Here is a 55,353-nt window from a genome sequence, read left to right as displayed (position 1 = left end):
GGAGAGCTTCGGCATGGCCTCCGCCCGCGCCGTCCGGCTCCGCACCGCCGACGACTCCCCCTTCGAGCGCGCCCGCAAGGCGCTGTTCGAGGAGGGCATCTCGACGTCGCGGATGTACATCGACCCGCAGTCCCCCGGCGTCGAGGACCTGCTCGACACGATCATCGCGGGCCTGCGCAGCGCCTGCACCTACGCGGGCGCCCGGACGCTGGAGGAACTCCACGAGTACGCCGTGGTCGGCGTGCAGAGCTCCTCGGGCTACGCGGAGGGCAAGCCGCTCCACGCCAGCTGGTGATCCGCCGATCCCCGTACGCGGCCCGGGCATCGGCCTCCGGCGTCAGGGCATGCCCGTGATGGGTGGATCATAGATGTGATGTCTAGGCGAGGACGGTGACATGCCCCGCATCGAGGGGTTCGAGGCCTACCGCATGACGATGCCTCACGGCCGGCGGCCGGAGAGCATCATCGTGCGGGTCTGTGACCAGGACGGCGCCACCGGCTGGGGCGAGGTCGCGGGGTCCGACGCCTGCTGGGCCGACATCGAGGAGCGTGTCGGCCCGGCGCTCCTCGGCCTCGACTGGGAGCTGCCGGAGGAGGTCGTGGGTGTCGGCGGCCTCGGCGGCCACCCGGCCGCCTCCGCCATCGACATCGCCTGCTGGGACCTGTGGTGCCGCCGGCATGGCACCCCGCTGGCGCACGCCCTCGGCGGCACCCGCACCTCGATCGTGGCCGGTGCCCGGCTGACCGCCGAACCGATGCTGGACGTGCTGCTGACCCGCGTGAACCGGCTGGTCAGCGCCGGCTACGCCCGCGTCACGCTGGCCGTGCAGCCCGGCTGGGACATCGAGCCCGTACGCGCCGTGCGCCAGGCGTTCCCCGCGCTGGCCCTGCAGGCCGACGCCGGGGAGTCCTACACCGAGGACGCGGCGCACCTGGCCGCCCTGGAGGCGCTGGACGCGTATGGGCTCCTCGCGATCGAGCGGCCGTTCGCCGGCGCCGAGCTGGCCGCCCACGCCCGCCTGCAGCGGGTGATCGAGACCCCGGTGTGCCTGGACCCCGCCGACCTGGACACGGTCGACGCGGCGATCGCGCTGGGCGCGGGCCGGATGCTCGGCCTGCGGATCTCACGCCTCGGCGGGCTCACCGCCGCGCGCAGCGCCCACGACCGCGCCCTGGCGTCCGGCTGGGACGCCTGGTGCGGCGGCGCGGCGGGCTTCGGCATCGGTCAGGCGGCGGCCGTCGCGCTGGCCGCGCTACCCGGCTGCGACCTGCCCAGCGACGTCAGCGAGACCCCGTCCCAGACCGCCGTCGTCTCCCCGCCGGTCCGCGCCCACGGCGGTGTCGTCGCCGTCCCCCTCACCCAGCCGGGCCTCGGCCACGACATCGACCACGACCTGGTCACCCGCCTCTCCCGCCGATCCCTCCGTATCCCCGCCTGAGTCGCCGCGGCGGGGCGGTCAAGACCGCGAAACGGTGATCGTTGGCGATCGCCGCTGCTACAGCGCGGCGATCGCCAGGGGAACCTCCGGAGCCGGCGTCAGAGGACGTCGCTGAGGAACTGGCGGAGTCTCGGGCTGTCCGGGGACTCGAAGATCTTGTCCGGGGGACCTGTCTCTACCGCGACGCCCTGGTCGAGGAAGGCTACGACGTCGGAGGCCTCGCGGGCGAAGCCCATCTCGTGCGTGACGACGACCATCGTCATGCCCTGCCGCGACAGGTCGGCCATCAGGCTCAGGACGCCCTTGACCAGCTCGGGGTCGAGGGCCGAGGTCGCCTCGTCGAACAGCATCACCTGCGGCCGCATGGCCAGCGCGCGGGCGATCGCCACCCGCTGTTGCTGGCCGCCGGACAGGTGGCCCGGCCGGGAGCCGGCCTTGTCGGCGAGCCCGACGAGCTCCAGTTGGTCGCGGGCGACCTGCTCGGCCTCGTCGGCGGACAGCTTGCGGATCCGGCGCAGCGGGAGCATGAGGTTGCGCAGGACGTTCATGTGCGGGAACAGGTTGAACTGCTGGAAGACCATGCCGACCTGCTGCCGCAGCCGGTCCGGGTCGCGGTCGAGCACGCTGGCGCCGTCGAGGAGGATGTCGCCCTTGTCGGGCTCGATCAACCGGTTGATCGTCCGCAGGAAGGTCGACTTCCCCGAGCCCGACGGACCGATGACGCAGGCGGTCTCGCCCTTGCCGACGTCGAGGTCGACGCCGCGCAGCACCCGGTTGTTCCCGAACGCCAGGTGGATGTCGCGGGTGGCGAGACTGACTGAGGCGAACGTCTCCTGCTGCTCTTCGGTCACTTTGCGCCCTCACTGGTCGCGGGAAGCGGGGTCTCGCCGGCCATCAGAAGCGTCTCGTCGGCGTCCGGCGGGCCGGTCCTCGTACGGCGGCCCTGGCGGAGCCGGTGGTCGACGAAGTTCACGAAGTGGGTCAGCGGCACCGTGAGCACCAGGTAGACGATGCCGGCCAGCAGCAGCGCCGACTCGTTGCCGGTGTTCGCGGCGGCGTCCTGCCCGATCCGGAACAGCTCGCGCTGGCCGGCCGCAAGCCCGAGGAAGTAGACCAGGCTCGAGTCCTTGATCAGCGCGATCAGCTGGTTGACCCAGGCGGGCAGCACCCGCCGGATGCCCTGCGGGATGATCACCAGCACCAGGGCCGCCGAGTGGGAGAACCCCAGCGCGCGGGCCCCCTCGACCTGACCGGGGTCGACGCTCTGGATCCCGGACCGGAAGATCTCCCCGATGTAGGCGGTCGCGATGAGCGACAGGGCGAGGATGCCCAGTGGGTACGGGTTGGGCCCCCAGACCTTCATCCCGATCTGCGACAGGCCCACGCCGATCAGCAGGATGGTGACCACGGCGGGCAGGCCGCGGAAGATGTCGGTGTAGACGCGCGCGGGCCACCGGAGCCAGCGGTGCCGGGAGATGCCCGCCATGGCCAGCAGCATCCCGAGAACCGTGCCGATCAGCGCCGAGATGGCCGAGAGGATCAGCGTGTTCGGCAGGCCCGTCTTGAGCATGTCGGGCAGGGCCTGCCGCATGGACTGCCAGTTGAAGAAGGTGTCCCACAACGTGCTCAGCTGGTCCATCGGCCCTCTCTCATCGGCCCGCGCGCGTCAGTGTTCGGTCGGCCGGTCAGGACGACGGCGACGCGGCGGGCGCGCCCGACGCCTGGACCGGCGGGAAGGTCACCGTGCCGCTGCCCGGCTTGAACTCCTGGGGCACCTGGCGGCCGGGGTAGTACTCCTCCTGCAGCTTGGTCCAGGTGCCGTCCTTGATGACCTCGTCGAGGCCCTTGTTGAGCGCCTCGAGCAGCTTCGGGTTGTCCTTGGCGACCGCGAACGCCATCGGCGTCGACCCGAGCTGCTTCGCCGCGGCCACGACCTTGCCGCCGCTGTCCTTGGCGGTCTTCTCGCCGATCTCGGCCGGGGCGATCCAGGCGTCGGCGGTCTTGCTCTTCAGCTGGTTGAGCGCGCCGTTGTAGTCGGGCACCCGGACCGGGTTGAGGCCCTGCTTGGTGGCGTAGTCGTCCTGGACCGTTCCCTGGACGACGACCACGCGCTTGCCCTTGAGCTGGTCGAAGCCCTTGATGGGCGAGCCGGCCGGCACGTCGAGGCCGAAGTAGCCGAAGTCGTAGCCGTTGGTGAACGCGACGGTCTTCTTACGGGCCTCGGTGATGGTGATCGAGGAGCTGCCGACGTCGTACTTGTGCGTGGCGACCTGCGACAGCAGGGCCGAGAAGTCGGTGCCGGCGAACTGCACCTTCAGCCCGATCTTGGCGGCGACCGCGGTCAGCAGATCGTTGTCGTAGCCGGTGAACCTGCCGTTCTTCAGGTAGACGTTCGGCGGCGCGTCGGTCAGCGTGGCCGTGCGCAGGACGCCCGGCTGGATCAGCTTGTACGGGTTGTCGGCGGACGCCTTCGAGCCGCCTCCGCCGCACGCCGCCAGGGCACTGGCGGCGACGACGGCGACGGCGGTGGTTGCGAGGGCTCGCAACGGACGCATGGGGGTTCTCCTCTTGGGGGCGTTATGCGCGTGTGTGCCCGCGTCGTTGGGTGCCGCGACGCGGAAGCGGCGGAAGGACGTCGGCAGGACGGCCCGACGATCGGCTCGGGTCGGGTCCCGAGCCTGCGAAGGCGCCCGGTCAGTGCGTGACGGGGCGGCCGAAGCACGGCCGACAGCTCATCGACGTGACGCGGAGCAGGTCGATGTGCCTGCGCGTCACGAGGAAGCTGTTCATGCGGTTAATCCTGCCGATTCGACCGGGATAGCGTCAAATCGACGATGCGCCGCGCACCGACCCGCCGACCTGCAGCGTCGCCGGAAACGGGGCTCCCGGGCGCGACCGAGATCACTCTTGTCGTTCCGAGCAATCGCTTGGTACACAGGACGGGATGGACACGTTCGCGCGCTTACTGCTCGACCGGGCCGGTGACGACCGCACCGGGCTGCTGTTCGAGGACGAGCGGTACACATGGGCCGACGTCCTGCGGCAGAGCCGCCGCCGCGCCGCGCTCGCCCACGCCCTGCTCGGAGGAGATCGACCGCCGCACATCGGCGTGCTGCTGGACAACGTCCCGGAGTACCTGTTCTGGCTCGGCGGGGCGGCCCTGGCCGGCTCGGTCCTCGTCGGCGTCAACCCGACCCGGCGGGGCGCGGAGCTCGCCCACGACGTCCGGCACACCGACTGCCGGTTCATCGTCACCGACACCGCCCACGCCCCGCTGCTCGACGGCCTGGACACCGGCGTGCCGCCGGAGCGGGTGCTGCTCGTCGACGGCCCCGCCTACGCGGAGCGGCTCGCCGCGACAGGGCCGGCGCGGGCGGTCGAACCGAGCGCCCGCGATCCCCTCCTCCTGCTGTTCACCTCAGGATCGACCGGCGCGCCGAAGGCTGTCGTGTGCGGTCAGGGCCGACTCGCCGCGATCGGCCGGCAGGCCCCGGCCTTCGACATCACGGCCGGCTCGGTGACGTACGCCGCGATGCCCATGTTCCACGGCAACACCCTCATGGCGAACATCGCGCTGGCGACCGCCGCGGGCGCGACCATCGCGCTGCGCCGCAGGTTCTCCGCGTCCGGCTTCCTGCCCGACATACGCCGGTTCGGGGTCACCTACTTCAACTACGTCGGCCGCGCGCTCGCGTACGTCCTGGCCACTCCGGAACGCGACGACGACGCCGACAACCCCCTGCGCGTGGCGTTCGGCACCGAGGCGTCCGCCCGGGACATGGCCGGGTTCGCCGAGCGGTTCGGCTGCCGGCTGATCGAGTCGTACGGTTCGAGCGAGGGCGCGATCTCCATCCGCAAGACCCCCGACAGCCCGCCCGACGCGCTCGGCCGGCCGTCCGGCGGCGCGGACGTCGCCGTCGCGGACCCGGCGACCGGCGAGGAGTGTCCCCGCGCGCGCTTCGGCCCGGACGGCCGGCTGCGCAATCCCGACGAGGCAATCGGGGAGATCGTCGGCCGGGGCGTCGCCTTCGAGGGCTACTACCGGAACCCCGCCGCCGAGGCCGAGCGGCTGCGCGGCGGCGTGTTCTGGAGCGGTGACCTCGGTTACCGCGACGCCGACGGGTTCTTCTACTTCGCGGGCCGGGCCGGCGACCGGCTCCGCGTGGACGGCGAGAACTTCGCGGCCGCTCCGGTGGAGCGGATCCTGTCCCGCTGGCCGTCCGTGGTGATGTGCGCGGTCTACCCGGTGCCCGATCCTCGTACGGGCGACCAGGTGATGGCGGCCCTGGAGCTGGACGTCCCGTTCGCGCCGGAGGCGTTCGCGAGGTTCCTGGCGGAACAGCCGGACCTCGGCACGAAGTGGGCGCCGAGGTTCGTCCGGATCGTCCCGTCGATGCCGCTCACCGCCACCAACAAGGTCGACAAGCGGCCGCTGCACCGGGAGGCGTGGCGGGGCGGCGAGGTCTGGTGGCGGCCCGGCCGGGACCTGCGGTACGAACCGCTGACCGGCGACGCCCGGCGGTCCCTGGAGGAGCAGGCCGCCGCCCACGGCCGCCGGATCTGACCGGAAGACGGCCGCCGCCTGTCGCCGGCCTCAGCCCCAGGTCAGGAACCGGTAGTGCAGCCCGGTCGACGACTCCTGCCACGCCCCGACGGAGTCCGGCGAACGCCCCACGTCGGGCGCGTGCGTGTCGCCGTCGAACAACTCCCGGATCTCGGTGACCACGATCCGGTCCGCGAGCGGCAGCGCCGCCCGGTACACCGCCGCGCCGCCGATCACCCACACGTCCCCGGACACCGCGGCGAGCGCCTGTGGCAGGTCGGGGAACGTGTCCACGCCCTCCTGCGGCGTGCGCGACAGCACGAGATTGCGCCTGCCCGGCAGCGGCCGGAACCGCGGTGGCAGCGACTCCCAGGTGCGGCGGCCCATGAGCACGGCCGCGCCCGCGGTCAGGGAGCGGAAGTGCTTCATGTCCTCCGGCAGGTGCCACGGCAGCGTGCCGTCGCGGCCGATGACGCCGTTCGCCGACTGCGCCCAGACGAGCCCGATCACACCGCCACCGGCGCCTTGATGCCCGGATGCGGGTCGTAGCCCTCGAGCGTGATGTGCTCGTAGGTGTAGTCGAACAGGCTGTCCGCCGGCTTCAGGCTCAGCGTGGGGAACGGCCGCGCCTCGCGCGTGAGCTGCGTGCGGACCTGGTCCTCATGGTTGTCGTAGATGTGACAGTCGCCGCCGGTCCAGACGAAGTCACCGACGTCGAGGCCCACCTGCTCGGCGATCATGTGCGTCAGCAGCGCGTAGCTCGCGATGTTGAACGGCACGCCGAGGAACAGGTCCGCGCTGCGCTGGTACAGCTGGCAGGAGAGCCTGCCGTCGGCGACGTAGAACTGGAAGAACGCGTGGCACGGCGGCAGCGCCATTCGCGGGATGTCGGCGACGTTCCACGCGGACACGATGATCCGCCGAGAGTCGGGGTTCTCACGCAGCGTGCGCAGCACCTCGCTGATCTGGTCGACGTGCCCGCCGTCCGGGGTCGGCCACGACCGCCACTGCACGCCGTAGACCGGGCCGAGATCACCGTCCGGCGCCGCCCACTCGTCCCAGATCGTGACGCCGTTCTCGCGCAGCCACGTGACGTTCGCGTCACCGCGCAGGAACCACAGCAGCTCGTACGCGATCGAGCGGAAGTGGACCTTCTTCGTCGTGATCAGCGGGAAGCCGTCGGCCAGCCGGTAGCGCAACTGGTGACCGAAGATCGACCGCGTGCCCGTTCCCGTGCGGTCCTCCTTGCGGGCACCCGTGTCGAGCACGTGGCGGAGCAGGTCTTCGTACTGCGTGTCCGGCATGCCCACGAGCCTAGACGAGTCGTCGCATCACTCGCGTCCAGGCGGGGCGACGCCCACCGCGAGGAGCCCCGTCGTCCGGCGCCGGCGAACGGCTACGCCGACTTCTCCGGGCGCTCCGCCCCGTCGTACGGGTGCTCGCGCGGCACCAGCGTGGGGTTGACGTTCCGCAGGACCGTCTCGCGGGTGACCACGACCTTGGCGACGTCGTCCCGGCCCGGCACCTCGTACATGACGTTGAGGAGGACCTCCTCGCAGATCGCGCGCAGGGCCCGGGCGCCGGTGCGGCGCAGCAGGGCCTGGTCGGCGATCGCGTCGACGGCGTCGTCGGTGAACTCCAGCTCGACGCCGTCCATCGCGAACAGCTCGCGGTACTGCCGGAGCAGGGCGTTGCGCGGCTCGGTGAGGATGCGGACGAGCGCCGCGCGGTCCAGCGGCTCGACGGCCGACAGCACCGGGAGCCGGCCGACGAACTCCGGGATCAGCCCGAACTCCCGCAGGTCCTGCGGCATCACCCGGGCGGACGAGTCCTCCCGGTCCTCGGCGCCGAACGCGGCGCCGAACCCGGCCGCCCGGCGTCCGGCCCGCCGCTCGATGATCCGCTCCAGGCCCGCGAACGCGCCACCGCAGATGAACAGCACGTCGGTCGTGTCGATCTGGACGAACTCCTGCTGGGGATGCTTGCGGCCGCCCTCCGGCGGAACGCTCGCGACCGTGCCCTCGAGGATCTTCAACAGCGCCTGCTGGACCCCCTCCCCGGAGACGTCCCGCGTGATGGACGGGTTGTCGGCCTTGCGGGCGATCTTGTCGATCTCGTCGATGTAGACGATCCCGGTCTCGGCCCGCCGGACGTCGTGGTCGGCGGCCCGCAACAGCGCGACCAGGATGTTCTCGACGTCCTCTCCGACGTAGCCGGCCTCGGTCAGCGAGGTCGCGTCGGCGATCGCGAACGGCACGTCGAGGATCCGGGCCAGGGTCTGGGCCAGGTGCGTCTTGCCGGAGCCGGTCGGCCCGATCAGGAGGACGTTGGACTTTCCGACCTCGACGGCGTCCCGCCGGTCCGTCCGGCGGCCGGGCCGCCCCCGAAGGCGCTTGTAGTGGTTGTACACGGCCACCGCGAGGATCTTCTTCGCCTCGTCCTGGCCGACGACGTACCGATCGAGGAAGGCGTGGATCTCCTGGGGCTTCGGCGGCGCGCCCGCGGCGGCCGGACCGTCCTCGTCGTCCTCGATGAGCTCGTTGCAGATCGCCACGCACTCGTCGCAGATGTAGACGCCCGCCGGGCCCGCGATCAGCCTTCGCACCCGCCGTTGGCTCTTGCCACAGAACGTGCAGGTCAGCGGGTCGCCGTCGGTCTCGGTGCGGGTCATCGACAACGTCTCCTCACGAGTCCGCCAGTGCCGGATGACGAGACCATATGATCCCATCATCTGACGGCGACGGTATCTTCTACCGCCACGTACGGCAATCCGGCGATCGGGGGACGATGATCCGGCTCACCAGGGCGGAGGCCCAGGAGCGCAACCGCGCCCGGGTCCTGGCCGCCGCCCGGGCGGAGTTCACCGAGTGCGGATACCGCGACGCCAAGGTCGACCACATCGCCGAGCGCGCGGGCCTGACCCGCGGCGCCGTCTACTCCAACTTCCCCGGCAAGCGGGCCCTGTACTTCTCGGTCCTGGCCGAGGACGCCGAGCGGGCGGCTCCGGCGCCCGCTCCGGCGACGGCCGGCACCGCGCGGGAGGCGCTCGCGGCGTTCGCCCGCGTCTGGGTCGACCGGTTGCCCCTCGTCACCGACGAGGCGGACGGCCGGCGGATCGGCCGGGAGGTGCTGCCCGAGATCCTCGCCGATGACGCGGCCCGGGAGCCGTTCGCCCAGTTGATGAGGCTGGACGCGATCCTGCTCGGGCTGGCCCTGGAGCGGCTGCGCCCGGCCGGCGCGCCGCCCGTCCGCCTCGTCCGCGTCGCGGAGGCCGCGCTCACGATCCTGCACGGCGCGAGCCAGATGAGCGCCGCCGCGCCCGGCCTTCTCGAGCCCTTCGATCTCGTGACCGTCTGCGCGAGCCTGGCCGACCTCGACCTGGGGGGTGGGTGGCCGCCCGTGCCGCCGGTCCCGCCCACCCGGCCCGCCGACGACCCGTGGGACCCGCCCGACGCCGTCGACGCGGTGCGGGCGGCGCCCGTCCGGCCGGCCGGCGACGGCGTCGTGGCGATCCTCGGCCTGCGCCGCCTCGAGGCCGTGGAGGAGGCCGTCCGGGCCGCTCCGCCCGGCGCCGGGGTCACCGCCGCCGTCGTCACCGGCGACCCCGGTGAGCTGGCGCCGCTGGCCAGGCTGGCCGTCGCCGACCTGTGCGACTGCCTCCGCCGGGCGTTCCCGCCGTCGGCGTGGCCGGGCCTGCGCGTCGTCCACGACCCGGCGGGGACCCTGGCCGCCGCGGCCGGGCTGGCCGCGGTGAGCGACGTGACCGAGACGGCCGTCCGCGTCGAGGCCGGCCGGATCGTCGCCCGCGCCGACGGCCGGGGCGCCTGCCACGCCGCCGCCTCGGCGCCGTCCGGCCCGAAGCGGGCACGTTCCGGCGAGCGACCCTGATGCCGGTCCCGGATGACCGGCCCTGCTGCCGGCCCGGCGCGGCCGGCCGGGCAGGATCGGGCCATGCGCGACCCGAACCCCGCGGACCTCTGGATCGTCTCCGGCCCGCCCGCCGCCGGTAAGTCGACGGTGGCGCGGCTGCTGCTGTCCCGGCTGCGGCCGGTGCCCGCCCTGCTGGACAAGGACACGATGTACGGGCCGTTCGTCGGCGCGACGCTGCGGGTGGCGGGACGTCCGGACGGTGAGCGTGAGGGGCCCTGGTACGACGAGTACGTCAAGGTCCACGAGTACGCGGGGATGACGGCCACGGCCCGGGAGGTCCGGTCGTACGGCTGCCCGGTGCTGCTGAGCGCGCCGTTCACCGGTCAGATCCACGACGCCGGGGGCTGGCGGGCCTGGGTCGAGGAGCTGGGCGGGCCGCCGGTCCGTCTCGTCTGGGTCCGGTCCGACGCCGAGACGCTGCGCGCCCGTCTGCTCAGCCGGGGGCTGGGGCGGGACGCCGGGAAGCTGGAGGGCTTCGACCGGTTCCTCGCGGGCGTACGGGCCGGCGAGCCGCCGGTCGTGCCGCACACCGTCCTGGACAACCGGTCCGGGGCCCGGCCGCTCGCCGACCAGGTCGACGAGGCGTTCTTCAGCGGTGGAACAGCTCGCGAAGGTTGACGACCAGGAGCACTCCGGCGACCACCACCAGCGGGGCCAGCAGGACGTACCGGCCGCCGTACTTGACCGCCAGTCCCAGCCCCACCGCCACGGCCAGGCCGCCGGCGAGCATCAGCAGCCCGGTGGCGAACGCCAGGAGCTTGCGCCGGACCCACGCCTCCATCGTGACGAACAGCAGCACGACGGCGGCGAGGAGGAAGGCGACGGGTTCGTGCGGGATCACGAAGACGCCGACCACCGCCAGCAGGAACAACGGCGTGCTCAGCGCCGCCCACGCGTGCAGGAACCGCGTGCGCGGCCCGCGGAACGGCGTGTACGGCAGGTGCGGCTCCCGCAGGTGCGCCTGCGGGGCGTCCGGAACGGGCGGGCGGGTCAGCGTCGCCTCGTGCGCGCTGCGTTCCTCGGCCAGCTCGGTGCGGTCGCGGACGAGCACGGCCAGGGCGGCCTCCGCCTTGGCGACCTCGCCACTGCGCCGGCGGGCGAGGTTCCTGGTGTTGCGGTGCCCGGCCAGGGACGCCGCCGTCGTACGGAGCCGTCGCAGCTCCTCGCGGCCGCGTTCGATCTCGGCGTCGGCGGCCTTGATCTCCTCATCGAGGGCCACGATCCGGGCTCGCAGGTCACGCCGCTCCGCCTCGGGGCTCGGCGGGATCTTCTGCAGCCCGGCCCAGCCGAGGGGGTCGGCCCACAGGGTCCGCACGCGGCCGTCCCGGTCGTAGCGCGGGCCGGCCGGGGCGCGCTCGCCGCCGACCCAGTCCCGGGTGTCCCGGCCCCACAGCCCGCGGAACCCCCGGACCCACGGCGTCTCGTCGGAGATGAGCACCGGCCGCCACGTACGGTCCCGGCCGGAGCCGATGCGCTCCCCGTCGCCGAGGGCGTAGTCGATGAAGGGGATGCCGACCCCGTGATGCCGTTCCTCCCGCGACCAGGGGAAGGCCAGTCCCATCAGGCGCTGCACCCAGCGGACGTAGCGCCGGAGCCGTACGGGGTTGACGGTGACGAGGTACTGGCCGGGCAGGAACGCTCCGGAGTGCGACCCGGCCCCGACGAACACGATCGGATGGTCCCCCTCCTTGCGCAGGTCGGGGTCGTCCCACCGGCGACGCAGGTCGTCGCCGCGCTCGTCGTGCGCGGACACCGCCACCCACGCCGGGCGCGGGCCGTCCTCGGTGTCGGCGACGTACACGGTCACCGACTCCCAGTCGCCCTCGTGGTCGTTGACCCCGGCGAACGTCGTCCGCCAGTCGTTCATGGCGTACAGGAACCAGTACTGCAGCACGATGTAGCCGCCCTCACGGACCACCCGGCCGTAGTAGGTGGCGCGGTCCCGGCTCAGGTGCCGCTCGCCCAGGTCGGCGGCTGCCGCCGCGACCCCGCCGGGCACCGAGCCGCGCAGGAACAGCGAGGCGCGCAGCAGCACGTCGAAGACCCGCCCGATGAGGCCGACCGCGGCCAGGCGGCCGGAGCGGGCGATGGGCGGCTTGGCGTGGGCGCGGTGGGCGCGGACCTCCCGCCGGTCGAACGGCCGCTGCACGAGCAGCAGCGACAGAGCGGTGCCGGTGCGTTCGGCGGCCGTGGCGACCAGGCGCTCCGCCGTGAGCTCACCCGCCTCGACGAGCTGCCGCTCACCCTGCCACAGGCTGCAGCAGCGGATGTAGTCCTCCGCGTCGACGGGGAAGAACCGCTCCCCCCGCGTGTAGGTCAGGATCGGCTCGTACCGCCGCAGCAGTGCCAGGTCGCGGTCGCTCGGAACGGCCCCGACTTCCTCTGTCACCAATCCCCCCATCGTGACGACGACTCCGCCCGTTTATACCGGGCCACATCAACACAAAGCGCGGAGGAACGACGCGCTTGAAAGGTTTCTTCCCGGGTAATCCGTAGGCGCCCGAGACTTCAGGGAGCTGATTTTCGATGACCGGGATGCTACGAGTACCTCGCAGCAGGGGTGCGCTCAGCGGCGTGATCCTCGTGCTGCTCGGCCTGTGGGGCGGGCTGGCCGCGCTCCTCGGCCCGTACTTCCACTTCGCGTTCGCTCCGGACAAGGCGTGGTCGTTCACGGCCGGCCGCGTCTGGCTGGAGCTCCTGCCGGCCTGCGCCCTGCTGGTCGGCGGCCTGATCTTGCTGGTGAGCGCCAACCGGGCCACGGCCGCCGCCGGCGCGTGGATCGCCGCGCTCGGCGGCGCCTGGTTCGTCGTCGGTGGCCCGCTCAGCGCGCTGTGGTCCGCCCCCGACCGGCTCGGCGCCCCCGTCGGGGGGACGACGCGCCAGGTGGTGGAGCAGATCGCGCTGCTGTACGGCGTGGGCGCGGTGGCCCTGTTCTTCGCCGCGGTGGCCCTCGGCCGTCTCGCCGTGGTCGGCGTCAAGGACGCCCGTCTCGCCGAGCGTGAGGCGCCGTACGTCGAGGAGGCTCCGACGGTGGAGGCGCCGCGGCCGGTACGTGAGGACCGGCCCGGTCCGATCCAGGCGACGCAGCCGCTGCCGCGCCGTACCGCCCCGCCTCCGATGACCCCGCCCGAGCAGCCGATGCCCCGGCCGGCCGAGCACACCGTGCCGCGGGCGCCCGAGCCGACGGATCGCCGGGTCGCCGGCGGTTCCGCCGACGACACCGGCACCTTCCGGCGGCCGGGCGAGGACACCGGAACGTTCCGGCGGCCTGGCGAAGGCGTCTGATCCGCGAGTGTCCCGCCGGGGTGGGCGTCGGCCTCCCCCGGCGGGACGTTCCATGTCCGGCGGCGGCGCCGGCGAGCCGGCCCGTGCGACCGAGGAGTCAGGCACCGTAGCGGTCGAGCATGGCGCGCGCGGACGCGATGACCCGCTCCCGGAGCTCCGGGGGTTCGAGGACCTCCGCCTCCGCCCCGAACTTGAGCAGCTCGGTGTGGGCGTGGCGGACGGACTCGATGGGGATCACGGTGCGCACCCAGCCGTCCTCGTCCGGAGGTCCGGCGTTGCGCCGCGCCGCGCGGATCACCTCCGGCGTGACCAGGTGCTGGAGGATCCGCATCCCGGTCGGGGAGAATCGGACGACCGCCTCGCCGGTGAACATCGTGTCGCGGAACCGCGCCAGGTAGGACCGCCAGAACTCGGCGAGATCGAAGTCCGCCGGCCGCTCGAACCGCTCCTCGAGCATCTGCAGCGTCTGGATCCGGTCGACGCGATAGGTGCGTTCGTCCCCCTCCGAGCGGCCGACGAGGTACCAGCTGCCCGCCTTCAGCACGAGGCCGAGCGGGTCGATGGTGCGGGTGACGGGCGTCGGCGTCTTCCACCGGCGGTAGCGCATGTGCAGGCGGCGCTGCTTCCAGACGGCGTCGGCGACGGTGTTGAGGTACGGCGTGGGCTCGCCGTCGTGGAACCAGCCCGGCGCGTCGAGGTGGAAGCGCTCGCGGAGCCGCGCCGCGCGCTCGGCCAACTGCCGGGGCAGCGCCGCCATGAGCTTCAGCTCCGCCGCGGCGAGGACCGTGCCGAGACCGAGTTCGGCGGCGGGTCCGGGCAGGCCGGTGAGGAACAGCGACTCGGCCTCCTCGGCGGTCAGCCCGGTCAGGCGCGTCCGGTAGCCGTCGAGCAGCTGATACCCGCCGGCCGGGCCGCGGTCGGCGTACACCGGCACCCCCGACGCGGACAGGGACTCCACGTCGCGGTAGATGGTGCGCAGGGACACTTCCAGCTCATCCGCCAGTTCCTGGGCGGTCATGCGGCCCCGCGACTGCAGCAGCAGGAGGAGGGACACCAGGCGGCTCGCGCGCATGCGCCAAGTCTGCCCTGCGGTCGTCAGATGACGATGACCGTCTTCCCCCGGGCCCGCCCGGCCCTGCTGCGTGCGAGGGCGTCCGGCGCCTGGGGCAGGGTGACGGTGTCGCCGATGAGCACGCGGAGGTGGCCGGCGTCGATCTCCCGCGCGAGGTGTTCGAGCCGTTCGGTGCCCGCCTCGTTCAGGAAGTTGACGGCCTCGACGCCGGGCAGCCCCTCCTCCGGGACCGCGAACACCGGGCTGAGCACCGTACCGCCGGGCCGGACGACCGGCAGCAGCTCGCGCAGCCCCTGCGTGTCGCTGACCAGGTCGATCAGGGCGTCGACGGGAGCGGAGAGCCGTCCGGCGACCGGGCCGGAGGTGGGGTCGACGATCTCGGCCGCGCCCAGCGCCCGCATCAGGTCGGCCTTGTCGGCGGTCGCGGTGGCGACGACGATGATCCCGCGGGCGGCGGCCAACTGCGTGGCGAACGTGCCGACGCCTCCCGTCGCTCCCACGATGAGCAGCCGACGGGCGTCGCCGACCCGATCGACCAGGTTCAGCGCCGTCGTCCCGGCGGTCGGCACGGCCGCGGCCTCGCTCAGCGCGATCGTCCGCGGCGGAGCCGCGATGGCGTCCACCGGAGCGACGGCCCGCTCGGCGTACGAGCCGTGTCCGCGCCGGGGGTCCCCGAACTGGCCGAACACCGGGTCGCCGGGCCGTACGCCGGTGACGCCCGGTCCCACCCGCTCGACGGTGCCCGCCCCGTCGGTACCCACGACCAGCGGGAAGACGGCGTCCGGGATGGCGCCGTCGATGACCTTCCAGTCGAAGGGGTTCAGGCCCGCGGCGCTGATCCGGACCAGGACCTCGCCGGGACCCGGTTCGGGTACCGGCTGCTCGGTCAGCTCCGGCTGGGCCCCGAAATCGGACACCGTCACGGCTCGCATTGGTCCCCCCGAAATCCAGTGCGCTGCTCCGAGCACTACCCTGGGTAATCAAGGCTCATTCGTCGCGACGCGAAATGGCGATCTTGCTCGCTGCGGCGGATAACCTGCAGGGGTCCGTGCCCCTGGGGATCATTGGCAGGTTCGACAAGTGCGACCGACACGCCGTGGAGTGACCATGGCACGTCTTCATCTGGCCCGATCCGGCGCCGCGCTGGCGCTGCTCGCCGCGACGGTGACGGGGTGCAGCAGCGATTCCGGCGGAGGTACGGCGCACCCGCCGCGCGCGGCCGGAACCTCCGCGTCCCCGGCCGCCACGCCCACGCCCAACCCCCTCGCCACGTCGCCGGCGCCGTCCGGCGACCCGAGCGCGGCCGCGATCGACTCCTACCTTCGCGGGCTCGCGAAGAAGGGGAAGTTCACGGGGGCGGTCACGGTGGTGCGGCGCGGTCAGGTGCTGGCCCGCTTCGCCGCCGGTCAGGCCGACGAGGCGAAGAACGTCCCGAACAGTCCGGACACCATCTTCCGGATCGCCTCGGTGAGCAAGCAGTTCACCGCCATGCTCGTGCTGAAGCTGCAGGACCAGGGCAAGCTGAAGCTGGACGACAAGGTCTGCCCGTACCTCGTCCCCACCTACATCAAGGCCTGCCCGGCCGCATGGAAGCCGATCACGATCCGCGAGATCCTCGTCCACACTTCCGGCATCCCAGATATCTCCGAGATGCCGGACTTCTTCACGAAGCTGGACCAGCCGACCACGCCCAAGGAGATCATCAGCCGGTTCGTCCACAAACCCCTTGATTTCAAGCCGGGCACGAGCTGGAAGTACAGCAACTCCGGCTACATCCTCGCCGGTGCGATCATCGAGAAGGTCACCGGCAAGGGCCTCGGCGACGTGCTGCGCGACCAGATCACCGCGCCACTCGCGCTGCAGCACACCGGCTACAGCACCGGCGACCCGCCGGACGGCTGGGCCAAGGGCTACCTCTCCACCGGCAAGCCGGCGGGCCGCATCAACGGGTCGCAGGCGTACGCGGCCGGCGGCGTCTACACGACCGCCGACGACCTGACCCGCTGGGACCGTTCGTTCGGCGCCGACCTCGTCGCGCCGGCGGCCACGGTGAAGCTGGCCTTCACCTCTCAGGCCGACTGCCCGTCCGGCGGCTGCCTCGACTCCCCCTCCACCGGATACGCCTTCGGGTGGCTCGTCGACCGGCTGAACGGGCACCGGTACCTCTACCACCCCGGCCTGCTCGAGGGGTACCACGCCAGCAACGTGTACCTGCCGGACGACGACATCGCCGTCGCCGTCCTCAGCAACGTGCAGGACACCGACGTCAACGGCATCGCCCGCCACCTGGCCGAACTGGCCCTCAAGTCCTGACGGCGGCTGATTCGCCGACTATCCGTCGCTCTCGCCGAGGGACTCGAAGACGAGAACTTCAACGCAGTTGGTGGCCTCGCCGCTATGGCTACTCTTGCGCCACGGAAAGCGGGGGTACTCCTGCTCGGGACTCATGGCGACCGGGGTACTCCTTAGCGAAGAGCTCCGCTGAAGCATCCGGAGACGACGCCACGGATTCAAGGCTCTCGAAATCCACCTTGATCCGGCCAACGATCTCCGCGCTCTCCGCGAACGCATCGCCCAACCTGGTCGCGGCATAAGCCACGTCGGGCGCGACGTCCTCTGGAAACCCGAGGACGATGAACGGGCCATCGAGTCCGGCATGGGTGCCAACCTCCAGCGGAAGGACCCTGACCGTCACGTTCGGCCGCCGAGTGGCGAACTTCACACCATCGGCGCTGTCACGAACCCGGCGAGCGTTCGCGGTCACCGCGCGCAGGCCGTCGCTCAGTGGCCGCCCGCGGCGGGCGGGGTGGCGCGCAGGCCGTCGAAGACGACGGCGAGGGCGCGGGCCCGTACCTCGGCGTCACCGCCGACGTGCTCGGCCGCCTGTGACGCGCCGACCAGGAGGGTCAGGATCTCGGGCAGCCCGACGTCCGCCCGCACCGTCCCGGCCTCTTGGGCGCGGCCGAGCAGCGCGCCCAGCGCGCGCCTGAGCTCCCGGCCCGTCCCGGCCGTGGTCTCCCGGACGTCGACGCCCGCCTCGGCCAGCGCGGCGGACAGGGCGTTCTTCGTCGCGGCGTGGTCGACGACGCGAGTGAAGAACCCGAAGAAGGCCGCGCCCGGGTCCTCCGCGCTCATCAGCGCGTCGGCCTCGGCGGCCAGCCGGCCCAGCCGCGCGACGAACACCGCCTCGAGCAGCGCCTCCTTCGTCGGGAAGTGGCGGAAGACGGTGCCGACGCCGAGGCCGGCCCGCCGGGCCACCTGTTCCGTGGAGGCGGTCGTGCCGTGCTCGGCGAACACCGCCTCCGCGGCCTCCAGGACCCGCGCGCGGTTTCGCAGCGCGTCCGCGCGGACCGGCCGTCCGCCGTCCGGGGCGGACGCGCGCCGCGGTGCGGTCATGCACACCTTCCTCATTGACAGGCGGAGTGATCACTCCGGATAATTCAATCCGGAGTGACCGCTCCGATTAACTTCGACGATCTGGACAGGAGTCTCGCATGCCCGAACCCACCGGTCCGCGCGCCGTCTTCGAGCGGTTGAGCCGCGGCATCGCGGAGGGACGCTGGAACGACCTGGCGGACCTGTACGCCGAGGACGCCGTGGCCCATCAGCCGTTCGCCCCGCCGGGACCCGACGCGCCCCGCCTCCTGGAGGGCAGGGAGGTCATCCGGGCGCGGTTCGCCAGCGCGGCCCGGATGGGCCTGCGGTTCGGCGTCCGCAACGTGGTCGTGCACGAGACCGCGGATCCCGAGGTGGTCATCGCGGAGTTCGACTACGACATCCCGGCCGGCGAGGAGGTGCTGACCGCGGCCAACATCCAGGTGCTGCGCGTCCGCGACGGCCTGATCGTCGAGACGCGCGACTACCACGACCACCTCACCATCGCCCGCGCCACCGGCGGTCTCCGCGCCCTCGCCACGGCCCTCGCCGAGGAGCCCGCATGACGCCGCGCGAGGTCTTCGAGCGGCTGATCGAGGGCGTCACGGCCCGCGACTGGGACGTGCTGCCCGAGTTGTACGCCGAGGACGCCGTCGTCGTGCATCCGATGGCCGCATCGGACGGACCCCTCGTCGGCCGGGACGCGCTGCGGCGGCACTTCGAGCACGCTGCCACACTTCCCCTGCGCATGAGCGCGCGGGACGTCGTGGTCCACGAGACCGCGGACCCGGAGGTCGTCATCGGCGAGTTCGAGTACGCGGGCCAGGTCACGACCACCGGTCGCCGGTTCGCGATCCGCAACGTCTTCGTCCTCCGCGTCCGGGACGGCCTCATCGTCGAGGCCCGTGACTACGCCGACCACGCGCGGTTCGGCGTCGCGATCGGCCGGCCGCCCGCCCCGCTCGCCGCCGCCCTCGCGGACGGCCCGCCCGGCGACGACCCGCTATTTCCGGACATGTAACAACACTTACGGGCGTGGCCGCAGGTGGCCACGATTTACCGCGTTCATTACTGTTTGTCGGGCCGCCCCCTAGGCTTGTCGATCATGGAGGTACGGATCCCCGACGTCATCGACGTCCACACCCCGTCCCCTGCCCGCATGTACGACTACTGGCTGGGCGGCAAGGACAACTTCGCCGCCGACCGGGAGGCGGCCGAGAAGGTCATCGCCGCCCACCCCGAGCAGCGCAAGCTCGTGCGGGCGAACCGCGACTTCCTCGTACGCGTCGTACGCCACCTCGCGGAGCAGGGGGTCGAGCAGTTCCTGGACCTCGGGACGGGGATCCCGACCTCACCGAACGTGCACGAGGTGGCCCGCGAGATCCGCCCGGCCGCCCGCGTCGTGTACGTCGACAACGACCCGATCGTCTTCGCGCACAACCAGGCGTTCCGCGCCACCGACGACCGGATCGCCACCGTGCAGGCGGACATCCGCCGCCCCCGCGAGATCCTGGGCGACCCGGCCGTCGAGCGGCTGCTCGACTTCGACCGGCCGATCGGCCTGCTCGTCATCGCCGTCCTGCACTTCGTCCCGGAGGGCGAAGAGGTGATCGGGACGCTGCGGGAGAACATGGCGCCCGGCAGCTTCCTTGCGCTGTCCACCGGAACGTACGAGGGCCTGACCCTGGAGCAGCGCGAACGGATAGAGAACGCCTACGCCAAGTCCAGCGCCCCCGCCGTGATCCGCTCCCGCACGGAGATCGAACGGCTGTTCACCGGCTTCGACCTCGTCGAACCGGGCCTCGTCCACGTGGCCAGGTGGCGGTCCGACGGCCCGGAGACCAAGGGGCGGCTGCTGGCCGGCGTCGGCCGGCTCGGAACCTCCTCCCCGGCAGGCTGAGCGCTCATGAGGTCGGCTCTCGGCGGCTCAGCGGTTCCTCCAGCACCGTCCGGGCGATCTCCTCGGCGAGCCGTTCCAGCAGCGGGCCCGCGTCCTCCATGCATCGCCCCGGGTCGGGTTCGAGATCGGTGAGCGCGTACGCCCCGGCGAATCCCGCGGCGCGGAGCTGGTCGTCGCTCAGCGCCCGCCGCCCGGACACGGCGACGACCGGCACCCCCGCCCGCCGGGCCGCCCGCGCCACACCGACCGGCGCCTTGCCGCGCAGACTCTGCGCGTCCAGGGAACCCTCGCCCGTCACCACGAGGCGCGCGCCGTCGAGCTGGGCGGCGAACCCCAGCAGGTCGAGGAGGTAGGCGATGCCCGGTTCGACCCGGGCGGCCAGGAACGCCAGTGCGCCGAACCCCACTCCGCCGGCCGCGCCCGCCCCGAGGTACCCGGCCATCACCAGGCCGAGGTCGCGGCGGACGATCGCGTCGAGGCGGGCCAGCCCCGCCACGAGGATCTCGACCTGCTCCGGATCGGCCCCCTTCTGCGGCGCGAACACGCGGGCGGCGCCGTCCGGGCCCAGCAACGGGCTGTTCACGTCGCTCGCCACCACGACCGTGACCCCCTGCATCCGGTCGGTCAGCGCCGACGTGTCGACGGCGTCGAGGTCGCGCAGCGCGGCGCCGCCCGGCGGGAGGTCCCGGCCCTGTGAGTCGAGGAGGCGGGCGCCCAGGGCGGCGGCCATGCCCGCGCCGCCGTCGGTGCAGGCGCTGCCGCCCAGGCCGAGGACGACCTGGCGCGCCCCGTCCGCCACCGCCGCGGCGATCAGCTCGCCGGTGCCGTGGCTGGAGGCGGTCAGCGGCGCGGGCACGCCGCCGGGCAGCAGACGCAGCCCGGACGCCTCGGCCAGTTCGACGACGGCCGTCTCGTCACGGACCGCATAGGACGCCGTGACGGGCTCACCGGTCGGCCCGCTGACGACGGTGCGGCGCCGGGTGAAGCCGGCGGCGACCGCGGCGTCCACGGTGCCGTCGCCGCCGTCCGCGACCGGCATGGTCGTCAGCCGGACCTCCGGATGGACGCGGCGCAGCCCGGCTGCGACGCGCGCGGCCACCTCGGGAGCGGTCAGCGACCCTTTGAACTTGTCGGGTGCGATGACGACGTGGCTGCTCATGGATTCCCTTCTCAACGGACCGGAATCACGATCTTGTGCCGCCGATTATCCAGTCTCGTCCGGGTCCTTTCGCACAGGTCGGCGGCCGGGCAGGCCCGCGCCCCGGTCCGAGGGCCCGGCGCTCCGGCCGGTCCTACCCGCATCCGTGGACGTCACCGCCCTTCCGGTCGCCTGAGCAGGGACGACAGGACACCGGACGGAATCACCCCACCCTGGCAATGGTTACTCTTCATCGGAGGCACACGATTGGGGTTCCATCGATGACCGGCGACCAGCTCACCACCAGCGACCAGCTCACCACCAGCGAGCAGCCCACCACCGGCGACCAGCTCACTCCGCGCAAGAAGTCCTATGAGGAGAAGTTCGCGGAGCGCCTCGCCAAGCGGCAGGCGGGGCGGGCGCCCCTCAAGGAGGGCAAGGTCTTCGAGCACGGCCCCGCCAAGTTCGTGTTCATGTTCATCATCGGATTCGTCATCGTGACGCACGTCGCCATCCTCATCGTCATGATGGCCAGCGGGATGCACTGACCGCGCGGAACGCGCCGGCCGCCGGGACGCACCGATCGGCCGGCACGGACAAACCGAACGATCTTGCCGTCGGGCGACCGCGCCTCTAAGGTGCGGAGTCCGACCGGTCAACGCCCGCCGACGACGGCGCGACGGCCGTTCCCCGTGACCCGGTCCCGGGTCGCGACGGCTGCCTTCGAGGAGATCGTCCATGCGCCTGCGCCGGCTCGCCTCCCTCGTCTCCGTCGCCGCCGTCACCGTGTCGCTCGGCACCGCACCGGCCGCGGGCGCGACGACGGTGCCCGACGACCGGCCGCTGCCGCCGTACACGATCAGCAACCCGGCGCTCCCGCCGCTGACGGTCGACGGCCGGACGACCACCGTGCGCCAGGGCGTCTTCCATCACGCGGCGTACGACATCGAGGTGCCGGCGGACTGGAACGGCGAACTGGTGATGTGGGCGCACGGCTACCGCGGCGCGTCGACGGCACTGACCGTGGATCCGCCCGCCTTCGGGCTGCGGCAGAAGCTGATCGGCGAGGGCTACGCCTGGGCCGCGTCGTCGTACGCCGACAACGACTACGACGTGCGCTCCGGAGTCGTGGAGACCCGCGACCTCGCCGACCTGTTCACCCGGCTGCTGCGCAGACCGCGCCGTACCTACATCGCGGGCGTGTCCATGGGCGGCCACGTGATCGGCCGGTCGATCGAGCAGTACCCGAACTTCTACTCCGGCGCCCTGCCGATGTGCGGGGTGCTCGGCGACGACCGGCTCTTCGACTTCTTCCTGGACTACAACCTGGTGGCCCAGGACCTGGCGGGCGTGCGCGCCCATCCCGCGCCGGCCGACTACCTGACGAACGCCGTGCCGAGGATCGAGCAGGCGCTCGGGCTCGGCGGGCTGAAGCCGGGCGGCCCGGACACCACCAACGACCTCGGAAAGCAACTGCGGGCCATCACGATCGACCGCTCCGGCGGGCCCCGGCCCGGCGCCGAGGCCGCCTTCCCGCTCTGGAAGGACTTCCTGTTCAGCCTGGGGGCCCCGGCGGCCGGCACGAGCCTGGCGCAGGACCCCGCGCGGGTCGCCGGCAACGCCGGTACGCGGTACACGCCGAACACGCCGGTCGACGTGAACGCCACCGTGCAGCGGGTCCGCCCCGCCGACCCGGTCGACCGGTACTCCGCTCGGCTCTCCCAGATCCCGCGCGTCTTCGGGCTGCCCACCGCCAAGGTCGTCACCCTGCACGGCCTGGGCGACATGTTCGTGCCGTTCTCGATGGAGGAGATCTACGGCTCGGAGGTCGCCCGCGCCCACCGGTCGGGCCTCGTCGTGCAGCGCGCCATCCGGACCGCGCAGCACTGTGAGTTCTCCGCCGCCGAGGCCGGGCAGGCCTGGGACGACCTGGCCCGCTGGGTGCAGGGCGGCCCCCGCCCGGCCGGCGACCCGGTCACCGACCCGGCGGCGGTGGCGCGTCCCGACTTCGGCTGCCGGTTCACCGACGCGACCGCCTATCCCTCCGGCACGCGCGGGCTGTTCCCCGCCTGCCCCCGGTCCTGACGAGGCCGTCGCGATGAACGTCGAAGAGCAGCGGGGGTACGCGCGGCGGCTGGCCGCCGAGTCGATCGCCGCGGGTGACGCCACGGGATGGTTCGAGCGGCTGTACGCGGCGGCCGACCGCGGGGAGGCGGCGGTGCCCTGGGCCGACCTGGCGCCCAACCCGATGCTGCGGGCGTGGGCGCGCCCGGGTTCGGATCGCGCCGTGGTCGTCGGCTGCGGGCTGGGCGACGACGCCGAGTACCTCGCCGGGCTCGGCCACCACGTGACCGCCTTCGACGTCTCCGAGTCCGCCGTCGCGCGTGCCCGCTCCCGTTTCCCGGACTCCCGCGTGGAGTACCACGCGGCGGACCTGCTCTCCCCTCCCCCGGAGTGGCGGCGGGCCTTCGACCTGGTCGTCGAGAGCTACACCGTCCAGGTGCTGCGCGGGGAGGCGCGGAGGCGCGCCATCGCCGGCGTCGCCGACCTGGTCGCCCCGGGCGGGACCCTGCTCGTCATCGCGCGCGCCAGGGAGGAGAGCGACGATCCGGGCCGGATGCCCTGGCCGCTGACCCGCGCCGAGGTCGAGTCGTTCCCCCTGCCCGCCGTACGGATCGAGGACCTCTTCGACGACGAGGACCCGCCCGTACGCCGCTGGCGCGCGGAGTTCCGCAGGCCCGCCGGATCCTGAACCTCCGGGTCACGCGACCGGCGAGTCTCCGGTGACCTCCCGCAGGATCACGCGCGCCTCCTCGGGATAGCTCTCGATCAGCCGCCGCAGCTCGCCCAGATCCGCGAGGCGGCTCGCCCGCCCGACCGTCGGCAGCGCAAGGACGCTGCGGAACTCCTGAAGCGCCCGGGCGAGGTCGTCGTTCACGCGAGCCGTGCCCGGGACGCGGCGGGCCGACTATGCGCACGAGACAGTGCAGCCACATTAAGTAGTCAACTCGCTACTTTCAGTATACGCAAGCATCCTGTCGCTCTGTTCATAATGTGAGACGATTCTTCTTGTAATGTGAGATAGTCGCTAAGGTGATCGGCGAGAAGGGGTGATCACCGTGATCAGAGAATGGGACGCCGCGACGTACGACTCCCTCCCGCTGCCGCATCTGCGCTGGGGCCGGCGCACCCTCGAGCGGCTGCCGTTGACCGGCGCCGAGACGGTGCTGGAGGCCGGCTGCGGCACCGGCCGCGACACGGAGGCGCTGCTGGAACTGCTGCCGCGGGGACGCGTCATCGCGGTGGACGGATCGGCACGGATGCTGGACCGGCTCCGCGACAGGCTCGCGGACCGCCTCGACCGGGTCGACATGCATCAGGCCGACCTCACCCGGCCGTTGCCGATCACAGGCGCCGACGCCGCGTTCAGCGTCGCGACCTTCCACTGGATCCACGAACACGACACACTGTTCGCGAACATCGCGCGGGCGCTTCGGCCGGGTGCGCCGTTCGTCGCCGACTGCGGTGGGCACGGCAACGTCGCCCGGGTGCGGGCGGCCCTGGCGAAGGTCACCGGAGAGGAGCCCCAGACGTGGAACTTCGCCGGCGCGGAGGAGACCCGGCGGCGCCTGGAGGCGGCCGGCTTCACCGACGTCGAGGTCGCCCTCGTACCGGACCCGGCCCGGCTGGAGGCGGGCGAGCAGTTCGAGAGCTACCTGACCACCGTGGTCCTCGGCGCACAGCTCGACCGGCTCCCGGCCGCCGAGCACCGCGACTTCGTGCGGGCGGTCGCCGCGGAGCTGCCCGAGCCGGTGGTCGACTACGTACGCCTCGAGTTCTCGGCGCGGCGCGCCGGGAGCTGATCGACGCGGTCGCGGCGGCGACTCTCGCCGGCGGACGAGTCGCCGCCTTTACGTTGTAGATCATTAAGCTCGACGCCGGTCAGCGGGCTCGGTCGAGGAGAAGACCGAAGAGCACCGCGAGGTCCTCGGCGGCGGGGCCGCCCACGCCTTCGGCGTGGAGGACGTGGAGCGCCCGGCGCAGGCAGGCGGCGGCCCGCTCCCGGGTCCGCCTCCGTCCACCGGCGTCCTCGATCAGGTTCCGTGCCAGCTCGAGCTCCTCCTCGCCGGTGAGCGGCGCCGCGAGGACCTCCTCCAGCCGCCGCGCGGCCGGCGTGCCGGATTCCAGCGCGGCGAGGACCGGCAGGGTCTTCTTGCCGCGCCGCAGGTCACTCGACGCGGGCTTGCCGGTGACGGAGGGATCGCCCCAGATGCCGAGAAGGTCGTCCGTCATCTGGAAGGCCAGACCGAGTTGCCGTCCCATCACCGCGATCCGCTCCGCCCGCTCCGGCGGGCCCCCGCCGAGCAGGCACCCGATCGCCGCGGCGCAGCCGAGCAGCGCACCCGTCTTGGCCTCCGCCATCGCGACGTACTCCTCGACCGTGACCGCGTCCCGCCCGGTCCAGGGCCGGCCCTCGAAGGCGATGTCCTCGGCCTGACCGTGCACCAGCTCGATGAGCGTGGCCGACAACCGCTCCATGGCGGCCGCCGCGCCGGGCCCCGGCACCCGGGCCAGCGTCGCCATCGCCAGGGCGAGGAGCGCGTCGCCGGTCAGGATGGCGGGCCCGACCCCGTAGGCGCGCCACACCGACGCGCGGTGCCGACGACGCTCGTCGCCGTCCATGATGTCGTCGTGCACGAGGGAGAAGGCGTGCACCAGCTCGACCGCGACCGCGCCGGCCAGCGCCGAATCGGCGGGCGCTCCGGCCGCTCCGGCGCACAGCAGCACGAGCGCGGGCCGGAGGCCCTTGCCGCCGGTCGCCGGGCTCCCGCCCGACGGCCGTCCGTCGCGGCCGGCCCAGCCGAAGGCGTACGCCGCCATCCGGGCCGGCCAGGGATGCAACGTCTCGACCGCCGCCCGCAGGGCCGGGGCGGCCAGCGAACTCCAACGGGACAGGATCACGGCGGCGTCGTCACCGGCCTCCGCCGGCGGGGAGACGTCGAGAGGCATACGGGGTCCGTTCCGCGGCCAAGGTAGGAAGATCGACGAACTACGCATTCCCGACAGTTGGACAGGCCCAAACCTGGGTTTCGCTGAGAAGAAAATCACACTCCGCACCCCGGCGAGCGCGGGCCGTGGGACTCCAGCCCCTCTGGCACCCGCCGCGCACTCCCGCCCGCACCGCCCTTCCGTCTCCGGCCACGCCCGCGGCCACGCCTCCCGCGGGCCCGTTCGCGCTGCTCAGCGCGGACCGCGCCGCGTCGGCTCCGTCGCGTCATTCGGGTCCGCCCGGAACGCCGACCGCTCTCCGCGCGCCCCTTCGAGCCGCCCCGGAGACCGGCACCGTCTCCGGCGTTCCGCCCCTCCCCGGCGCTCCCGACGAACGAGGTAACGACATCCTTACCTTATAGTTAGTAGCGTCATGTGTACGACTCATGTGACATTTCGGATCGCTGACCACAAAGAGGCGAGGATTGGCGTGTTAAACGAGGCATCGGCCGCAACGGCGGCCTGAATTCCGTCTTCCCTGCTCGGCTGACACCCTCCTGACCAGACAGGACTCGATCGCCGCGCCTCCTTTATCGATCACGACGGCGAAACTCCCCGGCGTCGATCCGCCATTCCCGGATTCCGCCATCGACTTTCCAGATTGGGACGACTGTGACGTCGACCGACGCTCGAATGCCCAGACCACGGGACGCGAAGACCATTTCCTCGTTCCGCTTTCTCCCGGCACTGCTGCGCGATCCCGTTCAGGCGACGGACGAGGTCGGCAGGATCTCCGATGGCGACATCGTGCGACTGGGCGTCGTCGGACCGTTCCGCCCTTACCTGGTGACCCATCCCGACCATGTGCAGCACGTCCTCCGCGATCACGCCGACAACTACCGTCGCGAGGGTCTGCTGTGGAAGCCGCTCAGCCGGCTGGTCGGCGAGCCCTCGGGCGCGGACCCGGCGTGGGCGCTCAAGAAGGGCGCCTACCAGGCCATGTTCTCCGGTCCGAACATCGCTTCCTTCACGGACGACGTGGCCAGGGCCATCGTCGAGGCCGTCGACGAGCTCGCCGACCGGGCGGTCGACCGCCCGGTCGACGCCGCCGACGAGATGACCCGGCTGGTCTATCGGGCGATCACGCGCGTCATCGTCGGCGACAAGATGCCCCTCGACCAGATCGACGAACTCGGCCGGGTGCTGGCGACCGCGACGACGTCCTCCTTCCGCTCGCGGATGCTGCTCCCGTTCGTGCCGTTCTGGGTGCCGCTCCCGGGTGACCGCGCGTTCCGCCGCGCCGTCCAGGCGGTCGACGACCTGATCTTTCCGATCGTCCGCGACTCCCGCCGACGGGGCGCGGACGGCGGCGACATCGTCTCCCGGCTCATCCGGGCGCGCGACGAGAACGGCAACGGCCTCGACGAGCAGAACATCCGCGACGGGGTGGTCGCCCTGTTCGTGGCCGCGACGGAGACCTCGGTGAGCATCCTGTCCTTCCTCTGGATGGTGCTCGACTCCCGGCCGGACATCGCCGCCAAGCTCTACGCGGAGATCGACCGGGTGGTCGGGACGGATCACCCGAGGCGCGCCCACCTGTCCGAGCTGCGGTACGCCAAAATGGTCACCCAAGAGGTACTGCGGCTCTACAGCCCGGGGTGGATCATTCCCCGAACCGTCGTCGCGGACGACGTCATCGACGGCGTCCGCATTCGAAAGGGATCGATCCTCGTCATCAGTCCCTATCTCACGCACCGGCTGGCCGATGTGTGGCCCGATCCGCGGGTCTTCGACCCCGAGCGATTCGCGCCCGGGCAGTCGCGGCACCGGTTCGCGTTCCTCACCTTCAGCGGCGGCCCGCACCAGTGCGTCGGCAGTTACTTCTTCACCATCGAGGCACAGCTCATCATGGCGGCGATGCTGAGCCGGTTCGAGCCGGTGATCCACGGCTCACCGTCGATCGAGCCCCGGCTCGGGCTGACCCTGAAGCCGAGCGAGCGGATCCAGTTCCTGCTGCGTCCTCGCGGCCGCGTCACCTCGAACGTCTGAGGCGCGCTCATGACCGAGCGAAGCGAGGGAATCGGTGAGCAGAGCACCTTGGTCATGAGGCCGACGAAGGAGGCCTCATGACTCTTTCCGACATCAGTGGCACGGTCCTGCCCGCCGTCGAGAGCGGGCGGGTCTGCGCCGTCGCCGGCCGCGCCCAGCGCGAGGCGCGAGAGTGGACCGCGCGCTACGAGGGCCTGTTCGGCGCCGAGCCGTTCGACGCCACTCTGTTCAACACCGTCTGCCTCCGCACGGCGTTCAGCGCGCCGTGGCTCGGCGCGGCCGAGCTTCGGATGACGAACCGCGTCGCCGTCTGGAGCTCCGGCGTCGAGCGGCTCATCGGCCATGCCGCGACGCCCCGGGCCGAGGTGCGGAACGTGGTCGAGCGGTGCCTGGCGGTCGCCGACGGCGCGCCGGCCCCGGACGGCGACGACCTGGCCCGTGCCCTCGCCGACATCCGCGACGACCTCGCGTCGTCGCCCGCGTTCCCCGCGCTGCGGGACGTCTGGCGCGAGGAGCTGCGCCGCTTCCTCACCGCGATGACGCTCGAGCGGGACGGGAACGCGGCCCGCGCGGACGGCTCCGCGCCCGGCTTCGCGGACCGCCTGGAGAACACCGACGACCTCGGCTTCTCGTTCGCGTTCGTCTCGCACTGGGCGGCCACCGCCGAGGCGCCCCGGGCCGAGGACGTTCCCGCCATCATGGCGGCGAGCCGGGAGGCCCAGCGGACCATGCGCCTGATCGACGACCTGGGCACCTACGAACGTGACCTGTCCCGGGGCGACCTGAACGCGCTGGTGCCCGGGGTCACCGAGGGCGAGGTACGGGACCACCTCGCCGCGGTCGGCGCGCGGTTCCGGGCGCTCCTCGACCCGCTGCGCGCCGGTCACCCGCACCTGGCCGCGTACATGGAACGCCAGGTCGACTTCTGCGAGGGGTTCCAGGAGCCCACCGACCAACGGGAGGCCCTGTGACGGTCGGCGGGGACCCGTCCGCGCGCACGATCGAGCAGGCCGGCCCGGCGGCGCCGGACGTCACGGCGGCGGCCGCCGACCTGATGGCGGGGCTGGCGGCGACGCCCTGGGGCCAGGTCTCCCCCTCGGTGTACGAGACGGGACGGCTCGTGGCCCTGGCGCCCTGGCTGGTGGGCCACACCCGGCGGCTCGACTTCCTGCTGGCGGCGCAGCGGCCGGACGGGGGCTGGGGCGGACCGGACGGCTACGCCGTCGTCCCCACGCTGAGCGCGACCGACGCGCTGCTGGCCGAGCTCCGCCGGTCGGGCGGCGACCACGACCGTACGGATCTGGCCCGGGCCGCCGACCGGGGGCTGACTGCGCTGTCTCGGCTGGCCGACGAGCTGGACGGCCGGACGATGCCGGACATGCCCGCCGCCGACCTCATCGCGGCCGCGCTCGTCGAGTCCATCGACCGGGCCCTGGCGGGTCCCGTCCCGGGGGTCGCGGGCGGGCCGGCCGGTGGGCGTCCGCGCACGCCGCGCGGGCTGGACGGCACCAAGCGGCTCTCCGCCGTACGCGCGATGCTCGGCGCGGGGGCCGCGGCGCCGGAGAAGCTCCTTCACGCCCTGGAGGCGGTGGGCGGGGACGCGCGCGGCGTCCCGGCGGCGCGCCCAGGCCCGACGGGGATCGTCGGCGCCTCGCCGGCCGCCACCGCGGCCTGGCTCGGCGGGGAGGCGCCCGTCCCGGAGGACCCCGCCCGGCGGTTCCTGGAGATGGTGGTCGAGCAGCATGGCGGCCCGGTGCCCTGCGGGCTGCCGATCACGGTGTTCGAGCGCGCCTGGGTGATCACCACCCTCGTACGGGCCGGGATCGGCGTGACCGTGCCGCCCACCGTCCTCTCCAGTCTGCGGCAGGCCCTCGACCCGGCCGGGACGCCCGCCGGGGAAGGACTGCCGGCCGACGCGGACACCACGGCCGGGGCGCTGTACGCGCTCGGCCTGCTCGGCCTGCCGTTCGGGCTGGACGGCCTGGAGCCGTACCGGATGGAGAAGCACTTCTGCACGTGGCAGGGTGAGGACGGGTTCTCCGTCAGCACCAACGCCCACGTCCTGGAGGCGTTCGGGCAGTACCTCGTCCGGCGCCCGGACTCCCCGCCGCGGATCGCGGAGGTCGTCCCCGGGCTGGCGGCGCTGCTGCGCGACCATCAGCGGGCCGACGGGAGCTGGCACGACCGGTGGCACGCCTCGCCGTACTACGCCACCGCGTGCTGCGCGCTCGCCCTGGGCCGGTTCGGCGGCGACCGCGCGCGGGCGACGGTCCGGCGCGCCGTGCGGTGGCTGCTCGCGACCCAGCGCGCCGACGGTTCGTGGGGCCGGTGGGAGGGCACCGCGGAGGAGACCGCCTACGCGACGCAGGTCCTGCTCCTGGTCGGACCAGACGACGGCGCCTGCCGGGCCACGGCGGCGCGCGGATACGCCTACCTGGTCCGGTCCGGGGATTCGGGAGGGGACGGTCCGGCGCTCTGGCACGACAAGGACCTCTACCGGCCGACGGCGATCGTACGGGCGGCGGTCCTGGCCGCGGTGCGTCTTGCGCGGCGCGATCCCGGAGTGATGGCGCTGGTCCGGGAGGACACGGCGATCGGCGACTGACGGCCCCGCCCCGTTTCGAGGCAAACGATTCCGACACTAGCGAACAAATCGCCACATAAACGGTCAAACGCTGCGCGTTCTCTGTAATTGCAGTCTGTAAGTCATCCATTGCTAAAGTGCGACGGGCGTTGATCGGCGCGACGGTGCCGTGAGGCGTTTCGACATCGGGTGCCGGCACCGTCCATACCTTCGCGACGGGCTGCGGATCCCTGAGGATCTCGTTTGGAACTGGTGGATGCGCTTTCGTAACTCGCGTCTTCGCACGAAGATCACCGCACTTCTCGTGTCGCTCGCCGCGCTGTGGGCCTTCGCCGCCTGGGTCACGCTGCGGGACGGTCTGAACCTCCTTGGCGTCAACACCATCGACCAGAAGATCAGCCGGCCCGGCGTGACCTTGGTCACCGCGCTGCAGCAGGAGCGCCGGCTGTCCATGGTGTACCTGGGCCGGCCCGGGGCCGCGCAGCGGCAGGCCCTGGACGCCCAGCGGCCCCGCACCGACGTCGCCGCGAGGCGGTTCCGGTCCCTCGCCGCCGGCGGTGACGTCTCCCGCGTCGCGAGCTCCGTCCTCAAGGCGCGGATCAAGGACTCCTTCGCCAAGCTCGACGACCTCGGGATGAGCCGTCAGTCGATCGACACCCGGCTGGTGCAGCGCGACCGGGCGACGGTGGCCTTCGACGACATCATCGACGCCGCCTTCCGGATCTACCGCGCGGCGGGCGCCCTCAGCGACCAGGGAGTCGCCGCGGACAGCCGCACGCTGGTCTCGATGACCTGGGCGAAGGAGGTCCTCTCCCGGGAGGACGCGCTCCTCGCCGGGTCCCTCGCGGCGGGCCGCTTCACCGGCACCGAGCACGCGCAGTACGCCGAGCTGGTGGGCGCGCAGCGGCTGCTCCACGAGCAGGCCGCGGCGGAGCTGCCCGCGGCCGACCGCGCCCGGTACGACCGGCTGACCAAGAACGCCGAATTCGTCCGGTTCCGTCAGATGGAGGACCGGCTGGTGGAGAAGGGACGGACGGGCGCGCGCCCGCCCGTCTCGGCCGCGCAGTGGCAGACGACCGTACAGCCGATCATGGCCCAGCTGGAGAAGCTGACCCTCGACGCCGGAAACGAGCTGGTGGACCGCGCCGAACCGGTCGCCATCGGCGTCATGGTCCGGCTCGCCCTGGCGGGCGGCCTCGGCCTCATCGCGGTCATCGCGTCCGTGGTCGTGTCCATCACCACGACCCGCGCCCTCCTCCGGCAGCTGGAGAAGCTGCGCAACGCCGCGCTCGAACTGGCCGACCAGCGCCTGCCCGGCGTCGTGGAACGGCTCGGCCACGGCGAGAACGTGGACGTCGCCGCCGAGGCGCCGCCCCTGGTGTTCGGCAACGACGAGATCGGTCAGGTCGGCCACGCGTTCAACACGGTCCAGGAGACCGCGATCCGTACCGCGGTCGAGCAGGCCGAGCTGCGGCGCGGGTTCCGCGACATCCTGCTCAGCCTCGCCCGCCGGTCCCAGGCCCTCGTCCACCGGCAGCTCACCCTCCTCGACGAGATGGAGCGCCGGAACGACGACCCGAAGGACCTGGAGGAGCTCTTCCGCGTCGACCACCTCGCGACCCGGATGCGGCGCAACGCCGAGAACCTCATCGTCCTGTCCGGCTCCACCCCCGCCCGCGGCTGGCGTCGCCCCGTCCCGATGATCGACGTCGTACGGTCCGCCGTGGCCGAGGTCGAGGACTACACCCGGGTGACCGTCGCCTCGACCATCGGCGACGTCTCGCTGGCCGGCCGGTCCGTCGGCGACATCGTCCACCTGCTCGCCGAGCTGATCGAGAACGCGCTCTCCTACTCCCCGCCCTACACCCAGGTCGAGATCAGCGGCCGCAAGGTCGCCAAGGGCTACGTCATCGAGATCGAGGACCACGGCCTCGGCATGACCGACGAGCTGCTGGCGTCCCTCAACGACCGGATCAGCGACCCGCCCGAGTTCAACCTGTCGAGCTCGGTGCACCTCGGGCTGTACGTCGTCGGCCGGCTGGCCGAGCGCTACGACGTGCGGGTCTCGCTCAAGCACTCGTCGTACGGCGGGACCACCGCGGTCGCGCTGATCCCCCGTGAGCTGATCAGCGAGACGGCGCCCGACGACGCCGCGCCGAAGAAGAGCACCCGGGTCCTGGCCGAGAGCCGGCCCGTCGCGATCGGCGCCGCCGCGCCCGCGGCCACCGCGACCGCCATGGCGACCGCCGTCTCCCCTGTCCTGTCCTCCGACGAATCCCACGATGCCGATGACGAGTCCAGCACCGGTCCCGGCGACGAGCCCCAGGAGCGGACCCCCGACGGCTTCCCGCGGAGACGGCGGAAGAGCCCGAGCCGCCGTCCGACCGGCCGGTCGACGGGGCGCACGGTGGCGCCCGTGACAGCGCTCGCACCGCTACCACGGGACAGCCCCGAGACGGTCCCGGAGGAGAGGAACGACGAGCCGACGCCCGCCGCCGATGCGTCGACCACGCCCTCGGGACTGCCGATCCGCGTTCCCCAGGCGAACATCGCCGCCCCGCTGCGGACGGACGGGCCGACCGTCGTCGCGGGGAACGAGGACAGGAACGTCGGCGACGGCCGATCACCCGAGAAACTTCGCAGGTCCATCAGCGGCCTGCAGGCCGGCACCCGGCGTGGCAGAGCCGAGGCGACCAGGTTCCAGCGGGGCGCCGACCCCGAAGACGACCCGACCGCAGACGAAGAAGCGTAGAAGGACTAGTAGTGGCGCAGAAGACAGAACCTCCCGCCGAACTGGCCTGGTTGCTCGACGACCTCGTCAAGCGCGTCAAGGAGGCGAGGCACGCGATCGTCCTGTCCGCCGACGGCCTGCTCATGGCCGCGTCGAAGGACTTCGACCAGGACGACGCCGAGCACCTGTCCGCGGTCGCGGCCGGTATCCAGTCCCTGGCCAAGGGGGTGGGCGAACGCTTCGACGGCGGTCCCGTGCTCCAGACCATCGTCGAGATGCGCTCGGCCTACCTCCTCGTGACCGTCGCCGGCCAGGGCGCCTGTCTCGCGGTCCTCAGCAGCGAGGAGGCCGACATCGGCCTGATCGCGTACGAGATGGAGATGCTCGTCACCGGACTCGGCCACCACCTCACGGCCGCGTCCCGCTCCGCGGACCCGGTGCCGTGACCATGACCAACGACCCGTCCGAGCAGGACCCGAGGAACGTTCCAGACGCCACGTCCGAAGGCACCCCCGTGGAGGGGGACGCCCACGAACGATGGCTCGACGAGCAGGCCGGGCCGCTCGTCCGTCCGTACGTCATGACCCGCGGCCGCACGGAACCGGTGCACGGCGAGTTCGACCTCATCACGATGGTCGTGGCGACGGGGCTGCCCCCGGCCCCGGAGCTCGGCCTGGACCCCGAGCACCAGGCCGTCGTCCGGCTCTGTGACGAGCCGATGTCGGTGGCCGAGATCGCGGGGCACCTGAACCTTCCGACCGTCACCGTCCGCGTTCTTCTCGGCGACCTGCTCGCCAAGGGCCTCATCTCGGTCGAGGACCCGCAGACGGAGGCCGAGCTGGCGGACGACGACGACCTGTACCTGGCGGTGATCGATGGACTCAAGGCGCTTTGATCGACGGGGCCGGAGACTGCCGAAGGCGATCAAGATAGTGGTCGCCGGCGGCTTCGGCGCGGGAAAGACGACGCTGGTCGGCGCCGTCTCCGAGACCAAACCCCTACGGACCGAGGAGCTCCTCACCGACAAGAGCGTGGGCGTCGACGACGTCGCGGGAGTCGAGGCGAAGGCCACGACGACGGTCGCGATGGACTTCGGGCGCATCACGATCAAGGATGAGTTCGTGCTCTACCTCTTCGGCACGCCCGGCCAGGAGAGATTCTGGTTCATGTGGGACGAGATCTCGCTCGGGACGCTCGGCGCGGTCGTCCTCGCCGACACCCGGCGGCTCGCCGACTGTTTCCCGGCGGTCGACTACTTCGAACGGCGCGGCACGCCGTTCATCGTCGCGGTGAACTGCTTCGACGGTGCCCGGCGGTTCGAGCTGGACGAGGTGGAGATGGCGCTCAACCTCGGGGAGCACGTGCCGATCGTGCTGTGCGACGCACGGGACAGGGAGTCCTGCAAGAACGTCCTGGTGACACTCGTCCAGCACGCCATGAAGACGCGGAAACAGAAACGACCCGTCAAGGTGTAGCCACCGGGCCCGGCCCCGCCGGGCCCGCGGGTCAGACGGGGATGCTGAGGAGGGTGCCGCCGCCCTCCACCTCCACGTCGAACCTGCCCAGGTCCTGGCGCGGGACGGCCGTACCGCCGTGGACCTGGAGGTGGTCGGGCGAGCGCGGCAGGCCGTAGCCCCTGGGCGGCACGGCCCACTCGGTCACCACGTGCCGCTGCCCCGACCGGGTGACCGCGACGAGCCGGCAGGTGAGCGGGCCGCGGATGTCGCCGAGGTCGAGGGCGACGTGCGTGCCCCAGGCCTTGCGCTCCAGTGCCACGATGCCGCGCGCGCCGGTACGGGGATTCGCGGCCTCGTGCGTCTCCCCCCATCCGAGGAGGTCCGCCGGCAGGTTCTGGTGGTCGTGCGTCAGCACCGTGCCGTCGCCGCGCCCGGCCGCGGCGGCGCCGACGGCGGCCCCGCACGCCAGCAGCGCCAGACCGGCCGCCGTCCCCAGGATCGCGGTGCCCCGGCGCCGGCGCCGCGCGGCGACCCCGCGCCGGCGAAGCAGGCTCGTGACGTCGGCGGAGCCCGCGGCGTCCCCCGCCCCGGCCGAGCCGTGCCCGGCCGCCACCGTCCCCACTGTGTCCGGCGCCGGATGGAGGCCGACCAGCAGGTCCCGGAGGCCGGACAGGTCGGCCGCCTCGGTCGAACACGCGGGGCAGTCGGCGAGGTGGGTCTCGAAGGCCCGCCGGTCGCCCTCTTCGAGCAGGCCCAGGGCGTACGCGCCGACGTCGGTGTGCCGAGGAGTCCCCCGCCCGGTCACGAGTCCTCCTTCGTCGGAGGGGCGACTCGCAGGGGCTGCGTTTCCGGCTCCCTCGCTCCGCTCGGTCACGAGCCCTCCTTCGTCGGAGGGGCGACTCGCAGGGGCTGCTCTCCGGTTCCCTCGCTCCGCTCGGTCACGGCGTCACCCCCATCTCCTCGAGTACGACGCGCAGCGCCCGCAGTGCGTAGTAGACCCGTGACTTGACCGTTCCGACGGGGATGCCGAGAACCTCCGCGGCCTCGTTGACCGTGCGGTCGCGCAGGACCGTCTCGGTGAGCACCTCGCGGTGCGCGGGGCTGAGCGCCTTCAACGCCTCGGACACGACCACGCCGCGCAGCAGATCCTCCATGCCGTCCGGGGTCTGAAGCTTCTCGAGAGGGCCCTCGCCCGCCTCCTGGGGCCGTGCTCCTCTGCGGCGCCTCTCGTCGATGACGATACGGCGGGCGACCGTCGCCAGCCAAGGCATCAGGCTGGCCGCCTCCGCGTCGAGCTGGTCGAGGCTGCGCCACGCGCGGATCATCGTCTCCTGCACGATGTCCTCCGCCCACTGGCGGTCCCCGCCGGTGTGCCGGATCACGAAGGCGAGCAGCGGGTCGTGGTACTCCTGATACAGCCGAGCGATGATCAGCTCGTCGTCGGCGTCGGTCACCGGGCGCAGCGCGCGCAACCAGGTCCGTGCCTTCGTCCTGCCGCGCGCTCCGGGAAATGCCATGGCGGGGGTTCTCCGGGACGGTCGGGAGCGCGGTGGTCAACGATAGACCTCGCGGCGGCCGGATCGCGGGTGCCGCGCCGCGTACGCCGACTCGTCCATGGCCGTGCGGACCCACGGAGCGTGGCCGTGCCGATGCGGTCCCATCGTGATCCCTCCCGCGTGCCGGCGGTGGTGGAGCCGTCAGGCAGTACGGGTCCCGCCCGGGGCGGGGTTCAACGCCGGTACGGAGGAGGCGCGGCGGCGGGTCAGAGGGCCTTGCGCAGCCACTGCTCGACGCCGGCGACGTGCACGGTGGCCAGGGCGTGGGCGACTTCGGCCTGCCGGGCCGCCAGGGCGTCGAGGATGGCGTGGTGCTCGTCCAGAGTGCGCCGGAGCGCGCCCTCCTGGGTGAGCCCGCGCCACACGCGCGCCCGGATGGTCGGGCCGCAGAGGGTGTCGACGAGGGAGTACAGGACGGAGTTCCCGGCGGCTTCGGCGATGCGCCGGTGGAACTCCAGGTCGTTCTCGACGAGGTCCTCCACGGCGGACTCGTCGGTGACCTTCGCCAGGTGGTCTCGCAGGGCGTCGACGGTCTCGAGGCTGATCTGCCGCGCCGCCAGCGCCGTGGCGGCGGGCTCGAGAATCCGGCGTACCTCGAAGAACTCCAGGACGGTCTTGTCGTGGTGCAGGTCGACGATGAAGCTGAGTCCGTCGAGCAGCGCCTTCGGCTCGAGGCTGGTGACGTACGTGCCGTCGCCCTGCCGGACGTCGAGGATCCTGACCAGTGACAGTGCCCGGACGGCCTCCCGCAGGGAGTTGCGGGACAGCCCCAGCTGGGCCGCCAGGTCCGCCTCTTTGGGAAGCCGGTCACCAGGCCGCAGCTCACCCGACACGATCATGCCCTTGATCTTCTCGATCGCGTCGTCCGTGATCGGCATCGTCGCCCCTCCCCTACCGGCCCCTCCGGTGAACGCCACCGGATCGTCGCGCGTTCCCAGCCTGCCATGTGGCCCACACCGGCCACCCGCACGGCGGGGCTTGACATGGCCCGTCGGGTGGTATGACATCTACGGTCATAGGTTAGGAAGGTTTCCTAACCTATGACCGTTACTCGGACATTGCCTGCCGGGAGCGCGTCGGGGGCCGCGTACCGCGTCGGCGGAAGGAGCCCGACCCATGCCCATTGCCCCGCGCACCCTGCTCGTCGCCGCCGCCGCCGTGACGGCCGCCCAGATGGTCGCCACGCCCTGCCACGCCGATCCCGCCGCCCGCGACGCGGGCCCAAGCGCCGCCGCCTCCCCCGGCGTGGCCGTCGCCCCGTACGAGTACCTCGGCTGGGGGAATCCGCAGGCACCCGCCTCGGTGCTGTCCGCGACGGGTGTCAAGTGGCTCACCCTCGCCTTCGTCCTGTCGGACGGCGGCTGCAACCCGAAGTGGGACGGCAGCCGCTCGCTCACCGGCTCCGACAAGACGGCCATCAACTCCATCCGCTCCGCGGGCGGCGACGTCGTCGTCTCGTTCGGCGGCTGGAGCGGGAACAAGCTCGGCGAGCACTGCTCCAGCGCCTCCACCCTCGCCGGGGCGTACCAGAAGGTGATCGACGCCTATGGACTGAAGGCCATCGACATCGACATCGAGTCGACCGAGTTCTCCAACGGGACGGTGCAGCAGCGGGTCATCGACGCACTGAAGATCGTCAAGTCGAAGAACTCCGGGATCAAGACGTACATCACGTTCGGCACGACCCCCAGCGGCCCGGACTCCACCGGCAAGTCGCTGATCAACCGGGGCGCCAAGGCCGGGCTCGACAATGACGGCTGGACGATCATGCCGTTCGACTTCGGCAGCCACAGCGGCTCGATGGGCAGCGCCACGACGTCCGCCGCGGACGGGCTGAAGAACGCCGTCAAGAGCGCGTACGGCTACAGCGACTCGCAGGCCTACGCCCACATCGGGATCTCGTCGATGAACGGCAAGACCGACGAGTCCGACGAGACCGTGTCCACCGGCGACTTCCAGACGATCCTGTCGTACGCCAAGAGCCATCACATCGCGCGGCTCACCTTCTGGGCCGTCAACCGCGACCGCAAGTGCGGCTCCGGCGAGAGCGCCGGCGACTCGTGCAGCGGCGTCTCCCAGTCGGCCTACGCCTACTCCAAGATCTTCGCCCAGTACACGGGCTGACGCTCTCGCCCGGCGTGCCTCCGTGTGAGGCACGCCGGGCGACGACCAGGTGGATACATCCGATGTATGTGCCCACAGGCACACCTCGGTCCGGCCGCCTGACGACCAATCGAACACCCGGTGGAGCTGCATCTACCAAAATCCAACAAGCCATTGACAGCGGAAAAGTCGCTGTTAGATTTCCAGCAAAGATCCCATCTTTACCGCAGAGCGGCGGCAGGATCATGAAGAAAACCTTTGCCTGGCTCGGCGCGAGCGTGCTCGGCGCCGGGCTGTTGATCGCAACCTCCTCGGCGCACGCGGCCGCGCCCGTGCTGCTGAGCCAGAACAAACCCACGACGGCGTCCTCGGAAGGCGGATCGGGGTACGCCGCGAAGTACGCCGTCGACGGCGACACCTCCACGCGGTGGGCGAGCGTACGCGACTCCGACCCGCAGTGGATCTACGTCGACCTCGGCGCAACCGCCCAGATCAGCGAGGTCAAGCTGACCTGGGACGCCTCGTGCGCCACGGCGTACCGCGTGCAGACCTCCGGCGACCACTCCACCTGGACGGACGTCTACTCGACGACCTCCGGCGACGGCGGCACGGACGACCTGACCGGGCTGAAGGCGAGCGGCCGTTACGTCCGCGTATACGGCACGAAGCGCTGCCGGAACACCAGCAGCTACGGCTACTCCCTGCAGGAGCTGCAGGTCTACGGCGCGACGGGCGGCGACACCCAGGCGCCGACCACCCCGGGCGACGTCCACTCGACCGGAGTGACCAGCGACAGCGTCACACTCGCCTGGGACGCTTCGACCGACGACGTCGGCGTGGCCGCCTACGACATCTACAACGACGGCAACAAGATCTCCGAGGCCGCCGGCACCGCGACGAGCAAGACCATCACCGGGCTGACGCCGAAGACGCAGTACCGGCTGACGGTGTTCGCGCGGGATGCCGCGGGCAACGTGTCGCCCAGCAGCGCCACCGTCACGGTGACCACCGCGGCGACCGACGACACGCAGCCGCCGACCGCGCCGGCGAACCTGCGCTCCACCGGCGTGACGAGCGGCAGCGTCTCCCTGGCCTGGGACGCGTCCACCGACAACGTGGGCGTCACCGGCTACGACGTCTACAGCGGCGGCACGGCCATCGTCACCGGGGTCAAGACCACCTCCACGACGATCAACGGCCTGGCCGCGAACACCTCCTACACGTTCACCGTGAAGGCGAAGGACGCGGGCAACAACGTCTCCGACGCGAGCAACGCGGTGACGGTGAAGACGGGGGCCTCCTCCGGCGGCGGCGTGCCCTCGACCATCACCACCGTCTCGTCCGGCTGGACGATCCCCTGGGGGATGTCCTGGCTGCCGGACGGCTCCGCGCTGATCACCGAACGCGACTCCTTCAAGGTCTTCAAGCTCACCCAGAGCGGCACGAAGACCCAGGTCGGCACCGTGCCGAACGCCATGACGACCGACGGCGAGGGCGGCCTGCTGGGCATCGCGGTCTCGCCGAACTGGAACAACGACCACTACGTCTACATCATGCACACGGCCTCGGAGGGCAACCGGATCGTCCGGATGACCTACGACGGCAGCTCGCTGAGCGGCTACACGGTCCTCGTCCAGGGCATCAAGAAGAACCGCTACCACAACGGCGGGCGGCTGAAGTTCGGCCCGGACGGCTACCTGTACGCCACCACCGGCGAGGCGCAGACGCCGGACCTCGCGCAGGACAAGACCTCCCTGAACGGCAAGATCCTGCGGATGACCACGGACGGCAAGCCGGCCCCCGGCAACCCGTTCGGCACGCTCGTCTACAGCTACGGGCACCGCAACCCGCAGGGCATCACCTGGGACCCGCAGGGCCGCCTGTGGGAGGCGGAGTTCGGCAACAGCAAGTACGACGAGGTCAACCTCATCGAGCCGGGCAAGAACTACGGCTGGCCGACCTGTGAGGGGAAGTGCAGCACCTCCGGGATGACCAACCCGAAGGTGCAGTGGTCGGTGTCCCAGGCCTCGCCCAGCGACATCACGTACGCCGACGGCGCCCTGTACGTCGCGGCGCTGAAGGGCCAGCGGCTGTGGCGCGTCCCGGTCGACGGCACGACCACCGGCACGCCGGCGGCCTACTACGTGAACACGTACGGCCGACTGCGGACCGTGGAGACCATCCCCGGCAAGAACGCGCTGTGGCTGTCCACCACCAACTGCGACAACAACGGGAACCAGGCCGACGGCTCGGACAAGGTGTTCCGGATCGACCTGAAATAGCCCTCCCCCCGAATACGTGACCGCGTCCCCGGTGCGCCAGGGGCCCGGGGCGCGGTCACCCTCATCCCGGCCCCACCGGCCGGGGCGCGGTCACCCCTCACCCCGACCGCGACGGTCCCTCTCCCCCCAGGAAGAACCCCGCCCATGCGACGACGATCACTGCTCCTGCCGGCCGCCGGTCTGGCGGCGCTCGCCCTCACCCTCACCACGACGGCCGGCCCCGCCCGGGCCGAGCTGACCAACCCGCGCCAGGACTGGCTCCGCAACTCCACCGCCGGGCTGTTCCTGCACTGGGGCCTGCGTACGAGCCCCGCCCACACGAGTTGCAGCGCCTGGGAGTCCGACGTGACGAACGGCGGCTGGAGCGCGGACTACTGGGTGAGCGAGGCCCAGAAGCTGCACGCTAAGTACCTCGTGCTCGCGTCGTTCCACAGCCGGCTCGGTTACGCGCGAGCCTGGCCGTCCAAGATCCCGGGCAGCTGCACCACCAAGCGCGACTTCCTGGGCGAGCTGATCAGCGCGGCGAAGGCCAAGGGCCTGAAGGTCATCCTCTACATGACCAACGACCCGCAGTGGCACGACGAGGGCGGCCACGAGTGGCTCGACTCCTCCGCCTACTCCAAGTACAAGGGCAAGACCGTCGACCTCACGACCAACGACGGCTTCGGGCAGTTCTCCTACGACAACTTCGTCGAGGTCATGCAGAACTACCCCGACCTGGCCGGGTTCTGGATCGACAACGACAGCCAGTACTGGATCGACCACGGTCTCTACGAGAAGATCCGCCAGGAGCGGCCGGACATGCTGCTGTCCAACAACAACGAAGACACGCCGATCATGGACACGGTCAGCAACGAGCAGAAGACCGGCATGACCCCGGCGTACGACTACCCGGCCGCGACCTGGTCCCCCGCGCCCCGCCTCACCGAGGCCTGCTACAAGCTCCCGTCGACTGGCGCCTGGTGGTACGACGGCAGCAACTCCTCGGTCGACAAGGCGCTGAACGTCGGGCGGCTCGTCAGCAACGCCGGCTCCTCCATCAAGTCGCTGATGGCCGAGACGGCGCAGGTCAACGGCAGGTTCCCGTCGAACCAGACCTCCTACAACGACTTCCTCAACACCTACCTCGGCCCGATCTGGAGCTCGATCGACGGGACCGAGGGCGGTGGCTACATGTACGGCGGCCTACAGCCCGGCTCGTGGAACGACGGGGCGTACGGCGTCACCACCATCAGCAAGACCGACCCGAACCTGCACTACATCCACGTGCTGACCAAGCCGTCGACGAGCACGCTGAAGGTCCGCGACAACGGCTACAAGGTCACCGGGGTCACGAACCTGCGCACCGGCGCGGCGATGAGCTTCAGCCAGTCCGGCGGCTCCGTGACCATCACCGGCATCAGCAGTTGGGACCCCTACGACACCGTCTTCAAGGTCCAGACGTCCGGCCGTACCGGCATCTACTCCGGCGTGACCGCGACGGCGAGCGTGTCCAAGAGCGGCTACCCGGCGGGCGACCTCGTCGACGGCAGCTACCTGAAGTGGTGGGACAACAACGGCACCCTGCCGGTGACCGTCACCCTCGACCTCGGCTCCGCCAAGAAGGTGGCCTACCTCGGCGTCAACCAGCGCGAGTGGTCGGTGAGCTACAAGCGGTCGGACACCGAGGACTCCGCACGGATCAAGGCGTACAAGGTCCAGTCCAGCACCGACGGCAAGACCTGGTCGACGGTGAAGTCCGGGACGATGCCCAGCGCCCGCGGCGTGCGGTTCATCGACCTCGGCATCTCCTCGGCGCGCTACGTCCGCCTCGAGGTCGACAGCACGTGGGCCGCGTCCTCGGCCACCAAGTTCTACAAGAAGCTGCTCATCGACGAGATGTGGCTGGGGTCCGACTATGCGTAGGCCGAGAAAGCGCATTCTGGGCTCGGGGCGGCCCCTCGTCGCGCTCACGGCGGTGTTCTGCGCGGCGCTGACCGCGTTCACCGTGCCGGCGTCGGCCGTCCGCCACGGGCGCGCCGCCACGGCGGCCACCGACTGGTCGGTGGCGGTGGTCGACTCGACCATCGCGCGGGACACCCCGAGCAAGATCGGCGGCTGGTCGTACCCGGTCGGGCTGTACCTGTACGGCCAGTACCTCGTCTACCAGCGCACCCACGACGCGAAGTACCTGTCGTACATCAAGAGCTGGGCGGACCGCTTCGTCGACTCGAAGGGGAACATCGACCAGAGCTTCGACAACCTCGACAGCATGCAGGCGGGCCGGATCCTCGTCCTGCTGCACCACGAGACCGGCCAGGCGCGCTACCGGACCGCCGCCGCGAAGATCCGCAACCGGCTGAAGACGTACCCGCGGAACTCCGATGGCGCGTTCTGGCACGGGACGTCCAGCAGCCGGGCGCACCAGCTGTGGGCCGACGGGGCGTACATGGTCAACCCGTTCCTCGTCGAGTACGGCGAGGAGTTCGGCGACACCGCCTACACCGACGACGAGGCGACCAAGCAGCTCGTGGCGTACGGCACCCACCTGCAGGTCTCCAACGGCCTGCTGCGGCACGCCTACGACGATTCCAAGAAGGCGAGCTGGGCGGACTCGAAGACCGGCCTGGCGCCGGAGCACTGGTGCCGGGCGATCGGCTGGTACGCCATGGCCACCGTCAACGTGCTGGACGCCGTCCCGGCGACCAACGCGCGGAGGCCGCAGCTGCTCACCATCCTGCGCGACCTCGCCGCCGGCCTCGAGCGCTACCAGGACTCGGCAACGGGTCGCTGGTTCCAGGTGGTCGACAAGGGCACGCAGTCCGGCGACTGGACCGAGACGTCCTGCTCGAGCATGTTCGCGTTCGCGCTGTCGCGGGCGGTGGAGCAGGGCTACGTCGACGCGCACTACAAGGCGGTCGCCGACCGCGCCTACCAGGGCGTGCTGAAGAAGATCTCGCTGGGGAGCGACGGACGGACGAACCTGACCGACATCTCGGTCGGCACGAACGTCGGCTCGTACTCCTACTACGTCGGCCGGACCCGGGCGACCAACGACTTCCACGGCCTCGGCGCCTTCCTGATCATGAACGAGCAGTTCATCCACACCGAAGGAACGACGCGATGACCCCCGAACCGCTCCGCGCCGGCCTCTCTCGGCGCACGATTCTCGGCACGGCGCTCGGCGGCGCCGCCGCCACGGCCCTGCCCGGCGCACTGCGCGCCCCGGCCCTCGCCGCAACGGCGTGGACGCAGAAGTGGGCGCCCGCCGCGAGCAGCGTCGGCCTCAAGGCGTTCGAGACGATCGAGGACGACCGCGCGGACTCGCATCCGGCCGGGCAGCCGCACATCTTCGCGCAGGGCAACAACTTCCGCTTCAACATGCACATGGTCGACCGGGACACCTCCACCGACCGGCAGCGCCAGGAGGTCACCGGGATGCGCAACGGCGACTCCTACCTGACGTGGCACGCCGGTGAGATCTGGCGGATGACGTACTCGATGTACATCCCGAGCTCGCTCAAGGCGACGACGACCTTCACGCACATCATGCAGCTGAAGCAGCCGGGGACGGGCAGCAGCCCGATCGTCGTCCAGTCGCTGCGCCGGGTCGGCGGTGCGGAGACCATCGAGCTCAAGGTCATCGAGGGCGACGTCCTCGTCGGCCGGACCGCCCTCGCGCCGCTGCACGACACCTGGATCGACGTCGACTTCCAGGTCACCATCGGCGACGGATCCACCGGCGCGGTCCGCTGGATCCTCAAGAAGGGCGGCACGACCGTCATCGACGCCGCGAAGAGCGGCGTCGACACCTTCCTCGCCGACCGCGTCCGGCCCAAGTGGGGGATCTACCGCTCCCTCGGCGACACCTCCGGCTCCCTCCAGGACTGCTACATGCTCCTCACCAACATGCGCGGATACCAAGGGAAGAAATCGTGAAGACCACACTGAGACCCCTCGCCCAGGCACTGGCGGCGCTCATCGGGCTGGTCGCCGTCCTCGGGCTGGTGCAACCGCCCGTGCTCGCGGCCACCGCCCGTACGACGGCCGCCGGCACCTTCAACGTCAAGGACTACGGCGCGAAGGGCGACGGCGACGCCAACGACACCTCCGCGATCAACAAGGCCATCACCGCGGCCAACGACGCGGGCGGCGGAACGGTGCGCTTCCCGTCCGGGACGTACAAGTCCTCGAACACCATCCACATGAAAAGCAACGTCACGCTGCAGCTGGACTCCGGCTCGACCATCAAGGGCGCGAGCGGGAGCGGCTACGACAAGGCCGAGTCGAACTCCAACGACAAGTACCAGGACTACGGGCACAGCCACTTCCACGACGCGATGATCTACGGTGACAAGCTCACCAACATCGGGTTCACCGGCTCCGGGACCATCGACGGCGGCGGCCACCTCATCACCGGCAACCCGGACAGCGGGCAGGCCGACAAGATCATCTCGCTGACCCGCTGCACGAACCTCACGCTCAGCGGCATCACGCTGCGGCGCGGTGGCCACTTCGCGGCGCTCGTCAACGGCTGCGACCACGTCACGTCCGACCATCTGACCATCGACACGGCGAGCGACCGCGACGGCTGGAACATCATCAGCACGACCAACGTCGCGATCAGCAATGCGAACATCGCCGCCAACGACGACGCCCTGCCGTTCAAGAGCGACTACGCCCTCGGCACCAAGCTGCCGAATGGCCACGTCACCGTCACCGACTCGAAGCTGTCAGCCAAGTGCTGCAACGCGCTGATGTTCGGCTCGGAGACCTGCGGCGACTTCACCGACTACAGGTTCTCCCACATCACCATCACCGGCGCGGAGAAGTCCGGTCTCGGCATGGTGTCAATGGACGGCGCGAACATCTCCGACGTCCACTACAGCGACATCACGATGTCCGGCGTGCACTCGCCGATCATGCTGAAGGTCGGCACCCGGAAACGCTGCGGCAACAGCCCCGGCGTCGGTCACATCTCGGCCATCACGTTCGACAACGTCGCCGGCACCGGCGTGAGCCCGTCGTTCAGCCCGACCATCTGGGGCCAGTCCGGCGGCAACCAGATCAGCAACGTGACGTTCACGAACGTCAACCTGACCGTGCCCGGCGGGAACGGCACGATGGGCACCGGCGTCCCCAGCGACAGCGGTGACTACAACCCGAAGAGCATCGGCACCCGCCCCGCGTACGGCTGGTACATCCACAACGCGAACAACATCAAGTTCGTCAACAGCTCCGTCCGGTTCAGCAAGGACGACGGCCGGCCCGCGGTCATCGCCAACACCGGCAGCGCGATCAGCTTCGACCGCTTCACCGCGCAGCGCGGCGGCGACAGCCCCTCCGACATGCTCTTCCAGAGCATCGACGGCTACTGCGCGACGAACAGCGCCAACACCTCCGGCGAATCGCTGCGCGTCGCCACCAGCGGCGGCTCGACCCGGTCGTGCGGGAGCTGACGGTGAGGGCCCGTCGTGAGCGGCGCGCGTCGTCTGGACTGAGGAGCGCCGGGAGCGCAGCGACCAGAGCGACGAGGGAAGACGGCGCGTTGGGCGCCGCGAACCGCGCTCGCGGAGCGAGCGCCATCGGGCGCGCCCTCGTTGTGGCGGCCACCGCGCTGGCCGTACCGGGCGCGGCGCACGCGTCGGACAACGGTCAATCGGTCCGGCCCGCGATGGGCTGGAGCAGCTGGAGCTTCGTCCGCCGCTGGCCGACCGAGGCGAAGATCAAGGCCCAGGCCGACGCTCTCGCGAGCAGCGGCCTGAAGGACCACGGCTTCGTCTACGTCAACCTCGACGACTTCTGGCAGAAGTGCGACTCGAACGGCTTCACCGTCGACTCGTACGGCCGCTGGGCCGTCGACACGTCCAAGTTCCCGTCCGGCATCAAGGCGCTCGCCGACTATGTGCACGGCAAGGGACTGAAGTTCGGCTTCTACGTGACGCCCGGCATCGCCAAGAACGCCGTCACCAAGAACACCCCGGTGGAGGGCACGTCATACCACGCGAAGGACATCGCGGACACGTCCAAGACGGAGAAGAACTACAACTGCAAGAACATGTACTACATCGACTACTCCAAGGCGGGCGCGCAGGAGTTCGTGAACTCCTGGGCGAAGCAGTTCGCCTCGTGGGGCGTCGACTACCTCAAGATCGACGGAGTGGGCGGCGCCGACGTCGCCGACGTCCAGGCGTGGGACAAGGCGCTGCGCGCCACCGGCCGTCCGATCAACTTCGCGCTGTCCAACAATCTGCCCATCGCCAACGCCGCGACCTGGAAGAAGCTGGCCAACAGCTGGCGCACCCAGGGCGACGTCGAGTGCTACTGCGGCTCGGGTTCCAACGGCAGCGGCTACCCGCTGACGGACTGGTCGCACGTGTCGACCCGGTTCGGGTCAGCCGCCTCCTGGCAGCAGTACGCCGGGCCGGGCGGCTGGAACGACCTGGACTCCCTGGAGATCGGCAACGGTGACCAGGCCGGCCTGACCGCCGACCAGCGCCGGTCGATGTTCACGCTGTGGGCGATGGCGGCCTCACCGCTGCTGCTCGGCACCGACCTTACGGCCCTGAACGGCACCGACAAGGCGATGCTGACCAACGACCGGCTCATCGGCGTCGACCAGGACGGTGTCGCCGCGAGCCGGATCGTGAACAGCGGCGTCAAGCAGGTCTGGCGCAAGAAGGAGTCGAACGGCGACTACGTCGTGGCGCTGTTCAACACCGGCACGTCCGGCGACTCCGCCATCAGCGTCACCTGGTCACAGGTCGGCTTCTCCGGCAGCGCCGACGTCACCGACCTGTGGTCCGGCAAGGACACCGGCATGGTGACGGACTCCTACAGCGCGACCCTCCGGCCCGGAGAGACGCGCCTGATCCGCGCCCATCCCCTCTGACCCGCGATCCAGACCGGTTGACCGGCCGTCCCAGCCCCTCGCGACGGCCGGTCCACCGCACCTGTCCGGTTCTTCGATCCGAAACCGAGTATCCATGGCACCGCTCATCCCGGGGAGCGACACGGGATGCGTTCGAAATCGGGGTCACCCGCCGGCGTCGCCGGGCCGGGGACGGTCGGTCGTGTCGGCGCGGTCGATCTCGGCCATGTGCTCCTCGGCCCAGTCCCGCACCGCGGCGAGCACGACCTCGAGCGACAGCCCCAGGTCGGTGAGCCGGTAGTGGACGCGCGGTGGCACGGTCGGCTCCACCCGGCGGGCGACCAGGCCGTCGCGGGTCAGGCTCCGCAGCGTCGTGGACAGCATCTTCTGCGAGACCCCGGGCATCCGCCGCTGGAGCTCGGCGAAGCGCACCTCCTGCGGCGAGGCGTCCGCCAGGACCTTGACGGCCATGGACGTCCACTTCGTGCCGATGCGATCCAGCAGCCGACGGGTCGGACATCCGGGGTCGAAGAGGTCGCCGCGCGTTCCCTTCGGTGTACGGGCCGGAGAGGAGGTCACCCGGAGCTCACCGCCTGTCGAGAAAGTGCCGTCTTGGGAGAGGCACAAAGGTTACCTAATCTCTCCTTGTCACCATTGGTAACCACCTGGGAGAGACCATGCCCGGCACAGCCCCCTCGCGCCCCTCCGCACCCGAGATCTCCCTGAACCGGGTGCCGGTCAACGGCATCGAGGTGAACGTGGCGACCGCCGGGGACGGGCCCGCCGTCCTCCTGCTGCACGGCTTCCCGCACACCTGGCGGCTGTGGACCGAGGTGATCGCCGGTCTCTCCGGGCGGTACCGCGTCATCGCCCCGGACCTACGGGGGTTCGGCGCCACCACGAGGGCGCCGGACGGCTACGACGCCGGCACCCTCGCCACCGACGCCGAACGGCTCCTCGACGCTCTGGGCGAACCGACGGCGGCGGTCGTCGGCATCGACGCGGGTACCCCGCCGGCGTTCCTGTTCGCCATGCGGCGGCCCGGCCGCGTGCGGCGGCTCGTCCTCATGGAGTCACTGCTGGGCCGGTTGCCCGGCGCCGAGGACTTCCTCGCCGGCGGGCCGCCGTGGTGGTTCGGCTTCCACTCGGTTCCGGGCCTCGCCGAGACGGTCCTGACCGGCCACGAAGCCGAGTACATCGACTGGTTCCTCACCACCGGCACCCGTGGCCGCGGCGTGCCGCGCCCGATTCGCGACGCGTTCGTCGGCGCCTACACCGGAACCGACGCGCTGCGCTGCGCCTTCTCCTACTACCGGGCCCTGCCCGCCGGCGCTCGGCAGATCCAGGACGCCGTCGAGTCCCACCGGCTCACCGTGCCCACCATGGCCATCGGGGCGCACCCCGTCGGGAACGCCCTCGAACGCCAGTTGCGGCCGGTCAGCGACGATCTCACCGCCCACGTCATCGACGACTGCGGCCACATCATCCCGCTGGACCGGCCCGATGCCCTCCTCCCGCTGCTGACGTCGTTCCTCGCCGCCGACCTGCACGTGTGACCGCGTCGAGGGTCGCCTGTCATCGGCCACACGATCGACGACCCACGGCACGGAAACCGCGGCGAACCGCTTGACTCCATGGCTCACCCGGCTTACAAGGGCATGGGTGTCGATCTCGAAAACGACGACGAGGAGGACTCCGGTCGCATCAGGGATTACCCGGTCCACGTCGATGTTGACGGCGCGACCTGGAGCGACCCGATCAGGACCGGAACGCCGTGCGACGCGAAGGCCGTGCGGTTCATCGACCTGCCGACGACCGGCGTGCCGCGGTGGGTCAAGCTGGAGGTGGACGGCGCCCGGGCCGCCGAGAGCGTGCCCGCCTTCCACGAGAACCACCACGAGAAGTCGCGATCGACGAGGTCCGCGTGGGCGGGGCTTCCCCACCGGCCGCGGCGGCACCCGATGAACGACGTCCGGCGGGCACCGTCCGCCGGAGGCACCGATCGATCGAAGGGATGGTGACGATGGCAGACATCCACGGCAAGGGGAAGCGCCGGGGTGGCGAGCAGACCACCTGGAGGAAACCGGACTACGACATCGTCGAGACGTCGATGGAGGCGTCCGCGTACTTCCTCTCCACTCGGTAAGACCCTTGCTGCTGCAGATCCTCGGCACGGCCGCCGGCGGCGGCGTGCCCCAGTGGAACTGCGCATGCCCGGGGTGTGCCGGCGCCCGCTCCCACCCGGAGCGACGGCGCCGGCACGCCTCGGCGGCGATCCGCGCCGGCGACCGATGGTTCGTCATCAACGCCACGCCGGACATCGCCGACCAGGTCGAGTTCTGCGGCACGCCGGTCCCCGGCTCGCGTGACACGCCCCTGGCCGGGGTGATCCTCACCGACGCGGAACTCGACCACACCCTCGGCCTCGCGCGGCTGCGCGAGGCCGCGTCCGTCGACGTCATCGCGACACCCGCGGTCACCGGCGCGCTGCGCGACCGGCTCCGCCTGGACGACGTCCTGACCCCGTACACCCGCCTGACCTGGCACGACCTGCCCGAGGACCGGCCGCTGCGGCTCGGCGGCGCCGTCACCGTGCAGGCCGTACGCGTGTCGGGCAAGCGGCCGCGCTACGCCGCCGACGCCGGCGCCGACGGCGCGTGGTCGGTGGCGCTGCTCCTCGCCGACGGCGACCGGACCGCGGTCTACGCGCCCTGCGTGGCCGACTGGTCGCCCGCCCTCGACGAGGTCCTCGCGCTCGCGGACTGCGTGATCATCGACGGCACGTTCTGGGACGACGACGAGCCCCGCCGCATGGGGATCTCGGAGCGGACCGCCACCCAGATGGGGCACCTGCCGATCACGTGGACCGCCGGCCCGCTGTCGCGGCTGCGGGCCCGGCGGCGCCTCTACACCCACCTGAACAACACCAATCCACTGGTCGACCCGACCGCCCCGGCCCACGCGTCACTGGCGGCCCTGGGCATCGAGGTCGCGCCCGACAGGACGGTGATCGAGCTGTGAGCGTCACCGACATGGACCCGGACCTGAGCCCCTGGACGGCGGCCGGGTTCGAGGAGCGGCTGCGGGACGTCGTCCTCCGCCGCTACCACCACCGCCATCCCTTCAACCTGCGGATGCATGAGGGCGCGCTGACGCCCGAGGAGCTGCAGCGCTGGATCCTCAACCGCTTCCACTACCAACGGCACATCCCGATCAAGGACGCCCTCATCCTGGCCAAGCTGGAGACGTCCGAGCTGCGGCGGATGTGGATCCACCGCATCCACGACCACGACGGCACCGCCCCCGGCGAGGGCGGCATCGAGCGGTGGCTGCGGCTCGGTGAGGCGGCCGGCCTCGACCGGGACCGGCTGCTGTCGGGCGAGGACGTCCTGCCGGGCGTACGCCTCGCCGTGGACGGCTACGTCAACTTCTGCCGTCTGCGCTCCCCGCTGGAGGCCGTGGCGTCCTCGCTGACCGAGCTGTTCGCGCCGGACCTCATGCGCGTGCGCATCGAGGCGTTCGAGCGCCACTATCCCTGGGTCGACGCGGACGGGCTGCGGTACTTCCGCGGCCGGATCACCCAGGGGCGCAACGACAGTCAGGAGGCGATCGGCCTCGTACGGGACTGGGCGCGCGGCCGCGCCGACCAGGAGCGCGCGCTCGCCGCCCTGGCGTTCAAGTGCGACGTCCTGTGGAGCCTCCTCGACGCCGTGGAGCGCGGATGAGCGCCGAGTGGCGGCCGGCGCTGGCCGCCTCGATCGTGCTGCGCCGGGACCGGGTGCGGGACCGGGACCTGCTCGTGATGCCCGAGCGCGTCGTCGTCCTGAACGCGGAGGCGGGCCGGATCCTGCGGCTGTGTGACGGGAGCCGCACGGCGGACCAGATCGTCGGCGAGCTGGCGGAGGACTTCCCCGGCGCACCCGTCGCCGACGACGTCGGCGCGTTCCTCGACCGGGTCCGTGACGAGGGGTGGCTGCGGTGAGCCCTCAGGGGGTCGAGCCGCCGTGGGCGCTGCTGGCCGAGGTCACGCACGCCTGCCCGTTGCACTGCCCGTACTGCTCGAACCCGCTCGAGCTGGTGCGGCGCTCCGCCGAGCTGGACACCGCCGAGTGGGTCCGGCTGATGGCCGAGGCGGGCGACCTCGGCGTCGTGCACGCCCACATCTCCGGCGGCGAGCCCCTCCTGCGGCCCGACCTGGCCGAGATCGTCGCGGCCGCCGAACGCGCCGGGATCTACACCCAGCTCGTCACCAGCGGCGTCGGCCTCGACGCGGACCGGCTCGGCGCGCTCGTCGACGCCGGGCTGCACAGCGTCCAGCTCTCGGTCCAGGACGCGACCGCGGCGGCCTCCGACCGCATCGCGGGCCGGCGGTCCTTCGCGGACAAGGAGCGCGCGGCCGAGGTCGTACGCGCCGCCGGCCTGCCCTTGGGCCTCAACGTCGTCCTGCACCGGCACAACCTCACCGGCCTGGACGGGATCATCCGGCTGGGCGTGGAGTGGGGTGCCGAGCGGATCGAGCTGGCCAACACCCAGTTCTACGGCTGGGCGCTGCGCAATCGGGCCGCCCTGCTGCCGGGCCGGGAGGCGCTGGCCGCCGCCGAGGAGACCGTACGCCGCTGGCGGGAACGCTCCCCGATCGAGTTGATCTGGGTGGTGCCAGACTACTACGAAGGCGTGGCCAAACCGTGCATGGGCGGCTGGGGCAACCGCTCGATCACGATCGCCCCGGACGGGCGCGTGCTGCCGTGCCCGGTCGCCTACGCCCTGCCGGCCCTGTCCCCGCCGAACGCCCGCGACCACTCCCTCGCCTGGATCTGGGCGCACTCCCCCGCCTTCAATGCCTACCGCGGCACGGAGTGGATGCGCGAGCCGTGCCGCACCTGCCCGCAGCGGGAGGTCGACTTCGGCGGCTGCCGTTGCCAGGCCTTCGCGCTGACCGGCGACCCGGCCCGTACGGACCCGGCCTGCCGGCTGTCCCCCGACCACCACCTGATCCGGGAGCTCACCGAGACCCCGGCCGACGCGGACTTCGTCTACCGCCGCCCCGGCGCCTGACCACCGGCCGTGGATCCGTCAGGTCGTCAGGCCGAGGGCGAGCGCGGCGACCGCCAGCGCCAGGAAGCCGCACGCCAGGCCGAACTGGGACGAGTAGTCGCTCGCGCGGATGTGGGTGTACAGGGCGCAGACGAAGAAGAGGATCAGTCCGATCGCCGCGGCGGCGCCGACCAGTGGAACGCCGGCGAGGCCGAGCAGCAGCCCCACGGCGCCCGCGAGCTTCAGGGTGCCGATCGGGAACGTCAGCCACGATTCCGGCACTCCGGCCCGGACCATGGGCGGCAGGATCGGCTTGAAGTGGGCGATGGCCGCGATGCCCGAGAAGCCGTTCGCCGCGATGGCGAGTACGGCGACGACGACATAGGCGGTGAGCACGGGAGACTCCCTCGAGATGGTCGGCCCGGCGGTCAGCCGAGGCGGGACAGCTTGTCCGGGTTGGTGACGGTGTAAATGCCGCTGACCTGGGTGCCGTCGGCGGTCAGGTCGAGGACGACGACCGCGTAGAGCGTGTCGCCCGACAGCAGCAGCGCCGACGGATCGCCGTTGACGTACCGGTAGCGGACCGTGAGGTCCGGGATGGGACGCCGGACCGCGTCGCCGACGATCAAGCGGGCGATCCTGTCCCGTCCCCGGACGGGACGCGAGCCGGCCGCGCGTGCCTTGCCGCCGCCGTCGGCCCACAGGGTCACGTCCGGTGCCAGGACCTGGATGAGGGCCTGGACGTCACCCCCGGTCACGGCGGCGATGAACCGTTCGGTCACCTGACGCCGTACGCGCGGGTCGGTCCGGAACCGGGGACGGCGGGCGTGCACGTGCTCGCGGGCGCGGTGCGCCAGTTGCCGGACCGCCGAGGCGCTGCGGCCGAGGGCGGCGGCGGTCTCCGGGTGGGAATAGCCGAAGACCTCGTGCAGCACGAAGACCGCACGCTCCAGCGGGGAGAGCGTCTCCAGGACCACGAGCAGCGCCATCGACACCGACTCGGCGCGCACGACGCCGTCGGCCGCGTCCCCGTCGCCCGCGTCGCCGTCGCCCGGGTTCGGCGCGGTGGCGAGCGGCTCGGGCAGCCACGGCCCGACGTACTCCTCCCGGCGGCGGCTGACGCTCGCCTGCCGGGCCAGCGCCCGGTTGACCGCGACCCGGACGAGGTAGGCCCGCGGGTTCACGACCGGTTCGCCGCCGGACTCGCGGCCGCGGGCGTCCCACGCCAGCCACGTCTCCTGCAGCACGTCCTCGGTGTCGGCGACGCTGCCGAGCATCGAGTAGACGATGGAGAACAGCAGCTCACGGTGGTCGACGAAGACTCGCGTCGACGACTCCGCGGCCGCGGCGGGATCGGGCGGGCTGTGGGACATGGGTTCCTCCGGGTGAGCGTTCGGGTCACCACCTGAGAGCGATGCCGGCGCGGAAGTGTGACATCGCTCTGACGGATTCGCCTTCTCGATATCCGCGGTCGCCGCACGGTAACGGTTGGCGGGGCCGCTTGTGACGACTCGGGCTTTGGGGAACACTGGTCAGCCGACAAAAGGTGACAACAGCACAAACTCGCTTGCACAGCGGTGCTTTCCGGGGTCGACCCGCGTGCGGGCTAGAAGTGGGGCGGGGGCCGGTGAACCGGGACGAGGTGGACCGTGTCCTCGGCCGCCTGCGCGACGAACGGGACCGCATCACCTCCGGGCTGCTCGAACTCGAGGCGCAGCAGGGGTACAAACTCCTCAAAGGGGCGCCGCTGACCGGACGCACCGCCGACCGCTGGGCGGAGATCGGCGACCGGATGGCGTCGATGTGGCGGCTGTTCGAGGCGTACGGCGGCGTGCTCGGCCGGGCCGAGGAGATCCGGGCCCGGCGGAAGCGGCCCGATGACGACGAGCTGACGGAGCTGGAGCGCCTGCTGCGCGGCCCGTCGATCGAGCTGGCCACCTCGATCCCGCTCGAGAAGCGGACACTGCTCGGCCCGTCCACCGAGCGCCTTTCCCTCGACGACGTCGTCGCCCGGATGACCGCGCTGTACGAGAAGGCGGCGCGCGACATCGCCGAGGTGGACACCGCCTGGTCGGCGCTGCTCACCCGGCTCGACCGGGCGGCCGGGGCGGCGCGCGCCGTGGAGCGGATGCTGGAGTCCCTCGGCCCCGACCCGGAGTACGACCGGGTGAAGGGCCAGCTGGACGGACTCCGCGAGACGGTGCGGACCAACCCGCTGTCGATCGGCCCGGCCGCCTTCGACGGCGTCGACGCGGCCCTCGCTTCGCTGCGCTCCCGCCTGGAGGAGGCGGTCCGCGTCCGGGCCGAGTACGACCAGCGGCTGCGGCGCATCGAGGAGACGATCGGCCTGGTCCGCGCCGCCGAGGACGAGGCCGTGCTCGTACGCGACCGGGTCCTCGCGAAGATCGCCTCGCCGGTGCTGCCGGACCTGCCGGACTCGTCGGCGGCGCTGGCCGACCGGCTGGCCGCGATGGGCGCCGTACCGGGCCGGTGGACCGAACTGGCCGCGCGGGTCGCGCAGCTTGAGGAGGCCTCCGCGGGCGCCCTCGAACAGGCGCGGACGACCGTGGCGACGATCGCCGGGCTCCTGGAGCGGCGGGACGAACTCCGGGGCCGGCTCGACGCGTACCGCGCCAAGGCCGGGCGGCTCGGCGGCGCGGAGGACCCCGAGCTGACGGACCTCTACCAACGTGCCTACGACCTGCTCTGGACCTCCCCCTGCGACCTGCGGCGGTCCACCGCGGCGCTGGCGGAGTACCAGCGTGCGATCGGAGACAGAAAGTGAACTGCACTCAGCCCGGCTGCACCGGAACCGTGGAGGACGGGTACTGCGTCGTATGCGGTATGGCACCCACCGCCGCCGCGCCGGTGAACGACCGGTGTACCCAGCCCGGTTGCACCGGGACCGTCCAGGACGGCTACTGCGACGTCTGCGGCATGGCCGCCACCCCGGCCCCGGCGGCCGCCGTGCCGCCCCCGGCCGCCGCCGTCCCACCGCCCGCGGCCGCGCTCGACGACCGCTGCGCGCGGCCGGGC

At 71.7% G+C, this 55,353-nt stretch carries 58 protein-coding genes and 1 pseudogene (1 of these 59 only partly in view); 37 read left to right on the top strand and 22 right to left on the bottom strand.

Annotated elements, in window-relative coordinates; translation table 11 throughout:
- Window positions 1-295, top strand: the end of a protein-coding gene (locus ABD978_RS22545; protein ID WP_345357794.1) for a GuaB1 family IMP dehydrogenase-related protein. The gene continues 1,142 nt to the left of window position 1, outside the view; the window shows 295 of its 1,437 coding nt (coding positions 1,143-1,437); its start codon lies beyond the left edge, outside the window; the stop codon is at window positions 293-295.
- 100 nt (window positions 296-395) lie between these two features.
- Window positions 396-1,439: an enolase C-terminal domain-like protein gene (locus tag ABD978_RS22540; protein WP_345357791.1), complete on the top strand. Its 1,044-nt coding sequence runs from the start codon at window positions 396-398 to the stop codon at window positions 1,437-1,439.
- Window positions 1,440-1,537: 98 nt separating this feature from the next.
- On the opposite strand, the gene ABD978_RS22535 is transcribed toward ABD978_RS22540, so the two are convergent.
- The 4 genes from ABD978_RS22535 to ABD978_RS22520 form a co-directional block, all read right to left on the bottom strand.
- Entirely contained in the window at window positions 1,538-2,290 is a 753-nt protein-coding gene (locus ABD978_RS22535) for an amino acid ABC transporter ATP-binding protein (protein ID WP_345357788.1), read from the bottom strand.
- Window positions 2,287-3,078, bottom strand: a complete 792-nt coding sequence (locus ABD978_RS22530) for an amino acid ABC transporter permease (protein ID WP_345357785.1) — start codon at window positions 3,076-3,078, stop codon at window positions 2,287-2,289. The genes ABD978_RS22535 and ABD978_RS22530 overlap by 4 nt, the downstream gene beginning before the upstream one ends.
- 46 nt (window positions 3,079-3,124) lie before the next feature.
- Window positions 3,125-3,994, bottom strand: a complete 870-nt coding sequence (locus tag ABD978_RS22525; protein ID WP_345357782.1) for an ABC transporter substrate-binding protein — start codon at window positions 3,992-3,994, stop codon at window positions 3,125-3,127.
- Between the two features lie 139 nt (window positions 3,995-4,133).
- Window positions 4,134-4,229, bottom strand: coding sequence for a putative leader peptide (locus ABD978_RS22520; RefSeq protein WP_345357779.1), 96 nt, complete (start codon window positions 4,227-4,229; stop codon window positions 4,134-4,136).
- Window positions 4,230-4,383: 154 nt separating this feature from the next.
- Between ABD978_RS22520 and ABD978_RS22515 the strand changes: the two genes are divergently transcribed.
- Entirely contained in the window at window positions 4,384-6,003 is a 1,620-nt protein-coding gene (locus ABD978_RS22515; RefSeq protein ID WP_345357776.1) for an AMP-binding protein, read from the top strand.
- A gap of 30 nt (window positions 6,004-6,033) precedes the next feature.
- Here ABD978_RS22515 and ABD978_RS22510 read toward each other — a convergent pair whose 3' ends face one another.
- From ABD978_RS22510 to clpX, 3 genes are all read right to left on the bottom strand, one after another.
- Window positions 6,034-6,492, bottom strand: coding sequence for a dihydrofolate reductase (locus ABD978_RS22510; protein WP_345357773.1), 459 nt, complete (start codon window positions 6,490-6,492; stop codon window positions 6,034-6,036).
- Window positions 6,489-7,286: a thymidylate synthase gene (locus tag ABD978_RS22505; protein ID WP_345357769.1), complete on the bottom strand. Its 798-nt coding sequence runs from the start codon at window positions 7,284-7,286 to the stop codon at window positions 6,489-6,491. The genes ABD978_RS22510 and ABD978_RS22505 overlap by 4 nt, the downstream gene beginning before the upstream one ends.
- A gap of 92 nt (window positions 7,287-7,378) precedes the next feature.
- Entirely contained in the window at window positions 7,379-8,653 is a 1,275-nt protein-coding gene (gene clpX / locus ABD978_RS22500; RefSeq protein ID WP_345357766.1) for an ATP-dependent Clp protease ATP-binding subunit ClpX, read from the bottom strand.
- 116 nt (window positions 8,654-8,769) lie between these two features.
- On the opposite strand from clpX, the gene ABD978_RS22495 reads away from it, so the two are divergent.
- Together ABD978_RS22495 and ABD978_RS22490 are read left to right on the top strand one after the other, a co-directional pair.
- Window positions 8,770-9,870 carry a TetR/AcrR family transcriptional regulator gene (locus ABD978_RS22495; RefSeq protein ID WP_345357859.1) on the top strand — a complete coding sequence of 367 codons (1,101 nt, stop codon included), beginning with the start codon at window positions 8,770-8,772 and terminating at the stop codon, window positions 9,868-9,870.
- A gap of 63 nt (window positions 9,871-9,933) precedes the next feature.
- On the top strand, window positions 9,934-10,530 hold the full coding sequence (locus ABD978_RS22490) for a P-loop nucleotide/nucleoside kinase family protein (RefSeq protein WP_345357763.1): 597 nt from the start codon (window positions 9,934-9,936) through the stop codon (window positions 10,528-10,530).
- Here ABD978_RS22490 and ABD978_RS22485 read toward each other — a convergent pair.
- Entirely contained in the window at window positions 10,502-12,301 is a 1,800-nt protein-coding gene (locus tag ABD978_RS22485; protein WP_345357760.1) for a hypothetical protein, read from the bottom strand. The two genes, ABD978_RS22490 and ABD978_RS22485, sit on opposite strands and share 29 nt — an antisense overlap.
- 146 nt (window positions 12,302-12,447) lie before the next feature.
- On the opposite strand from ABD978_RS22485, the gene ABD978_RS22480 reads away from it, so the two are divergent.
- Window positions 12,448-13,197, top strand: a complete 750-nt coding sequence (locus ABD978_RS22480; protein WP_345357757.1) for a hypothetical protein — start codon at window positions 12,448-12,450, stop codon at window positions 13,195-13,197.
- A gap of 97 nt (window positions 13,198-13,294) precedes the next feature.
- Here the strand turns inward: ABD978_RS22480 and ABD978_RS22475 are convergent, their stop codons facing one another.
- Window positions 13,295-14,269 carry a helix-turn-helix transcriptional regulator gene (locus ABD978_RS22475; protein ID WP_345357754.1) on the bottom strand — a complete coding sequence of 325 codons (975 nt, stop codon included), beginning with the start codon at window positions 14,267-14,269 and terminating at the stop codon, window positions 13,295-13,297.
- 23 nt (window positions 14,270-14,292) lie between these two features.
- Window positions 14,293-15,201 (bottom strand): NADP-dependent oxidoreductase, encoded by a 909-nt coding sequence (locus ABD978_RS22470; protein WP_345357751.1) that lies wholly within the window; start codon window positions 15,199-15,201, stop codon window positions 14,293-14,295.
- Window positions 15,202-15,376: 175 nt separating this feature from the next.
- Here ABD978_RS22470 and ABD978_RS22465 point away from each other — a divergent pair, with 175 nt between their 5' ends.
- Window positions 15,377-16,582 (top strand): serine hydrolase domain-containing protein, encoded by a 1,206-nt coding sequence (locus tag ABD978_RS22465; protein WP_345357748.1) that lies wholly within the window; start codon window positions 15,377-15,379, stop codon window positions 16,580-16,582.
- An 18-nt stretch (window positions 16,583-16,600) separates the two neighbouring features.
- On the opposite strand, the gene ABD978_RS43960 is transcribed toward ABD978_RS22465, so the two are convergent.
- From ABD978_RS43960 to ABD978_RS22455, 3 genes are read right to left on the bottom strand one after another with little or no spacing between them, the layout of a single operon-like run.
- On the bottom strand, window positions 16,601-16,717 hold the full coding sequence (locus ABD978_RS43960; protein WP_425550744.1) for a DUF397 domain-containing protein: 117 nt from the start codon (window positions 16,715-16,717) through the stop codon (window positions 16,601-16,603).
- Window positions 16,671-16,991 (bottom strand): Scr1 family TA system antitoxin-like transcriptional regulator, encoded by a 321-nt coding sequence (locus ABD978_RS22460; protein WP_345357745.1) that lies wholly within the window; start codon window positions 16,989-16,991, stop codon window positions 16,671-16,673. Before ABD978_RS22460 ends, ABD978_RS43960 begins: the two co-directional genes overlap by 47 nt.
- 59 nt (window positions 16,992-17,050) lie before the next feature.
- Window positions 17,051-17,665, bottom strand: coding sequence for a TetR/AcrR family transcriptional regulator (locus tag ABD978_RS22455; RefSeq protein WP_345357742.1), 615 nt, complete (start codon window positions 17,663-17,665; stop codon window positions 17,051-17,053).
- 98 nt (window positions 17,666-17,763) lie between these two features.
- On the opposite strand from ABD978_RS22455, the gene ABD978_RS22450 reads away from it, so the two are divergent.
- The 3 genes from ABD978_RS22450 (at window position 17,764) to ABD978_RS22440 (ending at window position 19,544) form a co-directional block, all read left to right on the top strand.
- Window positions 17,764-18,210, top strand: coding sequence for a nuclear transport factor 2 family protein (locus ABD978_RS22450; RefSeq protein ID WP_345357739.1), 447 nt, complete (start codon window positions 17,764-17,766; stop codon window positions 18,208-18,210).
- Window positions 18,207-18,665 carry a nuclear transport factor 2 family protein gene (locus tag ABD978_RS22445; protein ID WP_345357736.1) on the top strand — a complete coding sequence of 153 codons (459 nt, stop codon included), beginning with the start codon at window positions 18,207-18,209 and terminating at the stop codon, window positions 18,663-18,665. The genes ABD978_RS22450 and ABD978_RS22445 overlap by 4 nt, the downstream gene beginning before the upstream one ends.
- Before the next feature lie 84 nt (window positions 18,666-18,749).
- The gene (locus ABD978_RS22440; RefSeq protein ID WP_345357733.1) at window positions 18,750-19,544 is read left to right on the top strand and encodes an SAM-dependent methyltransferase; all 795 of its coding nucleotides are present in this window, start codon (window positions 18,750-18,752) and stop codon (window positions 19,542-19,544) included.
- A 4-nt stretch (window positions 19,545-19,548) separates the two neighbouring features.
- On the opposite strand, the gene ABD978_RS22435 is transcribed toward ABD978_RS22440, so the two are convergent.
- Complete coding sequence (locus tag ABD978_RS22435; RefSeq protein ID WP_345357730.1) at window positions 19,549-20,703, bottom strand: glycerate kinase; 1,155 nt, start codon at window positions 20,701-20,703, stop codon at window positions 19,549-19,551.
- Window positions 20,704-20,963: 260 nt separating this feature from the next.
- On the opposite strand from ABD978_RS22435, the gene ABD978_RS22430 reads away from it, so the two are divergent.
- The 3 genes from ABD978_RS22430 to ABD978_RS22420 all read left to right on the top strand — a co-directional run bounded on the left by ABD978_RS22430 (window position 20,964) and on the right by ABD978_RS22420 (window position 23,434).
- Window positions 20,964-21,230: a hypothetical protein gene (locus ABD978_RS22430; RefSeq protein ID WP_345357727.1), complete on the top strand. Its 267-nt coding sequence runs from the start codon at window positions 20,964-20,966 to the stop codon at window positions 21,228-21,230.
- 190 nt (window positions 21,231-21,420) lie between these two features.
- A complete protein-coding gene (locus tag ABD978_RS22425; RefSeq protein WP_345357724.1) occupies window positions 21,421-22,767 on the top strand; it encodes a hypothetical protein in 1,347 nt (448 codons plus the stop codon).
- A 13-nt stretch (window positions 22,768-22,780) separates the two neighbouring features.
- The gene (locus ABD978_RS22420) at window positions 22,781-23,434 is read left to right on the top strand and encodes a class I SAM-dependent methyltransferase (protein ID WP_345357721.1); all 654 of its coding nucleotides are present in this window, start codon (window positions 22,781-22,783) and stop codon (window positions 23,432-23,434) included.
- Between the two features lie 9 nt (window positions 23,435-23,443).
- On the opposite strand, the gene ABD978_RS22415 is transcribed toward ABD978_RS22420, so the two are convergent.
- Entirely contained in the window at window positions 23,444-23,620 is a 177-nt protein-coding gene (locus tag ABD978_RS22415; protein WP_345357718.1) for a hypothetical protein, read from the bottom strand.
- A 181-nt stretch (window positions 23,621-23,801) separates the two neighbouring features.
- On the opposite strand from ABD978_RS22415, the gene ABD978_RS22410 reads away from it, so the two are divergent.
- The gene (locus ABD978_RS22410) at window positions 23,802-24,545 is read left to right on the top strand and encodes a class I SAM-dependent methyltransferase (protein WP_345357715.1); all 744 of its coding nucleotides are present in this window, start codon (window positions 23,802-23,804) and stop codon (window positions 24,543-24,545) included.
- Between the two features lie 79 nt (window positions 24,546-24,624).
- Here the strand turns inward: ABD978_RS22410 and ABD978_RS22405 are convergent, their stop codons facing one another.
- Window positions 24,625-25,692, bottom strand: coding sequence for a polyprenyl synthetase family protein (locus ABD978_RS22405; RefSeq protein WP_345357712.1), 1,068 nt, complete (start codon window positions 25,690-25,692; stop codon window positions 24,625-24,627).
- A gap of 672 nt (window positions 25,693-26,364) precedes the next feature.
- Here ABD978_RS22405 and ABD978_RS22400 point away from each other — a divergent pair.
- The 7 genes from ABD978_RS22400 to ABD978_RS22370 all read left to right on the top strand — a co-directional run bounded on the left by ABD978_RS22400 (window position 26,365) and on the right by ABD978_RS22370 (window position 34,510).
- Window positions 26,365-27,720: a cytochrome P450 gene (locus ABD978_RS22400; RefSeq protein ID WP_345357709.1), complete on the top strand. Its 1,356-nt coding sequence runs from the start codon at window positions 26,365-26,367 to the stop codon at window positions 27,718-27,720.
- Window positions 27,721-27,797: 77 nt separating this feature from the next.
- Window positions 27,798-28,691 carry a terpene synthase family protein gene (locus tag ABD978_RS22395; protein ID WP_345357706.1) on the top strand — a complete coding sequence of 298 codons (894 nt, stop codon included), beginning with the start codon at window positions 27,798-27,800 and terminating at the stop codon, window positions 28,689-28,691.
- Window positions 28,688-30,325, top strand: coding sequence for a prenyltransferase/squalene oxidase repeat-containing protein (locus tag ABD978_RS22390; RefSeq protein WP_345357703.1), 1,638 nt, complete (start codon window positions 28,688-28,690; stop codon window positions 30,323-30,325). Before ABD978_RS22395 ends, ABD978_RS22390 begins: the two co-directional genes overlap by 4 nt.
- A gap of 235 nt (window positions 30,326-30,560) precedes the next feature.
- On the top strand, window positions 30,561-33,056 hold the full coding sequence (locus ABD978_RS22385; protein WP_345357700.1) for a sensor histidine kinase: 2,496 nt from the start codon (window positions 30,561-30,563) through the stop codon (window positions 33,054-33,056).
- An 11-nt stretch (window positions 33,057-33,067) separates the two neighbouring features.
- Window positions 33,068-33,481: a roadblock/LC7 domain-containing protein gene (locus ABD978_RS22380; protein ID WP_345357697.1), complete on the top strand. Its 414-nt coding sequence runs from the start codon at window positions 33,068-33,070 to the stop codon at window positions 33,479-33,481.
- Between the two features lie 2 nt (window positions 33,482-33,483).
- A complete protein-coding gene (locus ABD978_RS22375; protein WP_345357856.1) occupies window positions 33,484-33,930 on the top strand; it encodes a DUF742 domain-containing protein in 447 nt (148 codons plus the stop codon).
- On the top strand, window positions 33,911-34,510 hold the full coding sequence (locus ABD978_RS22370; protein WP_345357694.1) for a GTP-binding protein: 600 nt from the start codon (window positions 33,911-33,913) through the stop codon (window positions 34,508-34,510). Before ABD978_RS22375 ends, ABD978_RS22370 begins: the two co-directional genes overlap by 20 nt.
- A gap of 31 nt (window positions 34,511-34,541) precedes the next feature.
- Here the strand turns inward: ABD978_RS22370 and ABD978_RS22365 are convergent, their stop codons facing one another.
- The 3 genes from ABD978_RS22365 to ABD978_RS22355 all read right to left on the bottom strand — a co-directional run bounded on the left by ABD978_RS22365 (window position 34,542) and on the right by ABD978_RS22355 (window position 36,926).
- Complete coding sequence (locus ABD978_RS22365) at window positions 34,542-35,297, bottom strand: zf-HC2 domain-containing protein (RefSeq protein WP_345357691.1); 756 nt, start codon at window positions 35,295-35,297, stop codon at window positions 34,542-34,544.
- A gap of 133 nt (window positions 35,298-35,430) precedes the next feature.
- The gene (locus tag ABD978_RS22360; RefSeq protein ID WP_425550743.1) at window positions 35,431-36,009 is read right to left on the bottom strand and encodes a sigma-70 family RNA polymerase sigma factor; all 579 of its coding nucleotides are present in this window, start codon (window positions 36,007-36,009) and stop codon (window positions 35,431-35,433) included.
- Window positions 36,010-36,254: 245 nt separating this feature from the next.
- On the bottom strand, window positions 36,255-36,926 hold the full coding sequence (locus tag ABD978_RS22355; protein ID WP_345357688.1) for a FadR/GntR family transcriptional regulator: 672 nt from the start codon (window positions 36,924-36,926) through the stop codon (window positions 36,255-36,257).
- Between the two features lie 238 nt (window positions 36,927-37,164).
- Here ABD978_RS22355 and ABD978_RS22350 point away from each other — a divergent pair, with 238 nt between their 5' ends.
- From ABD978_RS22350 to ABD978_RS22320, 7 genes are all read left to right on the top strand, one after another.
- Entirely contained in the window at window positions 37,165-38,172 is a 1,008-nt protein-coding gene (locus ABD978_RS22350; protein WP_345357685.1) for a chitinase, read from the top strand.
- A gap of 224 nt (window positions 38,173-38,396) precedes the next feature.
- Window positions 38,397-40,433, top strand: coding sequence for a PQQ-dependent sugar dehydrogenase (locus ABD978_RS22345; RefSeq protein ID WP_345357682.1), 2,037 nt, complete (start codon window positions 38,397-38,399; stop codon window positions 40,431-40,433).
- A 144-nt stretch (window positions 40,434-40,577) separates the two neighbouring features.
- Window positions 40,578-42,338 carry an alpha-L-fucosidase gene (locus ABD978_RS22340; RefSeq protein WP_345357679.1) on the top strand — a complete coding sequence of 587 codons (1,761 nt, stop codon included), beginning with the start codon at window positions 40,578-40,580 and terminating at the stop codon, window positions 42,336-42,338.
- Window positions 42,331-43,539: a glycoside hydrolase family 88/105 protein gene (locus tag ABD978_RS22335; RefSeq protein WP_345357676.1), complete on the top strand. Its 1,209-nt coding sequence runs from the start codon at window positions 42,331-42,333 to the stop codon at window positions 43,537-43,539. Before ABD978_RS22340 ends, ABD978_RS22335 begins: the two co-directional genes overlap by 8 nt.
- On the top strand, window positions 43,536-44,351 hold the full coding sequence (locus tag ABD978_RS22330; protein WP_345357673.1) for a polysaccharide lyase family protein: 816 nt from the start codon (window positions 43,536-43,538) through the stop codon (window positions 44,349-44,351). Before ABD978_RS22335 ends, ABD978_RS22330 begins: the two co-directional genes overlap by 4 nt.
- Window positions 44,348-45,871, top strand: a complete 1,524-nt coding sequence (locus tag ABD978_RS22325) for a glycoside hydrolase family 28 protein (protein WP_345357670.1) — start codon at window positions 44,348-44,350, stop codon at window positions 45,869-45,871. Before ABD978_RS22330 ends, ABD978_RS22325 begins: the two co-directional genes overlap by 4 nt.
- 89 nt (window positions 45,872-45,960) lie before the next feature.
- Window positions 45,961-47,304, top strand: coding sequence for a glycoside hydrolase family 27 protein (locus tag ABD978_RS22320; protein ID WP_345357667.1), 1,344 nt, complete (start codon window positions 45,961-45,963; stop codon window positions 47,302-47,304).
- Between the two features lie 144 nt (window positions 47,305-47,448).
- Here ABD978_RS22320 and ABD978_RS22315 read toward each other — a convergent pair whose 3' ends face one another.
- On the bottom strand, window positions 47,449-47,862 hold the full coding sequence (locus ABD978_RS22315) for a winged helix-turn-helix transcriptional regulator (RefSeq protein WP_345357664.1): 414 nt from the start codon (window positions 47,860-47,862) through the stop codon (window positions 47,449-47,451).
- Between the two features lie 98 nt (window positions 47,863-47,960).
- Between ABD978_RS22315 and ABD978_RS22310 the strand changes: the two genes are divergently transcribed.
- The 7 genes from ABD978_RS22310 to pqqE all read left to right on the top strand — a co-directional run bounded on the left by ABD978_RS22310 (window position 47,961) and on the right by pqqE (window position 52,338).
- The gene (locus ABD978_RS22310; RefSeq protein ID WP_345357661.1) at window positions 47,961-48,839 is read left to right on the top strand and encodes an alpha/beta fold hydrolase; all 879 of its coding nucleotides are present in this window, start codon (window positions 47,961-47,963) and stop codon (window positions 48,837-48,839) included.
- A gap of 78 nt (window positions 48,840-48,917) precedes the next feature.
- Window positions 48,918-49,304 (top strand): hypothetical protein, encoded by a 387-nt coding sequence (locus tag ABD978_RS22305; protein ID WP_345357658.1) that lies wholly within the window; start codon window positions 48,918-48,920, stop codon window positions 49,302-49,304.
- A 2-nt stretch (window positions 49,305-49,306) separates the two neighbouring features.
- Window positions 49,307-49,429, top strand: a complete 123-nt coding sequence (locus ABD978_RS22300) for a hypothetical protein (RefSeq protein WP_345357656.1) — start codon at window positions 49,307-49,309, stop codon at window positions 49,427-49,429.
- 5 nt (window positions 49,430-49,434) lie between these two features.
- Window positions 49,435-50,304 (top strand): pyrroloquinoline quinone biosynthesis protein PqqB, encoded by an 870-nt coding sequence (gene pqqB / locus ABD978_RS22295; protein ID WP_345357653.1) that lies wholly within the window; start codon window positions 49,435-49,437, stop codon window positions 50,302-50,304.
- Window positions 50,301-51,008, top strand: a complete 708-nt coding sequence (gene pqqC / locus ABD978_RS22290) for a pyrroloquinoline-quinone synthase PqqC (RefSeq protein WP_345357650.1) — start codon at window positions 50,301-50,303, stop codon at window positions 51,006-51,008. Before pqqB ends, pqqC begins: the two co-directional genes overlap by 4 nt.
- The gene (gene pqqD, locus ABD978_RS22285) at window positions 51,005-51,265 is read left to right on the top strand and encodes a pyrroloquinoline quinone biosynthesis peptide chaperone PqqD (protein ID WP_345357647.1); all 261 of its coding nucleotides are present in this window, start codon (window positions 51,005-51,007) and stop codon (window positions 51,263-51,265) included. Before pqqC ends, pqqD begins: the two co-directional genes overlap by 4 nt.
- Complete coding sequence (gene pqqE, locus ABD978_RS22280; protein WP_345357644.1) at window positions 51,262-52,338, top strand: pyrroloquinoline quinone biosynthesis protein PqqE; 1,077 nt, start codon at window positions 51,262-51,264, stop codon at window positions 52,336-52,338. Before pqqD ends, pqqE begins: the two co-directional genes overlap by 4 nt.
- 18 nt (window positions 52,339-52,356) lie before the next feature.
- Here the strand turns inward: pqqE and ABD978_RS22275 are convergent, their stop codons facing one another.
- Both ABD978_RS22275 and sigJ read right to left on the bottom strand, forming a co-directional pair.
- Window positions 52,357-52,713, bottom strand: coding sequence for a DoxX family protein (locus ABD978_RS22275; RefSeq protein WP_345357641.1), 357 nt, complete (start codon window positions 52,711-52,713; stop codon window positions 52,357-52,359).
- A gap of 32 nt (window positions 52,714-52,745) precedes the next feature.
- On the bottom strand, window positions 52,746-53,690 hold the full coding sequence (sigJ, locus tag ABD978_RS22270) for an RNA polymerase sigma factor SigJ (protein ID WP_345357638.1): 945 nt from the start codon (window positions 53,688-53,690) through the stop codon (window positions 52,746-52,748).
- Between the two features lie 254 nt (window positions 53,691-53,944).
- On the opposite strand from sigJ, the gene ABD978_RS22265 reads away from it, so the two are divergent.
- Together ABD978_RS22265 and ABD978_RS22260 are read left to right on the top strand one after the other, a co-directional pair.
- Entirely contained in the window at window positions 53,945-55,102 is a 1,158-nt protein-coding gene (locus tag ABD978_RS22265) for a coiled-coil domain-containing protein (RefSeq protein WP_345357635.1), read from the top strand.
- Window positions 55,099-55,353 (top strand): annotated as a pseudogene (locus ABD978_RS22260) (hypothetical protein); the annotation flags it as partial. The gene ABD978_RS22265 and the pseudogene ABD978_RS22260, both read left to right, overlap by 4 nt.

The organism is Actinoallomurus liliacearum (assembly GCF_039542035.1).
Lineage (GTDB): Bacteria > Actinomycetota > Actinomycetes > Streptosporangiales > Streptosporangiaceae > Actinoallomurus > Actinoallomurus liliacearum.
Note: the sequence above shows the minus strand (reverse complement) of the source record. Positions and strands in the feature narration are given on the sequence as shown.

Coding starts and splice junctions, on each gene's coding strand:
- ABD978_RS22540 (WP_345357791.1), top strand. CDS start 396: ATGCCCCGCATCGAGGGGTTCGAGGCCTACCGCATGACGATGCCTCAC.
- ABD978_RS22530 (WP_345357785.1), bottom strand. CDS start 3,078: ATGGACCAGCTGAGCACGTTGTGGGACACCTTCTTCAACTGGCAGTCC.
- ABD978_RS22525 (WP_345357782.1), bottom strand. CDS start 3,994: ATGCGTCCGTTGCGAGCCCTCGCAACCACCGCCGTCGCCGTCGTCGCC.
- ABD978_RS22520 (WP_345357779.1), bottom strand. CDS start 4,229: ATGAACAGCTTCCTCGTGACGCGCAGGCACATCGACCTGCTCCGCGTC.
- ABD978_RS22515 (WP_345357776.1), top strand. CDS start 4,384: ATGGACACGTTCGCGCGCTTACTGCTCGACCGGGCCGGTGACGACCGC.
- ABD978_RS22505 (WP_345357769.1), bottom strand. CDS start 7,286: ATGCCGGACACGCAGTACGAAGACCTGCTCCGCCACGTGCTCGACACG.
- clpX (WP_345357766.1), bottom strand. CDS start 8,653: ATGACCCGCACCGAGACCGACGGCGACCCGCTGACCTGCACGTTCTGT.
- ABD978_RS22495 (WP_345357859.1), top strand. CDS start 8,770: ATGATCCGGCTCACCAGGGCGGAGGCCCAGGAGCGCAACCGCGCCCGG.
- ABD978_RS22490 (WP_345357763.1), top strand. CDS start 9,934: ATGCGCGACCCGAACCCCGCGGACCTCTGGATCGTCTCCGGCCCGCCC.
- ABD978_RS22480 (WP_345357757.1), top strand. CDS start 12,448: ATGCTACGAGTACCTCGCAGCAGGGGTGCGCTCAGCGGCGTGATCCTC.
- ABD978_RS22475 (WP_345357754.1), bottom strand. CDS start 14,269: ATGCGCGCGAGCCGCCTGGTGTCCCTCCTCCTGCTGCTGCAGTCGCGG.
- ABD978_RS22470 (WP_345357751.1), bottom strand. CDS start 15,201: ATGCGAGCCGTGACGGTGTCCGATTTCGGGGCCCAGCCGGAGCTGACC.
- ABD978_RS22465 (WP_345357748.1), top strand. CDS start 15,377: ATGGCACGTCTTCATCTGGCCCGATCCGGCGCCGCGCTGGCGCTGCTC.
- ABD978_RS43960 (WP_425550744.1), bottom strand. CDS start 16,717: ATGAGTCCCGAGCAGGAGTACCCCCGCTTTCCGTGGCGCAAGAGTAGC.
- ABD978_RS22455 (WP_345357742.1), bottom strand. CDS start 17,665: ATGACCGCACCGCGGCGCGCGTCCGCCCCGGACGGCGGACGGCCGGTC.
- ABD978_RS22450 (WP_345357739.1), top strand. CDS start 17,764: ATGCCCGAACCCACCGGTCCGCGCGCCGTCTTCGAGCGGTTGAGCCGC.
- ABD978_RS22445 (WP_345357736.1), top strand. CDS start 18,207: ATGACGCCGCGCGAGGTCTTCGAGCGGCTGATCGAGGGCGTCACGGCC.
- ABD978_RS22440 (WP_345357733.1), top strand. CDS start 18,750: ATGGAGGTACGGATCCCCGACGTCATCGACGTCCACACCCCGTCCCCT.
- ABD978_RS22435 (WP_345357730.1), bottom strand. CDS start 20,703: ATGAGCAGCCACGTCGTCATCGCACCCGACAAGTTCAAAGGGTCGCTG.
- ABD978_RS22430 (WP_345357727.1), top strand. CDS start 20,964: ATGACCGGCGACCAGCTCACCACCAGCGACCAGCTCACCACCAGCGAG.
- ABD978_RS22425 (WP_345357724.1), top strand. CDS start 21,421: ATGCGCCTGCGCCGGCTCGCCTCCCTCGTCTCCGTCGCCGCCGTCACC.
- ABD978_RS22420 (WP_345357721.1), top strand. CDS start 22,781: ATGAACGTCGAAGAGCAGCGGGGGTACGCGCGGCGGCTGGCCGCCGAG.
- ABD978_RS22405 (WP_345357712.1), bottom strand. CDS start 25,692: ATGCCTCTCGACGTCTCCCCGCCGGCGGAGGCCGGTGACGACGCCGCC.
- ABD978_RS22400 (WP_345357709.1), top strand. CDS start 26,365: ATGCCCAGACCACGGGACGCGAAGACCATTTCCTCGTTCCGCTTTCTC.
- ABD978_RS22395 (WP_345357706.1), top strand. CDS start 27,798: ATGACTCTTTCCGACATCAGTGGCACGGTCCTGCCCGCCGTCGAGAGC.
- ABD978_RS22385 (WP_345357700.1), top strand. CDS start 30,561: ATGCGCTTTCGTAACTCGCGTCTTCGCACGAAGATCACCGCACTTCTC.
- ABD978_RS22375 (WP_345357856.1), top strand. CDS start 33,484: ATGACCAACGACCCGTCCGAGCAGGACCCGAGGAACGTTCCAGACGCC.
- ABD978_RS22370 (WP_345357694.1), top strand. CDS start 33,911: ATGGACTCAAGGCGCTTTGATCGACGGGGCCGGAGACTGCCGAAGGCG.
- ABD978_RS22360 (WP_425550743.1), bottom strand. CDS start 36,009: ATGGCATTTCCCGGAGCGCGCGGCAGGACGAAGGCACGGACCTGGTTG.
- ABD978_RS22355 (WP_345357688.1), bottom strand. CDS start 36,926: ATGCCGATCACGGACGACGCGATCGAGAAGATCAAGGGCATGATCGTG.
- ABD978_RS22350 (WP_345357685.1), top strand. CDS start 37,165: ATGCCCATTGCCCCGCGCACCCTGCTCGTCGCCGCCGCCGCCGTGACG.
- ABD978_RS22345 (WP_345357682.1), top strand. CDS start 38,397: ATGAAGAAAACCTTTGCCTGGCTCGGCGCGAGCGTGCTCGGCGCCGGG.
- ABD978_RS22340 (WP_345357679.1), top strand. CDS start 40,578: ATGCGACGACGATCACTGCTCCTGCCGGCCGCCGGTCTGGCGGCGCTC.
- ABD978_RS22335 (WP_345357676.1), top strand. CDS start 42,331: ATGCGTAGGCCGAGAAAGCGCATTCTGGGCTCGGGGCGGCCCCTCGTC.
- ABD978_RS22330 (WP_345357673.1), top strand. CDS start 43,536: ATGACCCCCGAACCGCTCCGCGCCGGCCTCTCTCGGCGCACGATTCTC.
- ABD978_RS22310 (WP_345357661.1), top strand. CDS start 47,961: ATGCCCGGCACAGCCCCCTCGCGCCCCTCCGCACCCGAGATCTCCCTG.
- ABD978_RS22305 (WP_345357658.1), top strand. CDS start 48,918: ATGGCTCACCCGGCTTACAAGGGCATGGGTGTCGATCTCGAAAACGAC.
- ABD978_RS22300 (WP_345357656.1), top strand. CDS start 49,307: ATGGCAGACATCCACGGCAAGGGGAAGCGCCGGGGTGGCGAGCAGACC.
- pqqD (WP_345357647.1), top strand. CDS start 51,005: ATGAGCGCCGAGTGGCGGCCGGCGCTGGCCGCCTCGATCGTGCTGCGC.
- sigJ (WP_345357638.1), bottom strand. CDS start 53,690: ATGTCCCACAGCCCGCCCGATCCCGCCGCGGCCGCGGAGTCGTCGACG.